Source organism: Streptomyces sp. NPDC005784, from assembly GCF_042871525.1.
Lineage (GTDB): Bacteria > Actinomycetota > Actinomycetes > Streptomycetales > Streptomycetaceae > Streptomyces.
The window spans coordinates 30163-70970 of record NZ_JBIAIQ010000042.1 but is presented as its reverse complement, the minus strand read 5'-3'; the positions used below and the strand labels follow the sequence as shown (position 1 = coordinate 70970).

Sequence of the window (40808 nt, the reverse complement as noted above, 5' to 3'; positions counted from 1 at the left end):
GTGATGCCCTCCTGGGCCGGCACGGACAGGGTCACGATCTGCATGTTGACCTTGCGCAACCGGTCCACGAAGGGCACGACCATGGTGAAGCCGGGGCCGCGCACCTCGGAGCGCAGCTTGCCGAGCCGCAGCACCACGCCCCGTTCGTACTGTTTGACGACGCGGGCGGCGGCCATCGTGTAGACCAGCCCCACGGACACGACGGAGACTCCCGCCGCCACCAGTTCCTCGACCATCACGGCCCCCCAGGGTCCGACGTGGCGCACCGGGCGTGTACAGCGTGCGCTTCGACGGTAACTCCGTCACCGGGACAAGGGCGAGCCCCCGCACGCCAGTTGCGTGCGGGGGCTCGCCTGTTCGCCTGCTTGGGTCCGGTCGCGCGGAATCCCGTGGGGGGTGCCGGCGCCGCGGTCGACGAGTCGACGAACGGCCGGTCCGTCGCGCGACCGGTCGGTCAGCCGACGCTCACGCCGTAGTAGCTCAGCGCCTCGGTGACCGGCTGGAAGAAGGTCGTGCCGCCGGAGGTGCAGTCACCGCTGCCGCCGGAGGTCAGACCGTAGGCCACGCTGCCGCCGTACAGCGGACCGCCGCTGTCCCCGCCCTCGGCGCAGACCGTGGTCTGGATCATGCCGTAGACGACGTCACCACTGCCGTAGTTGACGGTGGCGTTCAGGGCGGTGACCCGGCCGCTGTGCGTACCGGTGGTCGAGCCGCGCCGGTAGACCGTCGTGCCCACGCTGGGCGTGGCCGCGCTGCTGATCGTCTGGCTGCCGACCGCGCTCGGGTGCGCGACCGAGGTGTTGGTGTAGCGGACCAGCGCGAAGTCGTTGGTCGGGAAGCTGTAGCTGACGTTCGTGCCGAGGGTCGTGGTGTGACCCGAGTTGGAGTACCAGGTGGAGGCGACCTCACCGCAGTGGCCGGCGGTCAGGAAGTAGTAGGTGCTCCCGCTGTGCACGTTAAAGCCGAGCGAACAGCGGTAGGAACCGCCGTAGATGGCGTCGCCGCCGGTGATCAGCGGCTTGAAGGTGCCCGAGGTGTGCTTGATCGTCAGCGCGGCCGCGTTGCCGCCCGCTTCCTGCTTGATCTTCGCGATCTCCGCCTTCGAGACCGTGCTGTCGACGGTGACGACCACGCGGTTCGTCTTGGCGTCGACCGCCCAAGCGGTGCCCGCGATGTCGGACTTGAGTACCGACTGCTTGACACTGCTCAGCTGGGTGGCGCTGAAGGTCTGGGCGTCGGACGCGTTCGCGCTGGGGACCGCGAACGCTGCGGCGGCGACGAGTCCGGTGGTAACGGCGATCAGCCGACTCCGTCTCGCTGTGACACCGCGGGGGGTGGTGCGCTTGATCCTCACGTTTCATTCCTCCGAAGGGAAGTAAGGGGCCCTCGTGTCGTGGGGTTGGGGCCCGTGAGGCGCAGCCGGGAGCCGCCCGTCCGGATTCCGAACAAGCCATGCCCCTGACAAGCGCTGAGGGGGAGTATTCGGCTGTGCGGCCGAAAGGCGCAAGGGCGCCTTTCGGCCGTGCAGCGTTCAACTTGCCCACATGTAAAGGAAGTTGATCATCGGACCACTGAAGACATCGAATTCCTCCGGCGTCTTCGGGAGTCCCGGAGGCCTCAGCCCAATCGGCGCTCCCCCGCGGCGACGGCCACGCTCAGCGTATTTCCGGGCGGCGGGAACGGGCAGACGAAATGGTCGGCGAACGCGCACGGTGGAAGCACGGTCCGGTTGAAGTCCACCGTCGTACGCCCTTCGGCGTCGGGCGCCGCCGGGCGCAGGAACCGGAAGCGGTAACTGCTGTCCCCGCTGGTGGTGTCGGCGAAGACGGCCCACAGCGAACCGTCGCTCTCGACCGACACCTGGAGGGTGAGATCCTGCCCGTCCAGGGTGAAGGCGAGGACTCCGCCGAGGGCGAGCCCGCGGGCGACTCCGTCGGCGTTCTCGACGCGCACGGTGCGGCTCTCGCCGTACGGGGTGAAGTGGCCGGGCACCGACCAGCGTGCGTCGTAGGGGGTCGCCTCGATGCCTACGAAGGCCTGCCGGGCGGGTGCGGCGGGATCGTAGCGGCGTACGCCCCAGATCCCCTCGCGCACCAGGACGACGAAGCGCCGCTCCCCGTGCCCGACCCTGGCTCCGTCGGCCGGTCCGTAGTCGGCGTCCAGCACGAGGTCGCCGGTGAAGGGCTCGCCGTCGACCGTGAGTCCTTCCTCGGCGACCGCCGTCAGGGCCACTCCGTCGCCCTTGACCGCCCATTGCCCGGGGATGTCCGGAAGTCGCCCTTCCGGATAGTCCTCGATCCAGTGGGTGCCGGTGAGCGAGAGCGGGCCGTACGGCGCGGACACCGTCGCGACACGGTGCTCCTGCCAGTGCTTCCAGTCCTCGGGTGCGTCCGTCGTCATGTGATCAACCCTTCCATACGGTCTCGGCCAGGCCGAGGTGCGAGCGCAACGTGGTGCCCATGTATTCGGGCAGAGCCCTTCGGGTGGGGATCGGTGGGGCCGCCAGACCGGCGGGGAACAGGGGAGAAGCAGGGCCCGGGTTCACAGGACCTTGGAAAGGAACGCGCGGGTGCGCTCCTGCTCCGGCCGGTCGAGTACATCACCGGGGGCGCCCTGTTCGACGATGCGGCCGTCGTCCATGAAGACCACGGTGTCGGCGACCTCGCGGGCGAAGCCGATCTCATGGGTGACGACGATCATCGTGGTGCCCTGGCGGGCCAAGTCCTTGATGACGTCGAGGACTTCACCGACCAGCTCGCGGTCGAGGGCCGATGTCGGCTCGTCGAAGAGCAGCGGCCTCGGCTCCAGTGCGAGGGCGCGGGCGATGGCCACCCGCTGCTGCTGCCCGCCCGAGAGCTGCTTCGGGTAGGCGTCGGCCTTGTCGGCGAGCCCGACCCGGTCGAGCAGTCTGCGCGTCGACTCGTCGGCGTCCTTGCGGGGGCGCTTCAGCGCGGAGACCGGGGCCTCGACGATGTTCTCCATCACCGTGAGGTGCGGGAACAGGTTGAAACTCTGGAAGACGAAGCCGATCCGCGTGCGCTGCTTGAGAATCGCGCGCTCGGACAGTTCGTACAGCTTGTCGCCGGAGCGCCGGTGGCCGACGAGCGCGCCGTCGACGCTGATCCGGCCCCGGTCGACCTTCTCCAGGTGGTTGATGGTCCGCAGCAGCGTCGACTTGCCGGATCCGGAGGGCCCGATGATCACGGTGACCTCTCCGGTCCGCACCAAGAGGTCGACGCCTTTGAGCACTTCCAGCGAACCGAAGCTCTTGTGGACGGACTTGATGTCGACCATGACCGGTGTGCCGGCCGCGGACGGGCTCATCGGGTGCGCTCCGATCCGCGCGCGTAGTGCCTCTCCACGTAGTACTGGCCGACGCCGAGGACCGAGGTGACGATGACGTACCAGAGGGTGGCCACCATCAGGAGCGGCATGACCTGGTAGGTGCGGTGACAGACTAGCTGCACCGAGTAGAGCAGGTCCTGCACCGCGATGACGCTGACGATGGAGGTGCCCTTGAGGGTGCCGATCAGCATGTTCCCGGCCGGCGGCACGATGGAGCGCATCGCCTGCGGCAGCACGATCCGCCACCAGCGGCGCCACCGGCTCAGCCCCAGCGCCTGCGCGGCCTCGATCTGCCCGCGGTCCACGGAGAGGATGCCGCCGCGCACCACCTCGGCGGCATAGGCGGCTTCATGCAGCGTGAGGCCGACGACGGCGACGGTCACGGGGCCGAGCAGGTCGACCGTGCGCACACCGAGGATCTGCGGGTACAGCGCCCCGATGTTGAACCAGAACAGCAGCTGGACCAGGATCGGCATCGATCTGAAGAGCCAGACGTATCCCCAACTCACGGCTCTCAGAACGGGGTTGGCGGACAGCCGGAAAGCGGCGAGCACGGTGCCGAGTGCGAAGCCGAGCGCCGTCACGACCGCGGTCAGCCAGAGGGTGAGCCACAGTCCGCGCAGCACGGAGGCGGAGGTGAAGTAGTCGCCGACCACGTTCCACTGGAACGCGTCATTGCGCACTACGGAGTCGAGGGCGATCCCGAGCAGGATCAGCACGCAAGGGGTCAGGTTCCTCGACGAGTTCCACCGCCTCGAAGTGGGCTTCGCCTTCAAGAAGGGCAGCGCGCTCGCACCCGCCTTCCGCGCCGCGGTGAACAGGCTCATCGCCGACGGAACGTACGAGAAGATCCTCGACAAGTGGGGCACGACGGGGTCGGCGATCACGACATCGCGGATCTCCCCACCGGAGCTGAAGGACTGAGCACGCCCCGCTCGGAGCACCCCGGACCGGAGTGCTCCGAGCCTCGGGCATCCCGGGCCGGGCGCTCAGTCACGACCCCGGCCGAAAACCCGCGGTCACGACCCCGGTCGAACCGGCGGTCACGAACTCCGGCCGAACCCGAGGTCACAACTCTGCTTCAAGACGGCCGTCATGACGCACAGTCAAATCACCTGCAGCAAGGCGCGGTTGTGGCCCGCGGTCACAGCCGGTTTCACAACCCGCAGTCACAGCACGAGCAGCACTCACAGCATTCGCAGCACTGGCACGCCTCGCAGCAACCGCAGTCGCAGTCACAGTCGTTCAGGCACCCGTCGCGCTTCTTGCGCGACCACGGTCCCTCGTACTCGTCGGCACAGCACATCTTGCAGGTGCAGCACAGCCCGATGGCGGCGGCGCAGCCGGCCCAGAATCCGCGCTTGCCGGGGGTCGGGGGCTGGAAGGACGGCCCAGCGCCGAAGGGGTTGCCGCCACCGGTGTACGGATTCCCGCCCTGCTGAGGCGGCGGCCCGAAGGAGCCCTCGGGTCCGAGCAGGACCGCGGAGCCCAGCGGACCGAGGGAGTCGCCGGAGTTGCCGAAGTCGAGAGAGTCGAGGGAGCGATGCGATCCGTCCGCCGCGTGCCCGCACCCCGACGTCCCGAAGGCGCGGTCCACCGAGCGGCCCAGTTCATGGGCGAGCAGCACATGCGCCAACCTGCTGTCGGTGAACTCGGCCTCCCGCAGGGCGAGCCGTATACCGTGCAGGGCGTCGTCGGCCAGCCGGCGGGCCTCGGCGAGCGAGGTCCCGGTGGCCGAGAGCGGATTCCAGGCTCCCGACGCGGCGTCGGTTTCCCTGTCCTCCACGGCGTCCAGCAGATGAGCGAGCCGCCCGAAGAGCCGTCCGGCCTCAGCCAGTGGCGCCGCGTTGCCGGTGCGACCCGCGAGGACGGCGGTGTGCGCGAAGGCCGCCGCGGTGGCGGTCTCGGTGGGCTCGGTGACGGTCAGCAGCGGCGTTCCGGGCCCGGCCAGCGCCTCGATCCCGACCTGCCGGTCCACCGCGTCGACGAGCACCGCCGTGTCGAAGCCGACGGCGGATCCCGTTCGCGCCCCCGCCCTGCCCCAGCTCGCGGCCACCCGGCGCGCGGCGACCGCGACCGGTCTGCGTGCCAGGAGGCCGTCCCCGTCGGCGACATGGTCGCGCACCTTCGCCGAGGCGAGCACCAGCGACACGGCGGCGGCGAGCCGCGCGCCCTCGCCCTGCGCGACGGAAGCGGTCCGCATGCCGCGCAGCGGACAGGGCCCGGCGGTGCGCCGCCATCCCGTCGACCGTTCGGCCTGAGCCTCCGTCAAAACCGATATCAGCAGGCCGTCATAGTTGGTGACCACCCGTGCGAACTGGCCGTGGTCCCCGCGCAGCGCGAGACACAGCCCGCACAAATGCGCCATCCACTGCGTCTTGAGCCCCTCACCGAGGCGATGACTGCAGGGCCTCACGATTCCGAACACGACACTCCCCCGTGACACGTACGACGCTGAGGTGCGGCATCGTATCGAGCACTCCGTTCACCCGAACGCACCGCTCGTCACCCGGTCGCCGCGAGAAATCATATTTCACTCTCAGTCAGCAGCCTTACCCCGTACGACCCTTGGGGGGCGCGGGCTCTCGACGGATTCGCTGTGCACCAGTACCGTCACGAAACCCCCACGCGGCGTCTATCCACTTGGCGCGACATCCGCATCATGGACGACCATGGGGATGCGGAAGCACGAAAGACCGCTGTGAGAGGAGGCGTCCATGGGATCGGTGCGCAAGGCGAGTGCCTGGCTTGGCCTCGTAGACGACAACGATGACGAGCGTTACTACGACGACGACTACGCCGAGGGTCAGGACTCCGGCGACGCGTGGGTCACGGACCCGCGCGTGAAGGTTGCTTCCGAGACGGCGGAGGAGAAGGGCCGCCGGATCGGCACGGTCACCCCGGACAGCTTCCGGGACGCACGCGGTATCGGCGAACTCTTCCGGGACGGCGTCCCGGTCATCATCAACCTCACGTCCATGGAGGCCTCCGACGCCAAGCGCGTGGTGGACTTCGCGGCCGGCCTGACCTTCGGCCTGCGCGGCACCATCGAGCGGGTCGCGACCCGGGTCTTCCTGCTGACCCCGGCCAACACGGAGATCGTCAGCGGCGAGGCCGCGAGCCGCCAGACGGACGGTTTCTTCAACCAGAGCTGAGGCAGGGCCGCTCACCGGCCCTGCCTTGCCGGGGCTTCACGAGCGGGGCCTTCACCTGAAGGCGTCGAGCCCGGTGAGCGCCTTGCCCAGCACGAGCTGATGCATCTCGACGGTGCCCTCGTAGGTGAGCACCGACTCCAGGTTCGTGGCATGCCGCATGACGGGGTATTCGAGCGAGATCCCGTTGGCGCCGAGAATCGTGCGCGAGGTACGACAGATCTCGATGGCCTCGCGTACGTTGTTGAGCTTGCCGAAGCTGATCTGCTCGGGACGGAGCCGTCCCGCGTCCATGCGGCGGCCCAGGTGATGGGCGAGCAGGATGCCCTTGTGCAGTTCGACGGCCATGTCGGCGAGTTTGGCCTGGGTGAGCTGGAAGCCGCCGATGGGGCGCCCGAACTGCTCACGCGTCTTCGAGTACGCGACGGCGGACTCGAAGCTGGATCGCGCCGCGCCCATGGCGCCCCACACGATTCCGTACCGCGCGTGCGAGAGGCAGCCGAGCGGGCCCTTGAGGCCGACGACGTCGGGCAGGACGGCGTCGGCCGGCAGCCGTACGTCGTCGAGGACCAGCTCGCTGGTCACGCTCGCCCGCAGTGACCACTTGTGCTTGATCTCGGGGGCGGAGAAGCCGGGCACGTCGGTGGGCACGACGAATCCGCGGATGCCGTCGTCGGTCTGCGCCCAGACGACGGCGACTCCGGCGACGGAACCGTTGGTGATCCACATCTTGCGCCCGTTGAGGACCCAGTCCCCACCGTCGCGCTTGCCGTGCGTCCGCATGGAACCGGGGTCGGAGCCATGATCGGGCTCGGTCAGTCCGAAGCATCCGATGATCTCGCCCGAGGCCATGCGCGGCAGCCAGGTCTGCTTCTGCTCCTCGCTGCCGAACCGGTGGATGGCGTACATGGCGAGGGAGCCCTGTACCGAGACGAGCGAACGGATGCCGGAGTCGGCCGCTTCGAGCTCCAGACAGGCCAGGCCGTACTGCACGGCGCTGGCCCCCGCGCACCCGTACCCCTGGAGCGACATGCCGAGGGCGCCGATTCCGCCCAGTTCCCGCGCGAGTTCCCGGATGCCCGGCAGCTCGCCCTTCTCGTACCAGTCGGCGATGTACGGCAGCACCCGGTCCGCGGCCCAGGTCCGCACGGTGTCGCGGACGGCCAGGTCCTCCGCGTCCAGCAGGTCGTCGATCCCGAGCGGATCGGCGGGGTCGAAGGGCGGCAGCTTCGAGGACGCGGACATACGACAGCCTCCGGCAGGGTAATAACTAGCACCGCTAGTTAAGAATCTCGACCCGACGTTACGACGCAGTGTCCCGCAAGTCCAGACCGCTTCCGCGCAGCGCTCCACGAGGGCGGCCGCGGCAGGCCCGCCGCCGGCGATGAGAGGAAGGGGGCGGTGCGCCGACGCGGGAACGGCGCGGAGACCGGAAGACCTACGCGGAGACGCGGGTCCCGGTGACGTCCCGGGGAGCGGGGATCCCGGCGGGGCCCGAGGCCGAGTCCGTGCCGGAGCCCGTCTCGGCCGAGCCGAAGTTCGCGTCCGGGACGGAGTTCGCGTCCGGGACGGAGCTCGTCGCGGGTGCCCCGCAGTCCATGACCCTGGGCAGCCGCAGTGCCATCACGGCGCCCAGCAGCAGCAGCCCCGCGCTCACCAGCAGCGTCACATGCAGTCCGTGCACGAAGGAGTCCCGGGCGGCCTGCCGCAGGGCGCCGCCGGTCGTGCCTCCGAGCCGGTCGGCTACCTGGTACGCCTCGCCGAGCGAGTGGCCCGCCGCCGCCGAATCGGCCGCCGGGACTCCGGGGACGGACGACAGTCCGGGCGCGTACGCCGCGTTCATCACGCTCCCCAGCAGCGCGATCCCCATCCCCGCGCCGAGCTGGTACGAGGTCTCGCCTATCGCCGCGGCGCCGCCCGACTGCGCCTGCGGCGCCTCGCTCAGCATGGACTCGTACGCCCCGAAGAGCGTGGTCTCCAGACCGAAGCCGAGCAGCACGAAACCGACGAGCAGCAACCCGGTGTTGTCGTTCCCGCCCATCGCGGTGAGCGTGACCACGGCGGCCGCGGTGAGACAGAACCCGAAACAGACCATCGCGCGCGGCCCGAACCGCCGCAGCAGCTTCGCCCCCGCGAGCCCGGCGGCCATCGCCGCGATGGTGAGCGGCAGCAGCCGCAACCCGGTCTGGAGCGGGGACAGGCCCAGCACGAGCTGCAGGTACTGCGCGGCGATCAGTTCGAGCCCCACCAGGGCGAGCATGGCGAGGACGATGCAGCCCACCGACGTACTGAAGGCGGGCCGCGCGAACATGCGCAGGTCGACCAGCGGGTGCGCGCGCCGCCGCTGCCGCCGTACGAAGACGGCCATCAGCACTCCGCCGAGGAGGAGCGGCGCGAGGGTGAACGGGCTGAGGGGCGCCTCGCCACCGCCGAGGCGCTTCACGCCGAGGACGAGTCCGAACAGACCGGCCGCGGCCATCAGCGCCCCGACCACGTCCCAGGGACCGTCGCGGTCACCGCGGGACTCGGGCAGCAGCAGCCGTCCGACCGGCAGGCTGACGATCATCAGCGGGATGTTGACGAGGAAGACCGATCCCCACCAGAAGTGTTCGAGGAGGAAGCCGCCGAGCAGTGGTCCGACGGCCGCGCCGACGGCGGCGACCGCGCTCCAGATGCCGATCGCGAGCGCCCGCTCGCGCCGGTCGGGGAAGACCTGGCGCAGGATCGACAGCGTGGCGGGCATGATCATCGCGCCGCCGACGCCGAGCAGGGCGCGGGCGCCTATCAGGAGCTGCGCGTTCCCGGAGAAGGCCGCGATGCCGGAGGCGACTCCGAAGAGGGCGTAGCCGAGAAGGAGGACACGCCGGCGGCCGATCCGGTCGCCGAGCGTGCCGAAGAGGATGAGGAGCGAGGCGCAGACCAGCGGATAGACGTCGACGATCCAGAGCAGTTCTATCGCGCCGGGCTTCAGGTCCTCGGTGACGGCGGGGACCGCTACGTGGAGCACGGTGGCGTCGAGGGCGACCAGCAGCAGGCTGACGCACAGGACGACGAGGACGACCCAGCGGTTGGCACCGACCCCGGTCTCCCGACGGCATCGCGCAGCGGCCGTGGTCGTCCCGGACATGTACGTACCTCCAGAGGTTCCCTCGCGTTCTGCGGATCCGCAGGGTGGGGACTCCCTGGGGTTGCGGCCCGAAGAGCGGAATCCCGGGCCCACGCAACAAAGGCGAGTGAGCCGTCAGCGTACGCGAGTTCTCGCCCAGGACACGTGGCGGACCTCTCACGTTCGCCTGGCCAGGAGTGTGGCGTACGCCACGCCTTCGCCGCTCATCACGCCCCGCGCGGCCTGCCGGTTCCGGGGTCCGCCGATAATCGGGCCCGTGACCGATCCAGAGAGTCCCGCCGCGACGCCGCCCCGCGCGGGCCCCCTGCGCCGTGCCGCACCCGCCCTCCTCGGCTACGCGGCCGTGCGCGTCCTGGGCCTCGTCACCCTCGCCGTGTGGAGCGCGGCGAACGGCAAGAGCGCCCACCGGCTGCTGTCGCAACGCTGGGACTCGCTCTGGTACACCCGGGTCGCCGAGCTCGGCTACGGCTACGAGGTCCGCCTGCCGAACGGTGACGTGCACGCGAACCTCGCGTTCTTCCCGCTGCTGCCCTGGCTGGAGCGGCTCTTCCGGGCGGCGACTCCACTGTCGTACCCGGACGCGGGCCTGCTGGTCAGCGCGGTGGCCTCGCTCGCCGCGGCGTGGGGGATCTTCGCGGTCGCCGATCATGTCCACGGCCGCCGGGCCGGAGTGTGCGCCGCGCTGCTCTGGGCGGTCCTCCCCGTCGGCATCGTGCAGTCGATGGCGTACAGCGAGTCACTGTTCACGGCGCTCGCCGCGTGGTCGCTGTACGCGGTACTGACCGGCCGCTGGCTGACCGCGGGTCTGCTCGCCGCGTTCGCCGGTCTGACGCGGCCGGTGGGGGTCGCGGTGGTCGCCGCCCTGTGGGTGGCGGCGATTACCTCGTTCGTGGGAGAACGCCGGCAGGGCGGAAGCACGCCCCGGACGGACGGCGCGCGTACATGGCGGCGCGCCCTCGCCATGATCATCGCGCCGCTCGGAGCCGCCGGTTACATGCTGTGGGTGGGTCACCGGACGGGCAAGGGCCCGCTCGGCTATCTCGACGTCCAGGCGGGCTGGCGCAACGGTTTCGACGGCGGCTACGCCTTCGGCCGCTTCGTGGCCGAAAAGCTCACCTCGTTCCCGTCCGCCCTGGCCGGTGCCGGGCTGATCGCCGGGGTCGCGCTGATCTTGTGGCTCTACGTGACATGCGTACGCCAGGGACAGCCGCCGGCGCTGCTGGTCTACGCGGGGACCGTCCTCGCGCTCGCCCTGTGCGCGTCGAGCTACTTCGGCTCGAAGCCACGCCTGCTGCTGCCGGCCTTCCCCCTCCTGTTCCCTCTCGCGGTGGCCCTGGCCCGGCTGCGTACCTCCAGGTCGGCACTGGTCGTCGGGGGTGTCGCGGTGGCCTCGGCGGCCTACGGGGCCTTCTGGCTGAACGGCTCGGGACCGCCGTGACCGGCCCGGCGGCAGCCCGTCCGGGCCGGTGAGCGGCCGGAGAATTCCACCCCATCGTTCGGTGAACGAATATAAAAGTGCCATAAAATCGAAGGCCTCCGGGGATCAATGGAATTGAAGGCTCCGCGCGTCGGGGATTAGAGATTCATTGGAAATAAACATGATCCTGAGAGGAATCCCACATCACATCGTCATCACAAACCGAGTGAATCGGCCTGGAACGCAGCTCACTCGCTGTAACGTCGATTGAGTGCGTACCGAACGAAACCTCACCCGTCTGGACCGGGTCTTCGCCCGGCTGGACCGTGAGCCGGAACGACCGGCCCACATCGATGTGCCGAAGATGAGTCGGCACAGGGTTGTCCTCTTCGCGGCGACCCTGGCCTTCTATCTGGCGATCGTGTGGGCCGTGGCGATCACGTCGTGGCTGGTCCGGTTCGACTGGCAGGTCATGTTCTTCCGGCCCTACCAGCAGTGGCCGGGGATCCACGCATTCCTGGACTACTACGTGGTGCTCGGCCAGCGCGGCCCCACCGCCGTGATGGTCGCCTCGTGGCTGGGCTGGCGCTCCTGGCGGCAGCACACGCTGCGCCCGCTGCTCACGCTGGGCGCGTCCCTCCTGCTGCTCAACATCACGGTCGGCGCCGCGAAACTCGGCATGGGCCGTCTCGGCCCTCACTACGCCATCACCATCGGCTCGAACGAAATGGGCCTGGGCGGCGATATATTTCCTTCCGGCCACACCGCCAACGCCGTCGTGACCTGGGGAATCCTGGCCTATCTGGCGTCGACCCCGAGAGCCAGACGCTGGCTCTCGGCGCTGTCCGCCGTGACCTCTCTCGGCGTCGGCCTCACCACTGTGTACCTGGGTACGCACTGGCTGAGCGATGTCCTGCTGGGCTGGGCCGCGGGCCTGCTGATCCTGCTGGCGCTGCCCTGGTGCGAGCCGCTGATCGCCCGCTCCGAGGCCGGGATCTTCTCGCTGCGCGACCTGTGGCGCGCCCGTCGCGGCCGTACGGCGCCCGCACCGGCACCGGCACCCGCGCCATCGCCCTCGCCGGTCGGCGCACCGGTCATGTCCCCGCGGCCCACCGTGGACGGCGAGGTGCCGGCCCGCGAGACGGTCGCGTCCCGTCCGTCCAGAGCCCCCGTCCACCTGGCGCCGGGCCCGCACACCGCCCGCTCGGAGCGCACCCCGGTCACTCCGGCGGGCAGCCGCCGACCGCAGCACCCGGACCGTCCGGCGCGCGCGGCCACGGCCGCCTCGGCCCGCCCCCTCACGGGCGGCTAGAAGACTGCGGGGCCGGTACGCACAACCTCTCCCCGCACCGCGAAGGCCCCCGGCTCGACGAGCCGGGGGCCTTCGCACATGTCGCGGCGCTCAGCCGTGGTCCGGCGCTCCGGCGCCGGAACGGGCGCGCGGTTGCCGCCGCGGCCGGGCGCTCAGCCCTTCCAGCAGCGCGTCACCGTACCGTCCGTGACCTCGAAGTTCAGCCGCCCCACCAGGTACTCCATGGTGATGATCACGCCCGGCGGCAGCGAGCGCACCGAGGCCCAGCCGTGTTCCCGTGCGCGTTCCTCGGCACTGCTCACCTCCAGTCCGACATAGCTCTCCGGACTGTCCTGCGGCTCTGAGTGAGAGGGGGGAATGGGTGCCATGACCGCCACGTTAGGCGGCGCGCCCCGGCGGTGGAAGTCCGATCGGCGACCAAGCGTCACCTATCCCCCGCCGGTCACACTTCTGTCACAGGATCACGACACGTGTTTCGCCGAACTCCGTCACCCGCATGAGGGTTCTCCAGGTGTTCCGCACGCCTTCGAACGCAATTCGGAGTCGTCGTGCGGGCGCCTCGAATAGCACTGCGAAATGTGCGCAGCCGTGCGTTCGGCGATCCTTTTCCATTCCGGTCCGCTCCGATTCCGCCGCACACCGCGGAAGCTGACGCCGCATAAGAAATACACGCTTCGGGCACAGAACCCCCGCAGGGCCTCCGCCGGCACCCCGATGTCCCCTACGACACGCGGCCCGTGATCGGCGCCCCCTCGGGACCCGGCCTCGCCAGCGCCCTGGACAGCCGGTCCCGGGCCGTCCTGATCGCGTCGACGAGCTCGGCGGGCTCGAGGACCTCGAACTCGAAACCCATCAGCATCACGTGAATGACCATGACGTCGAGGCTCGCCGCCCCGGTGCGCAGAACGCAGCTGTCCTTCCCCGAAGCCTCCAGGGTCCCGGCCGAGGGTGAGATCCGCGCGGCGGCCTCCTCCAGCGGCACCAGCAGCCGGACGACGGCGTTCGTGGCGTAGGCGCGGGTGGAGACGCCCTTGGAGACGTACTCGGCGAGATTCTCTGCCGGCGGCGTACGAGGGGTGAAGCGCGGCCCGTGCGGCGGCCGGGGCGTGACGCGGTCCGCCCGGAACGTACGCCAGTCGTCCCGGTCCACGTCCCAGGCGACCAGGTACCAGCGGTGCTCGGTGCACACCAGCCGGTACGGCTCGACGGTGCGGCGCGTCGAGGAACCCGCGTGGTCGCGGTACTCGAAACGCAGCCGCTCGCTGTCGCGGCAGGCGTTGGCCAGCTCGGTGAGGACGGTGGGGTCGACGGCGGAGGGCTGCGGACCGCGCAGCATCGGCACGGTGAAGGCGTTCAGGGCGCCGACCCGGCGGCGCAGCCGGCTCGGCAGGACCTGCTCCAGCTTGGCGAGGGCGCGTACGGAGGACTCGCCGATGCCCTCGATGCCCTGCCCGGCCGCCGTGCGCAGTCCGACGGCCACCGCGACGGCCTCGTCGTCGTCCAGGAGCAGCGGCGGCAGCTCGGCCCCCGCGCCGAGCTGGTAGCCGCCGCCCGTACCCGGGCTGGCGTTGACGGGATAGCCCAGCTCGCGCAGCCGGTCCACATCACGGCGGACCGTGCGCGGGGTGACGCCCAGCCGCCCGGCGAGGTCCGCGCCCGACCATTCGCGGTGCGCCTGCAGGAGTGAGAGCAGGCGCAGCAGTCGTGCGGATGTCTCCAACATGCCGCCGAGTCTGCCAGCCCTTGCGGACAGCCACTGTCCGCAAGGGAACGGGAGAATGTCAGCCGCTCCGGCCGGTGAGGCGCGGCCGTCCGAGGGCGGGGAGCGGAGGCCGGGGCGGAGCCCCGGGGACGACGGCGGTCCTCACGGCCGGTAGCCGATCTGCGGTACGTCGAAGCAGGTCGCGTTCATGTCCCCCTGGGAGACCCAGCCCCTGCCGTCGCGCCAGCGGGCCACCGACAGGCAGGTCCGACGTGTCTTCGGCGGCTCGGTCAGCCGCTCGTAGGTGACGGGGATCAGCAGCCCACCCGCGGTGTAGGGCTTCCCCCGGTTCATGAACGCGTCGACGCATCCCCGCGTGACGCCGGCCCGGACGCAGGACCTCGCCGCGTCCGTGAACCACCGCGCCGCCGCCCACCCCTCCAGCTGCCACTGGGAATGGGTCTTCAGTCCCTCGGTCGCGTCGCGGAACTCCCGTACGGCGGCGTCGCCGACGTCCTCGTAGTTGCGGCTCGACCCCGTGGCCCACAGCGCGTTGCGGCAGCGCGGCGCGTCTTTGTAGTCCTCGGGGACGGTGGACGTCCAGTTCTGGACGTTGGTGACCTTGGCGATGACGTGGGCGCCGACGTCGTCCATGGCCTTGCACAGCTGGGCGTTGCCGTGGGTGTCGATGGCGTCGAAGACGAGTTCGGCGCCCTGGTCCTTCAGATCGGCCGCCGCGGCGCGGAAGTTGGGCAGCGCGAAGTCGACCTGTTCGGTGACGACCCGGTAGCCCTCTGCCCTGAGCCCCTGGGTGACCAGCCGGGCGTAGGCGGCGGAGGCGGACTGGTTGTAGGAGACGACGGCGGCCGTACGGGCGCCGTGGACGCGCTTGAAGTAGCGGTAGACCTCGGTGCCGCCGTACAGCGTGCCGTCCCAGCCGGGCGTGCCGTCGTCGCGCGGCGCGAGGCTGCCGTAGATCCCGTAGAGATGCGGATAGGTGTCGTAGGCGGGGCCGATGGGCTGGCCACCGATGTCGGGCACACGCGCGCGGGACACCTGGGGGGCGCCCGCGTAGTCGAGTGCCGTGGTGGCGACGAGGGCGACGACCTTGTCCTCGTCGACCAGCCGGTGCACGCACGTGTTGTTGCCGACGCCGCTTCCGCCGTCGTCGCACAGCCGCACCTCGACCGGCCGCCCGTCGATGCCGCCCTGGGCGTTGAGGCGGTCGAAGTAGGCCTTGGCCCCGTCACGCGGTCCGGTGAAGGCGGAGCCGCCGACGGGGCTGGTGGCGCTGCTGATGACGCCGACGCGGATCGGCTCGGCGGCGGCCCGGGGTGTGGGCGTGGCGCGGTTCTCGAAGTCGCTCTCGGGGAGCCGGCTGCCGCAGGCCGTGCCCAGCAGGAGCAGCAGGCCCGCGACGGCGGCGCCGGTCGCTGTGCGCCGCACCGCTGCTCAGCAGCCCGGGGCAGCGCTCGACGACGCGTCGCCGCTCAGCCGGACCAGCGCGCAGAGCGTGTTGACGGAGACCTTCCAGGTGCCGTTCTGCTCGACGGCCGTCCCGGAGGCGTTCGGCAGGGCGGTGGCTCCCTTCAGGGTCAGCGTGTACGTCACGTTCGCCCCGGTCGGCGAGGTGAACTCGATCTTCTCGACGTTCGCCTTCACCTGCTGACCGCGCTGGTCGCCGTTGAAGCCCCGCAGCACCTGCGCCATCTGGTCGCCGTTCTCCAGGACGGCCTGCTTCTCCTTCGTGGAGACGGCCGGGTCGAAGAACTTCTCCCAGTTCTGCTTGATCTCCTTCTGGGCCGCCGCCGGGTCGGCCGGAGCCGTGGCGCTCGGCTGCGCGCCGGTGGACTTCTCCACCGAGGGTGTCGGCGGAGCCGAACTCGCGCCGCCGCTGCTGTCGCTGCACGCCGTGAGGGCCGCGGCGAGGACGAGAACCGCCGTCACCGCCACTCCCCGGACATTGCCCCGCCTGAGGTCGCTCCCGAGAACCATCTGGCTCACCACCGGGTGTCGGTCCGGGCCATGTGCGCCCGGTGCTTTCAGGGTCAGCTTCCAGAAGGCATAGTGCAAGCCATTGGCTGACATGGACAGATACACGACGTGTGGGAGTCCGGATGCGGACAGCTCGACTGCGGACCGTGCACCCCGTCCTGTGGGCCGGCTGGGCCGCCCTCGCCGCGGGGGCGGTGCTGTGCGTCATCGGCTGGTACGGCATCTCCGGCGAGCGGTACGCGGAACGCCAGCTGCCCTACCTCGCCTCCTGCACCGTGCCCGGTGCCGCGCTGATCATCGCGGGCTCGGTGCTGCTCACGCACGGCAGGAACGCGCTGGCGGCGGCCCGCGTGGAGGAGCTGTACGGGCTGCTGGTGGCCGCCGCGCCCGCCGACGCCGAGGACGCCGGACCGGCGGCGGCCGTGCCTGTGGCCGTCAGCGGCGAGCTCCTCATGGTGCCCGGCGGCACCCTGTACCACCGCGCGGACTGCCCTCTGGTCGCCGGGAAGCCGGAGGCCGTACCGGCCGACTCGCGCGTCCTGGCGAGCGGGGACCTGGGGCCGTGCCCGATCTGCGAACCGGACGGCGACGACGACCCGTCCGCCGACGGGCTGCCCTCCCCCGCCTCCGGTGGGCCGCCCCTCGCCGAACGGCCGTCCACGCTCGATCTCCCGGCCCCTCCCCAGCACCCGTCCGCCCCCGAGCGTCCGTCCTCCGATCCGGACGACTGATGTCCTCGCTGACGTACGACCTCACCCTCGCCGGTCTCTCGGTCGGCAGCGCCGCCGCGCTGACCGGGATCGGGCTGATCGTCACGTACCGCGCCACCGGGGTGCTCAACTTCGCGCACGGCGCGATCGCGATGGTGTGCGCGTACCTGCTGCGCCAGTTCACGGTCGAGTGGGGCTGGCCGCTCGCGCTCGGCGCCTCGGTGACCCTGCTGCTGGTGGCCCCGGCCATCGGCATGGCCCTGGAGCGCTTCGTCTTCCGGCCGCTGTCGCTCCTCGGCGGCGACCCGGCGCAGACCCTGGTCGCGTCCATCGGGGTCTTCGTGCTGCTGGTCGGCGGGGCGGCGCTGGTGTGGGGCACCGGGGCGCGGGCGGACGCGCCGACGCTGGTGTCGGCGGATCCCTGGGGGCAGCTGGCGGTGGCCGTCGCGCTGGCCGCGGGCGTCGGCGCGGTGACCCGCTGGACCCGCTTCGGCACGGAACTGCGGGCCGTCGTCGACGACCGCCCGCTCGCGGTGCTCGGCGGGATCGACGCGGACCGGGTGGCCGCGGCGGGCTGGGCCTTCGGCTCGTTCACGGCGGGCCTGACGGGGGTGCTCCTCGCGCCGTACGTGCGGCTCGACCCGTACGGCCTGCCGCTGCTCGTCATGGAGGTGATGGCGGTCGCGGTGGCGGCCCGGATGCGCAGTCTCCCGGTCGCCGTCGTGGTCGCCCTCGGCATCGGTGTCGCCCAGAGCCAGCTGACCCGGCTGCACCCCTCGGGCTGGGCGGAGCCGCTCCTCCAGGCCGTCGGCGCCAACCTCTTCGTGGTCGCGCTGCTCGTCGCCGCGCTCGTGCTGCCCGGCATCGGCACCCGCGACGCGTTCCCGCGCACGGCGACGGCCAGCGTGCCGACGCCGTCCGGGGCGTGGGCCGTGGCCGTCGTCCTGTTCCTGCTGCCCCTCGGTTTCGCGGGCTCGGACCTGCACACGTCGGTGCAGGTCCCCGCGCTCGGTGTCGTCCTGCTGTCCCTGGTCGTCGTGACCGGCCGCGGTGGCCAGATCTCGCTGGGGCAGGCCGCGTACGCCGGTCTGGGTGCCCTCTTCACGGCGCTGCTGGCCGCGGGCCGCTTCCCGGGTCTGCCACGGCTGCCCGGACTGGCCGCGCTGGCGGTGGCCGTGCTCCTGGTGGCCCCGCTCGGCGTGCTGACCGGGTGGCCGGCCATCAAACGCCACGGCCTGGCGCTCGCGGTGGCCACCTTCGCGGTGGGGGTGGGCGTCAGCCGGTTCGTCTTCGAGCAGCCGTACGCGGTGGCCGGCCTGTCCCTGGACCGGCCGGCCGGGTTCGACGGCGACCGCGCGTACTACGTCCTCGAACTCGTCCTGCTGGCCGTCGCGCTGCTCGCCGCGCGCACGCTGCGCCGGGGCCGGACGGGCCGTGCGCTGGCCGCCATGCGTGACCACGAGGCGGGCGCGTCGGCGGCGGGGGTCCGCGTCCCGGCCCTGAAACTGACCGCGTTCGTCGCGGGGGCGGCGCTGGCCGCGCTGGGCGGCGGCATGCTCGGCATGGGCCTGCGCGCCTTCGACGCCACCGCGTACGACCCCGTACGCGGTCTGCTCTGGTTCGCGGCGGTCGTCGTGCTCGGTGCCGACAGCGTCCTCGGGGCGCTCGTCGCGGCGGCTCTGCTGGTCGGGCTCGACGCGGGGGCCCGCGGCGGGGTGGCGGCCGCCCTGATCGGTCTCCTCGCCGTCCTCGTCGGCCGCTTCCCCGAGGGCCCCTACGAGGCCCTGCGCGCGGCGACGTCCCGGCTGCGGCTCCACCGCCGGGCGACCCTGACGCCCCTGGGCGCGCGGGTCCGCCGGCATCTGCGCCCGGCGGACGAGGGGCGGCCCGGAGCATTCCGTCCACAGGCGCCCATGAGGGCCGTGGCCCCGTCCGCCACCGACCGGACAGCCGAGCCTCCGACTCCCCCCGTACCGGCCGAGTCCCCGAACCGGACCGGACCGCCCGTACCAGCCAAGTCTCGGAGCCGGTACGGTCCGCCGGTTCCGGCCGGGTCTCCGGGCCGGTACGGCACGACGAGACCGGTCGCGGACAGCGGCAGTCGCGCTGCCCGGATGCCGCCCCAGCCGCTGACGGCCCGTGGGCTCCACGTCGCCTACGGCGGGTTCACCGCTCTCGACGGGGTCTTCCTCGACATCCCGCCGGGTCGGGTCACCGCGGTCGTGGGGCCCAACGGGGCCGGAAAGAGCACCCTCTTCCACTGTCTCGCGGGGACGCTGCGTCCCTCCGGCGGGCAGGTGCTGCTCGGAGGGCGGGACATCACCCGTCTGGCGGCGCACGCGCGGACCCGGCTGGGGATCGCGCGGACCTTTCAGCAACTGGCGGTCTTCCCGTCGCTGACCGTGGCCGAGAACGTGCGGGTCGGCGCCGAACAGGGGCGGATCGCCGATCCGGGGGCGGTGGAGCGGGCGTTGCGGCTGCTCGGTCTCGACGGGCCGGTGCGGTCGCTGCCCGCCGCGGGGCTGCCGACCGGGACGCTCCGGCGGGTCGAACTGGCCCGGGCGCTCGCCGGGACCCCCCGGGTGCTGCTCCTCGACGAACCCGCGGCCGGTCTCGACACCGGCGAGGTGACCGCGCTGGCCCGGGTGCTGCGGGCGCTGGCCGCGGACGGCATGGCCCTCCTGGTCGTCGAGCACGATCTCGATCTGGTCGCCGACCTGGCCCACACCGTCCATGTCATGGCGGCCGGACGGATCGTCGCCTCGGGGCCCGCCGACCGCGTCCTGGACACGAGGACCGGCACATGAGCATCGCCCTGCGCGACGCGCGCGTGCGCTACGGCCCGCTGGAGGCCCTGCACGGCGTGACCCTGCTCGCCCCGGGCCCGGGCCTCACCGTCCTGCTGGGCCGCAACGGCTCCGGCCGTACTACCGCGCTGCGCGCCCTCGCCGGAACCGTGCCGCTGTCCGCCGGTGCCGTCGTCTGGGACGGCGCCGACGTGACGCGCCTGCCCGCGTTCGAGCGGGCCCGTCGCGGGCTGTGCCTCGTCCCGGAACGCCGGGCCGTGTTCGGTTCCCTGACCGTCCGCGAGAACCTGGAGCTCGCGGCGGCCGACCTCGCGGTCGCCCTGGACGCCTACCCGCAGCTGGCGCCGCTCCTCCCCCGCCGCGCCGGCACCCTCTCCGGCGGCGAACAGCGCATGCTGGCCCTGTCCCGCGCCCTGTCGGCCCGCGTGCGCGTGGTGCTCGTCGACGAACCCGCGCAGGGCATGTCGCCGGCGGTCGCGGCCCGGACGTACGCCTTGCTCGGCGCTCTCGACGCGTGTGTGGTGATCGCCGAGCAGCGACTGCCGCCGGGGCTGCGCGAGCGGGCGGGCCGGACGACGTACGTGTATGAACTGCGCCGTGGCGCGGTCGTGTTCAGCGGAGAGGCGGCCGAGGCGGCGGTGCGGAGCGGCGGGCCGCCGGGTTCAGGGGCGGGCCGAACAGGACGGGGGCCGCGGTCCGGGCGGCGCCCGACGACTTCGGGATGACGAGCTGGATGCCCTGGATCAGGCGGTTGGGACTACTGCCGATCTTCTTCTTGTTGACCTTGTAGAGGGTCTGCCAGCCGCCTTCGACCCGGTACTTGCGGGCGATCGACGCGAGCGTCTCGCCGGTCTTCACCACATGGAAGGGGCCCTGCAGTCCATATGTCTTGGAACAGTCGGGCCAGGCCCCCCATCCCTGGACGGCCAGCACCTTCTTGGCGACCTTGATCTGCTCGGCGCGCGTGGCGAGATCGGCCCGGGGAGCGTAGGCGAGCCCCCCGAACGCGACCCAGGTGGACTGCCAGAACTGCAGGCCCCCGTAGAAGCCGTTCCCGGTGTTCGCGTGCCAGTGGCCGCCGCTCTCGCACTCGGCGAGACAGGTCCAGGGCCACTCGTCGTTCGCGCAGTCGTAGCCGACCCGGGCCGACCCGGGGCCCGGAAGCGGGCCCGGAAGCGGGGGCGGGGGCGGAGGCGGCGGTACGGCTTCCGCGTTCTGGGCAACGAGAGCGGCCAGTACGGCGGCGACCGCGGCCGCGTACCGCACCCGTCCGCTCCACAGGCCGGACGCGGTCCACGTGGTCGGCGGGGTCCGCCTGGTCGGCATGAAGGACATCGGGCCACGCTAAGCAGCGCGTCCCGTTCGGCCGCCCAGCCGCGCCCGGCACGCCCAGGGCCCCACCCGGTCGGACGACCGGGCGGGGCCCCGTGCCCGGGACGAGGGGGAGCGGGGCTCAGATGTCGAGCCGCTGCCCGGGCACGATCAGGTCGGGATCACCGCCGATGACGGACGTGTTGGCGGCGTAGATCTTCCGCCAGGTGGTCCCGTGCCGCGCGGCGATGGCACTCAGGGTGTCGCCTTCGCGGACGGTGTAGTCGCCGCGGGACGAGCCGCGGTTGGTGTGGCCCGACGGGCGGGCCGGCGTCTTCGCCGGCTCTTGCTTCGCCGGGGCGGACCGGGGCGCGGGCGCGGACTTCGGCGCCGACTTGGTGGTCGCCGATCCTGCGGCCGACCCGGCACCCGAGGAGCCGGGCGCGTTTCCGTAGGCCCCGGCGCGGGCCGAGCAGGTGGGCCAGGCACCCCACCCCTGTGCGCTCTGGACCTTGCTCGCGACGGCTATCTGACCGCTCCTCGACGCCTTGTCGGCGCTCGGCGCGTACGCCGTGCCGCCGTACGCGCGCCAGGTGCCGGCGGAGAACTGGAGCCCTCCGTAGTAGCCGTTGCCGGTGTTGATGTGCCAGTTGCCGCCGCTCTCGCACTGGGCGATGCGGTCCCACACTCCACTGTCGGCCGCGGCGGCGTCACCGGTCGCGGCGAGCAGTCCGAGCGGGGCGAGCAGTGCCGCCCCGGCGAGGACCGCCGTCGTACGTGTCTTGTTCGCCGTACGAGCCTTGTGACTGTTCTCGTGAGTGCTGTCGGCACATGCGGACATGTATTTCCCTCTCGAAACACCCGGGGTCCCCCAGGACGGGACGCGATGGCCTGCGCGTAGGACGCGGCCGCCGCGCTCCGACCCGTCCGCCGACGGCCTTGCTGTGATCCGGTGCGGATCGGCCGGCGGACGTACCCGAGCGGTGCTCGTTGCACACAGCGCAGGAACCTATGGACCCGGGCGCCCCGATATCAACCAACTCTTTGTCATTCGAGGCCAGTTAGCCGTTACCGCAGGTATCATCGATTTTCAGCCACCCACTTCATTGGGTGATTTCCGGATTTGTCGACCTGCGCCTCTTGCGATCTGTGACTCACTTCACCCAATCAACTTCCCTACTCCCCCTGGAAGTTGACTCGGAGTAACCAATTCCGGGGGCGTCTTCACGCTGGGCGTCGGATGGTTCGATTCCGTTCGCCCTCGAGCGTGACTCCGGCCACAGATCACCCGTTGACATCTTCATGAGCCGGGAACCCCCGATTCATGGGCCGGGAGCCACCCGGCACCGCCACGCACCGCATCCCGAGGAGCCACCGTGCCGCGCATGCTCGACGTCAGCGACGACGTACGCGCCGAGATCGGCGACGAAGAAGCCGACCGGCTGCTCGCCGGAGAGAACGCCCCCGGCAGTTACGACTGCACGTCGTGCCGCACCCCGGGCGACTCGGAACAGGAGCGCACCAGCACCGTCCTGTTCATCGGCGACGAGACCGCCGTCCTCGCCTTCGCCCACGCCACCTGCCTGCCCTCGCAGGTCGTGCAGGTCACCGAGGAACAACTCCAGGGCGCCGTCCGCTCGATCCACCCCGACGGCGCGCCCGCCGACGCCGGACCCGAGCAGGCCGTGCTCGGTGTCACGAGCGGACTCGTGCTGATCAGCGGCGAGTTGCACCCGGCACTCGTCGTCGAGCCGACCGGGCCGATCGTGCGACCCGGCTCGACCGACATCGGCGACGACTTCCTGCCCCTGCTGATCGAGCAGGGCTTCATGCCCGCGACCGAGCTGACCTCGGTGCCGCCGGTCCTGCACGGCTGGTCCGTACTGCTCGCCATGGGCCAGCTGCACGCCGTGCTCCAGCCGGGCGCCGGCGGCGGCTCGCCCGTCGCCTGGTGGCAGGCCCACCAGGCGCTCCAGGTCACCGAGAGCTGGCGCGCCGCCGCCAACAAGCACCAGCAGGTGCTCCTGTTCGCGGCGCCGGTCGGCTCGATCGGCCGTCAGCCCCGGGAGGACCTGCTGCGCGACGCGCTCGACAAGGCGGCGGCCAACGGAAAGCTGGTCGCGGCCGCGATGCCGCTCGCCGGTACGTGAGGGCACCGCACGGTACGGCACGGTTCCCGGCGGGATCCGCCGGGAACCGACCGCACGGCGCCGTGCGCCGGCTCGGCGGGGTCCGCCGGAAACCCCAGGGGCACGGTCGTCGCTCCGGCATTCGCCGGGGAACCGGGGACACGACCCGCTCCGGCATACGCCGGGATCCGCCGGGGAACTGAGGGCGGGGCGCTGCGCGGACGTTCGGCGGAATATGCCGGGAACCCAGGGCATGGGCGCCGCTCCGGGGTCCGCCGGGGAACTGAGGACGGGGCGCGGCTCCGGCATTCGGCGGGGTCCGCCGGGAGCCAAAGGCGGGGCGCCGCACGGGCGTTCGGCAGGGTCCGCCGAGGAACTGAAGGCGGGGCGCCGCACGGGCGTTCGGCGGGGTTCGCCGGGAGCCAAAGGTGGGGCGCCGCGCGGGCGTTCGGTGGGGGAACGCGGGTGTGCGGGCGGTGCCGGCCGTGGAGGGTGGCCCGCGTCGTTCTCCGCGCCCCCGCGTGCGCCGCTCACTCCGGACGGCCCGCGAAATGACCGGGCCGGCCGCATCTGTTGGGCGGCGAGGTCGTTGGCACGTACGTGCACACCTACGACGTCCCCGGCCACCGGCCCTTCCAGCCGGTCCCTCCCTCGGGCTCCCCCCTCCGTTCGAGCAGAGAGGTGCCGGCGTCGCGACCGGTGCAGGACCCTCATCAGGGCGCCCCATCGGCCACGCCGATCTACGACGCGCTCTACGCCGAGTGGGTCAGATCATTCAGGACCCTGCCCGGCGACCGGCACGGCGAGGAGAACCTGGGCTTCACGGCCTTCGGGAGCCTCGGACGCGGTTCGAACTCGTTCAGCTCGTCGGGCGCGTACAGCTCGTACAGCGCGGGGGCGCACACCGCGCGGCAGATCACCGCACAGCACGGGCACACCACGACGGCGACGGCTGTCTGGCAGCCGGGCGCACGCCAGCACGGCACCGGGATGCACCACATCCCGGCCGCGCTGCCGCCCGCACCACGCAGGGGTCTTTGAAAGCGGCAAGGTCCTTGAGCGGTAACGCGTGAGGGGCGGCTCCCCAGGGAGCCGCCCCTCACGCATTGCCCGTGGGCGCTACTTCTTCTTGTTGGCGCCGCGCTTCTCGCGCACCCGCACCGAGATGTGGATCGGCGTGCCCTCGAAGGCGAACTCCTCGCGCAGCCGGCGCTCGATGAAGCGCCGGTAGCCGTGCTCGATGAAGCCGGAGGCGAAGAGCACGAACCGCGGGGGCTTGGTGCCCGCTTGCGTACCGAACAGGATGCGGGGTTGCTTGCCGCCGCGGACCGGGTGCGGGTGGGCGGCGACCAGCTCGCCGAGGAAGGCGTTCAGGCGGCCGGTCGGGACGCGGGTCTCCCAGCCGTCCAGGGCCGTCTCGATCGCCGGGACGAGCTTCTCCATGTGGCGGCCGGTACGGGCCGAGACGTTCACCCGGGGCGCCCAGGCCACCTGGGCGAGCTCGGTCTCGATCTCCCGCTCCAGGTAGTAGCGGCGCTCCTCGTCGAGGGTGTCCCACTTGTTGAAGGCGAGGACGATGGCGCGGCCCGCGTCGACGGCCATGGTGACGATGCGCTGGTCCTGCACGGAGATGGTCTCGGACGCGTCGATCAGGATGACCGCGACCTCGGCCTTCTCGACGGCCGCGGCGGTGCGCAGCGAGGCGTAGTAGTCCGCGCCCTGCTGGAGGTGGACGCGCTTGCGGATGCCCGCCGTGTCGACGAACTTCCAGGTGATGCCGCCGAGTTCGATGAGCTCGTCGACCGGGTCACGGGTGGTGCCCGCGACCTCGTTGACGACCACGCGGTCCTCGTTGGCCACCTTGTTCAGCAGGGAGGACTTGCCGACGTTCGGGCGGCCGATGAGGGCGATGCGGCGGGGGCCGCCCACCGCGGTGCCGAAGGTCTGCGCCGGGGCCTCGGGCAGCGCCTCCAGGACGGCGTCGAGCATGTCGCCGGTGCCTCGGCCGTGCAGCGCGGAGACCGGGTGCGGCTCGCCGAGACCGAGGGCCCAGAGGTACGAGGCGTCGGACTCGCCGCTCATGCCGTCGACCTTGTTGGCGCACAGGACGACGGGCTTGCCGGCCTTGCGGAGAAGGCGTACGACCGCCTCGTCGGTGTCGGTCGCGCCGACCTTGGCGTCGACGACGAAGACGACCGCGTCGGCGGCCTCGATCGCGTACTCGGCCTGGGCGGCGACGGACGCGTCGATGCCGAGGACGTCCTGCTCCCAGCCGCCGGTGTCGACGAGCTTGAAGCGGCGGCCCGCCCACTCGGCCTCGTAGGTGACGCGGTCGCGGGTGACGCCGGGCTTGTCCTCGACGACGGCCTCGCGGCGGCCGATGATGCGGTTCACCAGGGTCGACTTGCCGACGTTCGGGCGGCCGACGACGGCGAGGATGGGCAGCGGGCCGTGGCCCGCCTCCCCGATCGCGCCCTCGACGTCCTCGGGATCGAAGCCCTCTTCCGCGGCGAGCTCCATGAACTCCGCGTACTCGGCATCGCCAAGCGCCCCGTGCTCGTGTTCCGCCGAGCCGTCGGGCTGGATGTGGTCGTTCATGAAGTCCGTACCTCGTCGTTCATTCGTGGTGATCGGTGGAACACCCGTAAACCGGATGATCCACTACTAAGTGTCGCCTAACGCCCGACGGGGCGCCCGGCGTTTTCCGGGCGTCCGGTGAGACGCCTGGCGTGGTCCAGGTGGGCGCTGAGCTGTTTCTGGATGCGGCCGGTGGCCTCGTCCAGCGCCTGGCGCGTGCGCCGGCCGCTGCCGTCGCCCGCTTCGAAGGGGTCGCCGAAGACGACGTCGACCCTGCTGCGCAGTGGGGGCAGCGCCTTGGTCAACCGGCTGGTCCGCTCGGAACTTCCCAGCACCGCCACCGGGACGATCGGGGCTCCGCTGCGCACCGCGAAGTACGCGAGCCCGGCCCTGAGCGAGGCGAAGTCGCCCTCGCCCCGGGTGCCCTCCGGGAAGATCCCGAGGACGGCGCCGGACGCCAGGACGCCCAGGGCGTCGGTGATGGCCGTACGGTCGGCGATCTCGCGGTCCACCTTCAGCTGGCCGATGCCCAGCAGGAACGGGTCGAGCGGACCGATGAACGCTTCCTTCTTGATCAGGAAGTGCGTGGGCCTGGGCGCGACGCCCATGACCATCGGCCCGTCGATGTTGTGCGAGTGGTTCACGGCCAGGATCGCCGGGCCGGTCGCGGGGACCTTCCAGGCGCCGAGCACACGGGGCTTCCACAGCCCGTACATCAGGCCGACGCCGATCCGGCGCCCGACGTCGGCGCGTCTCGCGGAGGGTGCGGTCACTTGGCGGCCCGCTTCTCCTCGACGAGGGTGACGACGCACTCTATGACCTGCTGGAGCGTGAGGTCCGAGGTGTCCACCTCGACCGCGTCGTCCGCCTTGGCGAGGGGGGAGGCCTTACGGCTGGAGTCGGCCGCGTCCCGCTTGATCAGTGCCTCGCGGGTCGCGTCGATGTCCGCACCCTTCAGCTCAGCGCTGCGCCGGGCGGCACGCGCCTCCGGGGAGGCGGTGAGGAAGATCTTCAGGTCGGCGTCGGGCAGCACGGTGGTGCCGATGTCCCGGCCCTCGACGACTATGCCGGCCGGCGCGGACCCGGCGAGGGTGCGCTGCAGCTCGGTGATCCGGGCACGCACCTCGGGCACGGCGCTGACCGCGCTCACCTTGGAGGTGACCTCCGGCGTACGGATCGGGCCGGCGACGTCGGTCCCGTCGACCGTGATGGTCGGCCCGGCCGGGTCGGTACCGGAGATGATCTCCGGCTTCTCGGCCACGGCGGCGATCGCGGAGGGGTCCGTGAGGTCGATTGCGTTGCTGACCATCCACCACGTGATGGCGCGGTACTGGGCGCCCGTGTCCAGGTAGCTCAGACCGAGCTTCGCGGCCACGGCCTTCGAGGTGCTCGACTTGCCCGTGCCGGAGGGGCCGTCGATGGCGACAATCACAGCCGGAGCGGTACGGGCGGCGCCGTTGTCCACGGTGGGAACACCTTCCTGGTGCGGGGTGGAGGTCTCTGCGGGACACGATCGCGCCCCGCACAAGGTTACTGGCTCCACGGACCCCGTATTACTGGCCCGCCCCGGGGGCCGGTCGCGGAGCCCCGCCGGCCCCGCGCGGATCCTCGCCGCCGCGCCCGCACCGCCGGGTGCCGGGCCGCCTCCCGCGCTTCGCACGGCTACGCCTCACCCGGCCCCCGACAGCCGTCGACGAGCCGACGCCGCGCGGTCACGGAGCCCCGCCGAGCAGGGACCGGCCCCGCGCCGGTCCTCGCCTCCACGCCCCCACCGCCGCGTGCCGGGCCGCCTCCCGCGCTTCGCACGGCCGCGGCTCCCCGGGCCGTCGGCGGCCGTCGACGAGCCGGAGCCGCGACCCGCCGGGCGGGCCGTCCCCGGCGGGCCTCGGCCCTGCGCCATCGGTCCTACTGGCGCAGCGCCCAGCCCCGCTCCCGCAGGGCCGCGCCGAGTACCGGCACCGCCTTCGGCTCCACCATCAGCTGCACCAGACCGGCCTGCTGACCGGTCGCGTGCTCGATGCGTACGTCCTCGATGTTGACCCCGGCCATCCCCGCGTCGGCGAAGATGCGGGCGAGCTGACCGGGCTGGTCGTCGATGAGGACGGCCACGACCTCGTAGGCGCGCGGCGCGGAGCCGTGCTTGCCGGGGACGCGGACCTGGCCCGCGTTGCCGCGGCGCAGGACGTCCTCGATGCCGGTGGCGCCCTCGCGGCGCTTGGCCTCGTCGGAGGACTGCAGGGCGCGCAGCGCCTGGACCGTCTCGTCGAGGTCGGCGGAGACGTCCGAGAGGAGGTCCGCGACAGGGCCCGGGTTCGCGGAGAGGATGTCGATCCACATCCGGGGGTCGGAGGCCGCGATCCGGGTCACATCACGGATGCCCTGACCGCAGAGCCGTACCGCCGTCTCCTCCGCGTGCTCCAGGCGCGCGGCGACCATGCTGGACACCAGGTGCGGCATGTGCGAGACGAGCGCCACGGCCCGGTCGTGGGCGTCCGCGTCCATCACGACGGGCACCGCACGGCAGTGCGACACCAGCTCCAGGGCGAGGTTCAGGACTTCGGTGTCCGTGTCGCGGGTCGGCGTGAGCACCCAGGGCCGGCCCTCGAAGAGGTCGCCGCTCGCGGCCAGCGGACCGGACTTCTCGCGGCCCGACATGGGGTGCGAGCCGATGTACGGGGCGAGGTCGAGGCCGAGCGCCTCCAGCTCGCGGCGCGGACCGCCCTTGACGCTGGCGACGTCCAGGTAGCCACGGGCGAGACCACGCCGCATGGCGTCCGCGAGGGTCGCGGCGACATGCGCGGGCGGTGCGGCGACGATCGCGAGGTCGACCGGCCCCTCAGGGGCCTCGTCCGTGCCGGCGCCCAGCGCGGCCGCCGTACGGGCCTGCTCCGGGTCGTGGTCGGTGAGGTGGACGACGACGCCGCGCGAGGCGAGCGCGAGGGCCGCGGACGTGCCGATCAGCCCGGTTCCGATGACGAGTGCGGTCCTCACTGGGCGATGTCCCTGCGGAGTGCGCCCGCGGCGCCCAGGTAGACGTGCACGACGTCGGCGCGCGGCCGGTCGGACTCGATGTGTGCGAGAACACGGACGACCCGGGGCATGGCGCCCTCGATGTCCAGCTCCTGCGCGCAGATCAGCGGGACGTCGACGATGCCGAGCTTGCGCGCAGCCGCCGCCGGGAAGTCGCTGTGCAGATCGGGTGTCGCCGTGAACCAGATGCTGATCAGGTCGTCCGTGGTCAGCGCGTTGCGCTCCAGGATGGCGGTGAGCAGCTCGCTGACCTGCTCGTCCATGTGGCCGGCCTCGTCCCGTTCCAGTTGGACGGCGCCCCGGACCGCTCGTACCGCCACGGTGATGCTCCTCGCTGATCTGTGTACACGTCTTGTTACACCAGCGTAGTCAGCCCCCCGCGCGCGGGTGCGCGGCGCCCGCCTGACGAGACGGGGCCCACGCACCGGATCCTGCCCGGGGCGGCTCGTACCGCCGTCCCGCCACCGACCGGGAGCGTGGCGGCCTGCACGGGACCGACGCCGCGGACTCCGTCCGCGTCACCCGAATCGCCCTATTCCGCTACTTGTGACGGGAACGCGCCCGTGCGCCTCTGGACGCGGGCGCGCGAGTCCGCTCTCATTGCAGGAGACTCGCCTCGGGGGAGGCCCGAATGAAGCGTCCAGGACCCCTTCTCACCCTTCTCGCGGGGCTCGTGTTCGGCGTGTTCATGTTGTCGCTCAACGCGATGACAGGGACGAAGAACGCGTCGAACCCGTACCGGCAGTCCTCTCCGGGCGTCTCGGTGTCGCCCAGTGCGCCCCCAGCCTCCTCCTCGCCGTCACCGAGCACCTCGCCCAGCCCCTCACCTTCCCGCAGCGCCGTACCCAACGCCGACTACGCGGGCCGCACCGACGACAACTCCTCGGCGGTCGCGATCTCCCTGCGGGGCGGCAAGGCGATCGCGTACTTCTGCGACGGGCACGACAAGGAGTCCTGGCTGAAGGGTGACGTCAAGGACGACGGCACCATGAAGCTCACGGGCGGCAACGGCGACGAGCTGAACGGAACACTCCAGGACGGCAAGCGGATCCGCGGCACCGCCTACGTCGGCGGGAAGCGCTACGGCTTCACGGCCGACCGGGCGATCAAGCCCTCCGGCCTGTACCGGGCGACGGCCACCGTGCGCGGCGCGAAGGTCGACGGCGGCTGGATCGTGCTGCCGGGCGGCAAGCAGGTCGGTGTCGTCGAGCGCGACGGCACACCTTCGGCGGCACCGTCGATCGACCCGGAGACCGGCGCCGTGACGATCGACGGACAGAAGATCATCGCGCGTCCTGTCACCCCCTGACCGCCTCTTCCCTTCTTCCACAGGGAGCCGTTCATGACCGTGGACCCGAACGCCGCCACCCGGGGCTTCCCCTCTCCGCCACCTGGCCACGGCAGCCCGAGCCCGGCCCGCTATCTCGTGCCGGCCCTGGTCGCCGCGGCGGTCGCGGTCGGCCTCGGCGTCTACGGCAAGGTCCACGACCCGTCGGGAACGGCCTTCAATCTCGCCGGTTTCAGCAGCACGGGCGCCGTGAAGTCCTGGCTGGCGACGACGGCGTTCTTCTTCGCGCTCGTCCAGCTCGTCTCGGCGCTCATGATGTACGGGAAGCTGCCGGGCCCGAGCTGGGCGGCGGCGCTGCACCGGTGGTCGGGACGGATCGCGTTCCTGGTGGCGGTGCCGGTAGCGGTGCACTGTCTGTACGCGTTGGGCTATCAGACGTACAGCACGCGCGTCATGTGGCACTCGCTCCTGGGGTGCTTCTTCTTCGGTGCCTTCAGTGCCAAGATGCTGCTGCTCCGCTGGGAGCGCCTGCCCGGCTGGCTGCTGCCGGTCATCGGCGGCCTCGTGTTCGCCGTGCTCACGGCCATCTGGCTGACGTCCGCCTTCTGGTTCTTCCGTACGTTCGGAGTGACGACATGACCAACCGCTCGACGCGGCGCACGGTGATCCTCGCCACGGGGGCGTCCGCGCTGCTCGCGGGGTGCAGCCAGTACGGCAGTGGCAACAGCAGCTCCTCGGACTCGTCCCCGAAGGCGTCCAGCGGCCAGGAACTCGCCACCACGAGCGACATCCCGGTCGGCGGGGGCAAGATCTTCACGGACCAGAAGGTCGTGGTCACCCAGCCGGCGAAGGGCGACTTCAAGGCCTTCTCGGCGATCTGCACGCACCTGGGCTGCACGGTGAACAAGGTCGCGAGCGGCACCATCGACTGCCCGTGCCACGGGAGCAAGTTCAGTGTCGAGGACGGGGCGGTGAAGGCCGGTCCCGCGCCGCGCCCACTGCCCGCGGAGAAGATCACTGTGGAGGGAAACTCGATCCGCCTGGTGTGAGACGGCCCGTACGCTCCGAACATGCGTTCCGAGCCTCCCGTACCCCAGACACCTCCGGCGCCCGAAGTACCCCCGGCGCCCCGGGAACCGGCGGTGCCGTCCGCCTCACCCGCGGCGGCCTCACCCGCGGCGGTGGTCTCGGCGTCCGCGGTCCCGGCGTCGGCGGTCTCACTGGTCAGGGACCACACGGTCTACTCCTGCGTGATGGGATCACGCGCCTTCGGGCTGGCCACGGACGGCAGTGACACGGACCGCCGGGGCGTCTTCCTCGCCCCGACCGCGCTGTTCTGGCGCTTCGAGAAGCCGCCGACGCATGTCGAGGGCCCGGCGGAGGAGCAGTTCAGCTGGGAACTGGAGCGGTTCTGCACGCTCGCGCTGCGCGCCAACCCGAACATCCTGGAGTGTCTGCACTCCCCCCTCGTCGAGTACGTGGACGACACCGGGCACGAACTCCTCGCCCTCCGGCAGGCGTTCCTCTCCCGCCGGGCGCACGAGACGTTCGCCCGCTACGCGCTGGGCCAGCACAAGAAGCTGGAGGCCGACGTCCGCAAGTACGGCGCCCCGCGCTGGAAGCACGCCATGCATCTGCTGCGCCTGCTGATGAGCTCGCGCGACCTGCTGCGCACCGGGACCTTGACGATCGACGTCTTGGAGCAGCGCGAGCCGCTGCTCGCGGTGAAGCGGGGCGAGGTGTCCTGGGCCGAGTTCGAACGCTGGATGTCCCGGCTGGCGACGGAGGCCGACGCGGCTGCCGCCCACAGCCCGCTCCCGCCCGAGCCGGACCACGCGCGCGTGGAGGACTTCCTGATCCGGGTCCGCCGCGCCTCAGCGATCCAGGACACCGCCGGGGGCCGGTAGACCTTCCCCGACACCTTCCCGGACACCCTCCGGGCCCCGGACGCCCTCGGGACCCCGGATGCCCTCGGGACCCCGGATTCCGTCCTGATCTCCCCGGATGCCGTCCAGGCGGACCCGGACGACGAAGGCGTGCAGGGCGTCGTACGCGGAGGGGGCGTCCGGCAGCGCCGAGGCGTCCTGTGCCTCGTCGAGGAGCGTGTGCAGCCGCTCCACGTCCTCCGCCACGCGCGCGTGGGGGACGTCCGCGGCCCCGTGCTCCCGCTCCGCCTTCACGGCGATCAGGTCCGGCAGATACGCGGGAGAGGCGATCTGTCCGGCCAGCGTGGGCAGATCGGCCTGCACCTCGCCGCTGCGCATGAGATGGATTCCGGTGAGCAGCACACGGAACGTGTAAAGCAGCGGCTTGAGTTCGCCGCTCTTCTCGAAGAGCCGCCACTGCGTGGTGGCGAACCCCCGGTAGTGGTGGGCGTGATGGCGGGTGAGGACCCCCGGGGCGAGCGAGATCAGTTCACGGTGTTCGTCGCCGGTGCGCACGACCAGCGGCGAGAGCAACTGCTCCAGCACGTAGCCGTTGCGCCGCAGCATCAGCCGTACGAACTTGCGCAGGTCGTGGGTGACCAGGTCCATCTCGACGCCGCTCTCCCACCACATGCGGGAGCGGGTCTCCTCCGGTTCGCGCAGTCCGACCAGGTCGGCCGTCGCCAGCAGATGGACGCCGCGCAGGTCGACGTCGGAGTCGCGCGAGGGGAAGCCGTACAGGTGTGCCCCGGAGACGGTGGCGAAGAGCACGGGGTCGGGCTGTTCGCCCACCACGCTCGCGAGGTCGTTGCCGATACCGAGGACGTCTGTCATCCCTCAAGCATCCCAGAGCGCCCCCAGCGACATGAGGTCGCTCTGGTGCTCGATGCGGTCGGCCCAGGCCGTCGGCCAGGCCTCCGAGCCGTGGTAGGCACCCGCGAACGCCCCGGTCAGGCAGGCGATGGAGTCGGAGTCGCCCGAGGTGCAGGCGGCCCGGCGCAGCGCGGTGACGGGTTCGTCGACGAACATCAGGAAGCACAGCAGGCCGGTGGCGAGCGCCTCTTCGGCGATCCAGCCGGCGCCGGTCGCCAGGCAGGGGTCGTCCTCGGGAGAGGCGGTGCGCACGGCGTGCCGGAGGTTGTCCAGGACGGTGATGCACTCGTCCCAGCCCCGGGAGATGTACTGCTCCGGTGTGGCGTCGTCGCAGAAGGTCCACAGGTCGCCGAGCCAGCGGGAGTGGTAGCGGTGCCGGTTCTCGTGCGCGTACGAGCGCAGCAGGCCGACGAGTGCCGCCGGGTCGACGCCCTGGCTGAGCAGCCGGACGGCGTGCGCGGTGAGGTCCGAGGCGGCGAGCGCGGTGGGGTGGCCGTGGGTTAGCGCGGCCTGGAACTGCGCGGCGCCCGCGCGCTGTTCGTCACTGAGCCCGCCGACGAGTCCGACGGGCGCCACGCGCATGTTGGCGCCGCAGCCCTTGGAGCCGGTCTGGCTGGCCTCCTGCCAGCGGAGTCTGTCGTCCTTGAGGAGGTTGCAGGCGACGAGGCAGGTGCGGCCGGGGGCGCGGTTGTTCTCGGGCGACTGGTACCAGTCCACGAACTCCTCGCGCACCGGCCGTTCCATCCGCAGCGGGCCGAGCAGACCGCGGTCCATGGCGGTGCGCAGCCCCTTCGCCAGGGCCAGTGTCATCTGGGTGTCGTCGGTGACGAACGCGGGCCTCGGCAGCGCCATCTGCCGCCAGGGGCCGCACTTTTCGAGGATGTCGGGCACGGTGTTGAACTCGGTGGGGAACCCGAGCGCGTCGCCGATGGCCAGGCCGATGAGGGAACCGGTGGCGGCGCGCTTGGCTAGGGTCGTGCTGGTCATCGGGGCCGTCCTTACGAGGTGGGACGCAGCAGGGGTGGGTGCAGAACCTTGGCGCCGCCCGCGCGGTAGAGGGCGGCGGGTTTGCCGCGGCCGCCGGTGAGGCGCGCGGCGCCGCGGACCTGTTCGACGAATCCGGGCGTGGCGAGGACCTTGCGCCGGAAGTTGGGCCGGTCGAGCGCGGTGCCCCACACCGTCTCGTAGACGTGCTGCAGCTCTCCGAGGGTGAACTCGGGCGGGCAGAAGGCCGTGGCGAGACAGGAGTACTCCAGTTTGGCGCCCACGCGTTCGTGGGCGTCGGCGAGGATCCGGTCGTGGTCGAAGGCGAGCGGGTCGAGCGCGTTGAACCGCAGCCACTGGGCCTGCGCCGCGTCGCCACCGCCGTGGGGTTCGGGAGGGTCGGGCAGCAGTGCGGCGAACGCGACGGAGACGATCCGCATACGGGGGTCGCGGTCGGGTTCGCTGTAGGTGCGCAGCTGTTCCAGGTGGAGTCCCGAGATGTCCGACAGGCCGGTCTCCTCGGCGAGTTCACGCCGGGCCGCGGCCTCCGCCGACTCGCGGGACAGCACGAAGCCGCCGGGCAGGGCCCAGCGGCCGGCGTACGGTTCCCGGCCCCGCTCGACGAGCAGCACCTGGAGTGCGCCCGCGCGCACCGTCAGGACGGCCAGGTCGACGGTGACGGCGAAGGGCTCGAAGGCGTACTTGTCGTAGCCCTCGGGTGCCGCGCCCCCCGGCGCACGGCTTTCCCCTGTCGCCACCCCACGCCCCCTCTTTATGGTCAGCCTGACCATGGTCAGTACGACTATAAAGGGAGCGGGAGGGGGCAACAAGGCTCTGGGCCTGGGAAGTTGTGCTTCCTCGGAGCCGGTGCGGAAGACGTGTTCGGCGTCGGGGCAGGGCCCGCGGAGGCTGTGCGGGCTGCTAGACCCGGGCGCGCGACGCCTCCGTCCGCCGGACCTCGGCAGGGTTTACGTCCGGTCCCTGCGCCCGAGCGCGCGCCGGAGCGAGGGCGGCCACGAGCGCTCCGGCGGCCGCGACTCCCGCCGAGACCCACAGCGCCGGACCGCAGCCGTTGACGAAGTTCTCCGCCGAGCCGTAGCCCCCGTAGCGCGTGAACACGGCCGCGGCGACGGCGATCCCGAAGACTCCGCCCAGCTCACGCAGCGCGTTGTTGACGCCGGCCGCGACACCGGCGTCGGCCGACGGCACCGCGGAGGTCACGGCGTTGGCGACGGTGGGGAAGACCATCGAGATACCGATACCCGCGATGATCAGCGGCAGCACCAGGCGTCCGTAGCCGACACCGGGCTGCACCTGCCAGGCCAGCAGTCCGAGGCCGGTCGCCTGGAGGACGAGTCCGCCGAGCATGAAGGGCCGGTTCCCGAACCGGTCGGCGAGCGCGCCCGCGAGCGGTGCCACGAGCAGGGGCATGCCGGTCCACACAAGGATGCGGACACCGGCCTGCAACGGCGAGTTCCCGAGGCCGAGTTGGAACAGCTGCGTGATCATGAACAGGGAGCCGAGCAGCGACATGAACGTCAGGAAGGCGACGCCGTTGGCGGTGGAGAAGGCGCGCCTTCGGAAGTATCCGAGGGGCAGCATGGGGTAGCGCGCACCCGACCGCTCCCAGCCCAGGAAGGCCGCCAGGAAGACTACTCCGACGGCCAGCGCGCCGAGCACCTCGGCGCTCCCCCAGCCCGCCTGCGGGGCCCGCACCGGCGCCCAGGCCAGGCCGGTCAGTCCGACGGCGGCCAACAGCAGCCCCACGACATCGAGTTGCGGACGCGGGCCGTGGCTCTCGCGCAGTTTCAGCGCGGCCAGCGGCAGCATCGCGAGCCCCGTCGGCACGTTGATCCAGAAGATCCACTGCCAGGACAGGCCCTCGGTGACGGCACCGCCGAGCACGGGCCCGGCCGCCACGCCGAGACCGGTCACGCCGCCCCAGACCCCGATGGCGACGCCCCGCTTCTCGGCCGGGAACGCCTCGCTGATCAGGGTCAGGGTGAGCGGCAGCAGGACAGCGGCGCCGGCACCCTGGAGCACCCGCGCGGCGATGAGCTGGCCCGGTCCCGGGGCCAGCGCCGCGAGGGCCGAGGCCAGGGTGAAGACGGCGAGCCCGACGACGTACATGCGCCGCCGTCCGAAGCGGTCGCCGAGCGCGGCACCGGTCAGGGTGAGGCAGGCGAAGACGAGGTTGTACGCGTTGATCGTCCACTCCAGGTCGGACAGGCTCGCCCCGAAGTCGGCCCGCAGGGCGGGCAGCGCGGTGGCCACGACGACTACGTCGAGGGAACAGAGCAGCGCCCCGAGTCCGGCCAGGATCACGGTCCACACACGGCGTGCGGGCACGGCGGACGGCTGCTGGACGGGGGCGCGTGCGGTGGTGTCGGTCATGACGGTTCCTTCCGTGAGGATCAATCACGGAAGACGGACCGGACCCGCGCCGAAAAGGAATCGCGACTGCGGGCGCCGGCCGAGGAACGCGAGGAGCAGGCCGCCGGGCCGGGTCCCCGGCGGTACGTCGACCGGGGCGGCGAAGCGCACCCCGCGGTCGGCGTCCGCGACCACGAGATGCGCGAGGGGCAGCAGTTCCGCGGCGAGCGCGGACGGGATCGGCCGCGCCCGCCCGCAGGCCCGCGCGACGTCCCAGCCGTGCACCGCGATCTCCAGGGCGCCGACGGCCACCAGCAGCCCCGCGTCCAGGGACCGGTCCCCGACGGCCGGGGCGGGCGGGGACCCTGGGACCGCCCCCCAGGCATCGAGGAGGGCGCCTGCCCGCGCGCGGAAGGCGCACACCGGATCGGCGGACGGGCGCGCCGGGCACAGCCCGACGCGCCCGTCCGCAACGCCTTCGTAGAGCGCTTCCACCGAGTCGTCGAGGTGGTGGAGCAGATCCCCGAGCTCCCACTCGGCGCAGGGCGTCGGCCACCGCAGGCCCTCGTGCGGCACGGCGGCGACGCTGCCCAGCGTGTACGCGAGCGACCGCTCCAGGAGCTCTCCGGGGTTCACGGGAGGATCCGGGGCAGGCCGAAGGCGGCGAACAGCCCCGGGTCCAGGAAGACGGTGAGCCGTGCGACACCGCACTCCTCGACGGTGAGCACCTGCACGGAGTGCGCCCGCAGCACCCCGTCGACCCCGCGCTCGTAGGCCGCCACCGCGGGCTGCCCGTTGGCCCGGACGGGCAGCATGCGGATCCATCCCGCCTCGCGCCCGGACAGCACCCGTACGCGCAGGAACCGCAGGACGTCCTTCTTGCCGCTGAACCACTCCAGGTGGGGCGGCATCTCCAGCTCGACCCCGTCCCGCAGCAGGCTCAGCAGCGACCCCATGTCGGCGTTCTCGAATGCCTTCACGTAGCGGTCGAGGAGTTCGCGGTCGTCGGCCCCGTCGGGCTCGACCACCAGGTCCTCCTCCGGCGCGACCTCGTCGAGCCGGGCACGCGCGCGCTGGAGGGTGCTCTTGACCGCCGCGGTCGACGTGTCGAGCAGGGCGGCCACCTCGGAGGCCCGCCAGGCCAGCACGTCCCGCAGGATGAGCACGGCCCGCTGCCGCGCCGGCAGGTTCTGCAGCGCGGCGACCAGGGCGAGCCGCAGGCTGCCGCGTGCCGCGACGACCGTCGCCGGGTCGACGAGCGTGTCGGGCAGCGGCTGGAGCCACGGGATGTCCGTCGCGGGGGCCCGCAGAGGCTCCTCGGGCGCGGCTCCCGGCCCGCCGAGCCCGGTGGGCAGCGGACGGCGCCCCCGCCCCTCCAGGGCCGTCAGACACGTGTTGGTGGCGATCCGGTAGAGCCAGGTGCGCAAGGAGGCCCGGCCCTCGTACCCGTCGTAGGACCGCCAGGCCCGCAGATACGTCTCCTGGACGAGGTCCTCTGCGTCGTCGACCGAGCCGAGCATGCGGTAGCAGTGGGCGAGCAGCTCCCGCCGGTACGGATCGGTCAGCCGGACGAAGTCGTCGCGGTCCGTCGTCGCGGTCATCGCCGCTCCCTTCGTTCGCACGGGGCGCACCGGGGCACACCGGTGGTCCGTTCACCGGTACAGACCGGCGGGGAGGCGAAAACGAATCGGCCGGCCCCGGAAAAGTTCCGGGACCGGCCGTCGTACGCGTGGAGCGCCAGCGGGCTGCGGGAGCCGCGGGGGCTCCGGGCTTCCGACGCTGCTTCCGGGGTTAGAGACCGACCTCGGCCATGAGCATGCCGACCTCGGTGTTCGACAGGCGGCGCAGCCAGCCCGACTTCTGGTCGCCCAGGGTGATCGGGCCGAAGGAGACGCGCACCAGCTTGTCGACCGGGAAGCCGGCCTCGGCGAGCATGCGGCGCACGATGTGCTTGCGGCCCTCGTGCAGGGTCACCTCGACGAGGTAGTTCTTGCCGGTCTGCTCGACGACACGGAAGTGGTCCGCCTTGGCGTACCCGTCCTCCAGCTGGATGCCGTCCTTGAGCCGCTTGCCGAGGTCGCGCGGGATCGGGCCCACGACGTGCGCGAGGTAGACCTTCTTGACGCCGTACTTCGGGTGGGTCAACCGGTGCGCCAGCTCGCCGTGGTTGGTGAGCAGGATCACGCCCTCGGTCTCGGTGTCGAGCCGGCCCACGTGGAAGAGCCGCGTCTCGCGGTTCGTCACGTAGTCGCCGAGGCACTGGCGGCCCTCGTTGTCCTCCATCGTGGAGACGACACCGGCCGGCTTGTTCAGCGCGAAGAACTGGTACGACTGCGTCGCGACGGTCAGCCCGTCGACCTTGATCTCGTCCTTCTCCGTGTCGACGCGCATGCCCTGCTCCAGGACGATCTCGCCGTTGACCTCGACCCTGGCCTGGTCGACCAGTTCCTCGCAGGCGCGCCGGGAGCCGTAGCCCGCTCGCGCGAGGATCTTCTGCAGGCGCTCGCCCTCCTCCTCGGCACCCGGGAAGGTCTTGGGCAGCTTGATGTCCGGCTTGCCCGCGTACCGGTCCCGGTTGCGCTCCTCGGTCCGCGTCTCGTACTCACGGGAGCGCGCCGGCTCCGTCCGGCCGCCGCGCTGCTGGCCCTGCTTGGGGCCGCCCTTGGCGCCACCGCGCGCCGAGGCTCCGCGCCCGGACTTCGGGCCTTCATGCGTGCCGCCGGGGCCTACGTCGTAGCGACGCTCCTCGGGACGGGGCTTGCTGGGACGCTTCGGCTGGTCGTCGCGCCCCGCCGCCGCGCTCCTCGGCTGGGAGCCGCTCCCGCCGGCTCCACGCGAGCCGCTCCCACCGGTTCCGCGCGAGCCGCCGGTCCCACGCGGGCCGCCGCCCCCGCCAGTCCCACGCGAGCCGCCGCCCCCGCCGGTCCCACGCGAGCCGCCGCCCCCGCCGGTCCCACGCGAGCCGCCGCCCCCGCCGGTCCCACGCGAGCTGCCGCCTCCGCGCGACCCACCGCTCCCGCCGGTTCCCCGCGGGTTGTCGCGCCCGCTGTTCCTGCCACTGCCACTGCCACTGCCACTGCTTCGCATCAAAGTTCCGTCGTCGTCGTGTCGTCTGCATCTGCATCCGGTGCATCCGGATCGAACGACGGGACCCCTTCCAGCGTCTCGGCCTCGATCGCGTCCGCCTCGGGGAGGAAGGGCGCGAGCTCCGGGAGCTCGTCCAGACCGCGCAGGCCCATTCGCTCCAGGAAGTAGTTCGTCGTCGTGTACAGGATCGCACCTGTTTCGGGTTCCGTGCCCGCCTCCTCGACCAGACCGCGCTGGAGGAGGGTGCGCATCACGCCGTCACAGTTGACTCCGCGGACCGCCGAGACCCTGGATCGGCTGACCGGCTGGCGGTACGCGACGACGGCGAGCGTCTCCAGGGCCGCCTGGGTGAGGCGGGCCTGCTGACCGTCCAGAACGAAGCGTTCGACGGCGCTCGCGTACGCGGGACGCGAGTAGAAGCGCCAGCCGCCCGCGATCAGCCTGAGCTCGAAACCGCGGCCCTGGACGGTGTACTCGTCGGCCAGTGCGCGCAGCGCGTCCGCGATCTGCCGCCTGGGCCGCTCCAGGATCTTGGCGAGGTGTTCCTCGGTGGCCGGCTCGTCCACCACCATCAGGACGGCCTCCAGGGCGGGCCCCAGGTCGAGGTCGGCGACGGTGCGCGGCCCCGCGGGGGTGTGGGTGGTCTCCTCGCTCACGCCTTCTCCTCCTTGGTCCCGCGCCCTGTCTCCTTGGTCCCGCGCCTTGGCTCGTCCTTCACCGCTTCCGGGGGCCGGTCGAACTCGTCGGTCACCCTCGGCCGGTCGTCGCCCTCCCCGCCCGTCCAGCGCACCATGAGGTCCCCGAGGGCCTCCTTCTGGTCCAGGACGACGACCTTCTCCCGGTAGAGCTCCAGCAGGGCCAGGAAGCGGGCGACCACGGTGAGGGTGTCGTCGGTGTCCTCGACGAGCGAGCGGAAGCTGGCCTCGCCGAGTTCCCGGAGCCGCGCCACCACGATCTGGGCCTGCTCCTGCACGCTGACGAGCGGCGCGTGGATGTGGTCGATGTACACCTGCGGCTTGGGTTTCGGCTGCATCGCCTTCACGGCGAGCTTCGCGAACCCCTCCGCCCCGATGCTGATGACGACCTCGGGCAGCAGTTCGGCGTACTGCGCCTCCAGGCCGACGGTACGGGGGTAGCGGCGGGCCTCCTCTTCGAGCCGCCTATTGAAGATGTCCGCGATCTGTTTGTACGCGCGGTACTGGAGCAGCCGGGCGAACAGCAGGTCCCGAGCCTCGAGGAGGGCCAGATCGGCCTCGTCCTCGACCTCGGCGGTGGGCAGCAGCCGGGCCGCCTTCAGATCGAGGAGCGTCGCCGCGACGACCAGGAACTCGGTCGTCTGGTCGAGGTCCCAGTCCGGGCCCATCGCCCGGATGTGCGCCATGAACTCGTCGGTGACCTTGGAGAGCGCCACTTCCGTGACATCGAGTTTGTGCTTGGAGATCAGCTGGAGCAGCAGATCGAAGGGCCCCTCGAAATTCGAGAGCCGCACCTTGAAGACACCGTCACCGGAGTCGGCAGGAGGTGCCTCGGAGCCTTCAGGGGACACCTCGGACCCCGGAGCCGGTCCGGACGCCTTTCCGGGCGTCCCGGGCGAGGCGGACGGCGCGGACACGTCCGCGGCCACCCGGACGGGACCCGCGACCGTCGCGGCCGCTTCGGTGGGC

At 71.9% G+C, this 40808-nt stretch carries 39 protein-coding genes and 2 pseudogenes; 13 read left to right on the top strand and 28 right to left on the bottom strand.

The window, feature by feature from the left end:
• The 5 genes from ACFYR3_RS38670 to ACFYR3_RS38650 all read right to left on the bottom strand — a co-directional run.
• Positions 1-236 (bottom strand): SPFH domain-containing protein (locus ACFYR3_RS38670; RefSeq protein WP_355853499.1); only part of this gene is annotated, 236 nt, incomplete at its 3' end.
• A gap of 218 nt (positions 237-454) precedes the next feature.
• Positions 455-1354, bottom strand: a complete 900-nt coding sequence (locus ACFYR3_RS38665) for a S1 family peptidase (RefSeq protein ID WP_355853502.1) — start codon at positions 1352-1354, stop codon at positions 455-457.
• A gap of 263 nt (positions 1355-1617) precedes the next feature.
• Entirely contained in the window at positions 1618-2400 is a 783-nt protein-coding gene (locus ACFYR3_RS38660) for a DUF1684 domain-containing protein (protein WP_355853505.1), read from the bottom strand.
• Between the two features lie 141 nt (positions 2401-2541).
• Complete coding sequence (locus ACFYR3_RS38655; RefSeq protein WP_389286707.1) at positions 2542-3324, bottom strand: amino acid ABC transporter ATP-binding protein; 783 nt, start codon at positions 3322-3324, stop codon at positions 2542-2544.
• Complete coding sequence (locus ACFYR3_RS38650) at positions 3321-4172, bottom strand: amino acid ABC transporter permease (protein ID WP_389286706.1); 852 nt, start codon at positions 4170-4172, stop codon at positions 3321-3323. Before ACFYR3_RS38650 ends, ACFYR3_RS38655 begins: the two co-directional genes overlap by 4 nt.
• Here ACFYR3_RS38650 and ACFYR3_RS38645 point away from each other — a divergent pair.
• The gene (locus tag ACFYR3_RS38645; RefSeq protein ID WP_355853514.1) at positions 4105-4269 is read left to right on the top strand and encodes a transporter substrate-binding domain-containing protein; all 165 of its coding nucleotides are present in this window, start codon (positions 4105-4107) and stop codon (positions 4267-4269) included. The two genes, ACFYR3_RS38650 and ACFYR3_RS38645, sit on opposite strands and share 68 nt — an antisense overlap.
• A 232-nt stretch (positions 4270-4501) precedes the next feature.
• On the opposite strand, the gene ACFYR3_RS38640 is transcribed toward ACFYR3_RS38645, so the two are convergent.
• Entirely contained in the window at positions 4502-5773 is a 1272-nt protein-coding gene (locus ACFYR3_RS38640; RefSeq protein ID WP_389286704.1) for a DUF5685 family protein, read from the bottom strand.
• 289 nt (positions 5774-6062) lie between these two features.
• Here ACFYR3_RS38640 and ACFYR3_RS38635 point away from each other — a divergent pair, with 289 nt between their 5' ends.
• The gene (locus tag ACFYR3_RS38635; RefSeq protein WP_328556384.1) at positions 6063-6500 is read left to right on the top strand and encodes a cell division protein SepF; all 438 of its coding nucleotides are present in this window, start codon (positions 6063-6065) and stop codon (positions 6498-6500) included.
• Between the two features lie 51 nt (positions 6501-6551).
• Here ACFYR3_RS38635 and ACFYR3_RS38630 read toward each other — a convergent pair whose 3' ends face one another.
• Both ACFYR3_RS38630 and ACFYR3_RS38625 read right to left on the bottom strand, forming a co-directional pair.
• The gene (locus ACFYR3_RS38630; protein WP_355853520.1) at positions 6552-7742 is read right to left on the bottom strand and encodes an acyl-CoA dehydrogenase family protein; all 1191 of its coding nucleotides are present in this window, start codon (positions 7740-7742) and stop codon (positions 6552-6554) included.
• A gap of 193 nt (positions 7743-7935) precedes the next feature.
• Complete coding sequence (locus ACFYR3_RS38625; RefSeq protein WP_389286702.1) at positions 7936-9624, bottom strand: MFS transporter; 1689 nt, start codon at positions 9622-9624, stop codon at positions 7936-7938.
• A gap of 256 nt (positions 9625-9880) precedes the next feature.
• On the opposite strand from ACFYR3_RS38625, the gene ACFYR3_RS38620 reads away from it, so the two are divergent.
• Both ACFYR3_RS38620 and ACFYR3_RS38615 read left to right on the top strand, forming a co-directional pair.
• Positions 9881-11062 (top strand): glycosyltransferase family 39 protein, encoded by a 1182-nt coding sequence (locus ACFYR3_RS38620; RefSeq protein ID WP_389286700.1) that lies wholly within the window; start codon positions 9881-9883, stop codon positions 11060-11062.
• 250 nt (positions 11063-11312) lie between these two features.
• On the top strand, positions 11313-12353 hold the full coding sequence (locus ACFYR3_RS38615; RefSeq protein ID WP_355853529.1) for a phosphatase PAP2 family protein: 1041 nt from the start codon (positions 11313-11315) through the stop codon (positions 12351-12353).
• 152 nt (positions 12354-12505) lie between these two features.
• On the opposite strand, the gene ACFYR3_RS38610 is transcribed toward ACFYR3_RS38615, so the two are convergent.
• From ACFYR3_RS38610 to ACFYR3_RS38595, 4 genes are all read right to left on the bottom strand, one after another.
• Positions 12506-12721, bottom strand: a complete 216-nt coding sequence (locus ACFYR3_RS38610) for an I78 family peptidase inhibitor (protein ID WP_356785747.1) — start codon at positions 12719-12721, stop codon at positions 12506-12508.
• Positions 12722-13074: 353 nt separating this feature from the next.
• Positions 13075-14076 (bottom strand): helix-turn-helix transcriptional regulator, encoded by a 1002-nt coding sequence (locus ACFYR3_RS38605; protein WP_389286698.1) that lies wholly within the window; start codon positions 14074-14076, stop codon positions 13075-13077.
• A gap of 141 nt (positions 14077-14217) precedes the next feature.
• Positions 14218-15501, bottom strand: a complete 1284-nt coding sequence (locus ACFYR3_RS38600; RefSeq protein WP_355853539.1) for an ABC transporter substrate-binding protein — start codon at positions 15499-15501, stop codon at positions 14218-14220.
• A gap of 6 nt (positions 15502-15507) precedes the next feature.
• Positions 15508-16050, bottom strand: a complete 543-nt coding sequence (locus tag ACFYR3_RS38595; protein ID WP_355853542.1) for a hypothetical protein — start codon at positions 16048-16050, stop codon at positions 15508-15510.
• A gap of 122 nt (positions 16051-16172) precedes the next feature.
• Here ACFYR3_RS38595 and ACFYR3_RS38590 point away from each other — a divergent pair.
• The 3 genes and pseudogenes from ACFYR3_RS38590 to ACFYR3_RS38580 all read left to right on the top strand — a co-directional run.
• A pseudogene (locus tag ACFYR3_RS38590) lies at positions 16173-16646 on the top strand (hypothetical protein); the annotation flags it as partial.
• Positions 16647-16780: 134 nt separating this feature from the next.
• Positions 16781-19567 (top strand): ATP-binding cassette domain-containing protein, encoded by a 2787-nt coding sequence (locus ACFYR3_RS38585; protein ID WP_355853545.1) that lies wholly within the window; start codon positions 16781-16783, stop codon positions 19565-19567.
• Positions 19564-20292, top strand: coding sequence for an ATP-binding cassette domain-containing protein (locus ACFYR3_RS38580; protein WP_355853548.1), 729 nt, complete (start codon positions 19564-19566; stop codon positions 20290-20292). The genes ACFYR3_RS38585 and ACFYR3_RS38580 overlap by 4 nt, the downstream gene beginning before the upstream one ends.
• On the opposite strand, the gene ACFYR3_RS38575 is transcribed toward ACFYR3_RS38580, so the two are convergent.
• Positions 20180-20902, bottom strand: coding sequence for a transglycosylase family protein (locus ACFYR3_RS38575; protein WP_356785753.1), 723 nt, complete (start codon positions 20900-20902; stop codon positions 20180-20182). The genes ACFYR3_RS38580 and ACFYR3_RS38575 overlap by 113 nt on opposite strands.
• Positions 20903-21020: 118 nt before the next feature.
• Complete coding sequence (locus tag ACFYR3_RS38570; RefSeq protein ID WP_355853554.1) at positions 21021-21719, bottom strand: transglycosylase family protein; 699 nt, start codon at positions 21717-21719, stop codon at positions 21021-21023.
• Positions 21720-22254: 535 nt separating this feature from the next.
• Between ACFYR3_RS38570 and ACFYR3_RS38565 the strand changes: the two genes are divergently transcribed.
• Together ACFYR3_RS38565 and ACFYR3_RS38560 are read left to right on the top strand one after the other, a co-directional pair.
• On the top strand, positions 22255-23028 hold the full coding sequence (locus ACFYR3_RS38565) for a hypothetical protein (protein WP_355853557.1): 774 nt from the start codon (positions 22255-22257) through the stop codon (positions 23026-23028).
• 678 nt (positions 23029-23706) lie between these two features.
• On the top strand, positions 23707-24048 hold the full coding sequence (locus tag ACFYR3_RS38560) for a hypothetical protein (RefSeq protein WP_389286694.1): 342 nt from the start codon (positions 23707-23709) through the stop codon (positions 24046-24048).
• A 78-nt stretch (positions 24049-24126) separates the two neighbouring features.
• Here ACFYR3_RS38560 and der read toward each other — a convergent pair whose 3' ends face one another.
• The 5 genes from der to aroH all read right to left on the bottom strand — a co-directional run bounded on the left by der (position 24127) and on the right by aroH (position 28934).
• Positions 24127-25605, bottom strand: coding sequence for a ribosome biogenesis GTPase Der (gene der / locus ACFYR3_RS38555; RefSeq protein ID WP_355853563.1), 1479 nt, complete (start codon positions 25603-25605; stop codon positions 24127-24129).
• 77 nt (positions 25606-25682) lie between these two features.
• Positions 25683-26396: a lysophospholipid acyltransferase family protein gene (locus tag ACFYR3_RS38550; protein ID WP_389286692.1), complete on the bottom strand. Its 714-nt coding sequence runs from the start codon at positions 26394-26396 to the stop codon at positions 25683-25685.
• Positions 26354-27049 carry a (d)CMP kinase gene (gene cmk, locus ACFYR3_RS38545; protein ID WP_355853569.1) on the bottom strand — a complete coding sequence of 232 codons (696 nt, stop codon included), beginning with the start codon at positions 27047-27049 and terminating at the stop codon, positions 26354-26356. The genes ACFYR3_RS38550 and cmk overlap by 43 nt, the downstream gene beginning before the upstream one ends.
• 440 nt (positions 27050-27489) lie before the next feature.
• Positions 27490-28575: a prephenate dehydrogenase gene (locus ACFYR3_RS38540; RefSeq protein WP_355853572.1), complete on the bottom strand. Its 1086-nt coding sequence runs from the start codon at positions 28573-28575 to the stop codon at positions 27490-27492.
• Positions 28572-28934, bottom strand: coding sequence for a chorismate mutase (gene aroH / locus ACFYR3_RS38535; RefSeq protein ID WP_355853575.1), 363 nt, complete (start codon positions 28932-28934; stop codon positions 28572-28574). Before aroH ends, ACFYR3_RS38540 begins: the two co-directional genes overlap by 4 nt.
• A gap of 311 nt (positions 28935-29245) precedes the next feature.
• Here aroH and ACFYR3_RS38530 point away from each other — a divergent pair, with 311 nt between their 5' ends.
• The 4 genes from ACFYR3_RS38530 to ACFYR3_RS38515 all read left to right on the top strand — a co-directional run bounded on the left by ACFYR3_RS38530 (position 29246) and on the right by ACFYR3_RS38515 (position 31809).
• The gene (locus ACFYR3_RS38530; RefSeq protein ID WP_355853578.1) at positions 29246-29923 is read left to right on the top strand and encodes a hypothetical protein; all 678 of its coding nucleotides are present in this window, start codon (positions 29246-29248) and stop codon (positions 29921-29923) included.
• A 33-nt stretch (positions 29924-29956) separates the two neighbouring features.
• Entirely contained in the window at positions 29957-30541 is a 585-nt protein-coding gene (locus tag ACFYR3_RS38525) for a DUF6529 family protein (RefSeq protein ID WP_355853581.1), read from the top strand.
• The gene (locus ACFYR3_RS38520; protein WP_355853584.1) at positions 30538-30951 is read left to right on the top strand and encodes a Rieske (2Fe-2S) protein; all 414 of its coding nucleotides are present in this window, start codon (positions 30538-30540) and stop codon (positions 30949-30951) included. The genes ACFYR3_RS38525 and ACFYR3_RS38520 overlap by 4 nt, the downstream gene beginning before the upstream one ends.
• Positions 30952-31155: 204 nt before the next feature.
• On the top strand, positions 31156-31809 hold the full coding sequence (locus ACFYR3_RS38515) for a DNA polymerase beta superfamily protein (RefSeq protein ID WP_355853652.1): 654 nt from the start codon (positions 31156-31158) through the stop codon (positions 31807-31809).
• Positions 31810-31908: 99 nt separating this feature from the next.
• Here the strand turns inward: ACFYR3_RS38515 and ACFYR3_RS38510 are convergent.
• The 9 genes and pseudogenes from ACFYR3_RS38510 to ACFYR3_RS38470 all read right to left on the bottom strand — a co-directional run.
• Positions 31909-32661: pseudogene (locus tag ACFYR3_RS38510) on the bottom strand (DNA polymerase beta superfamily protein); the annotation flags it as partial.
• Between the two features lie 3 nt (positions 32662-32664).
• Positions 32665-33687, bottom strand: a complete 1023-nt coding sequence (locus ACFYR3_RS38505) for an ADP-ribosylglycohydrolase family protein (RefSeq protein ID WP_355853587.1) — start codon at positions 33685-33687, stop codon at positions 32665-32667.
• A gap of 11 nt (positions 33688-33698) precedes the next feature.
• Positions 33699-34442 carry an NUDIX domain-containing protein gene (locus tag ACFYR3_RS38500; protein WP_389286689.1) on the bottom strand — a complete coding sequence of 248 codons (744 nt, stop codon included), beginning with the start codon at positions 34440-34442 and terminating at the stop codon, positions 33699-33701.
• Between the two features lie 163 nt (positions 34443-34605).
• The gene (locus ACFYR3_RS38495) at positions 34606-36078 is read right to left on the bottom strand and encodes an MFS transporter (protein ID WP_355853593.1); all 1473 of its coding nucleotides are present in this window, start codon (positions 36076-36078) and stop codon (positions 34606-34608) included.
• A 24-nt stretch (positions 36079-36102) separates the two neighbouring features.
• Positions 36103-36693: a TIGR03086 family metal-binding protein gene (locus ACFYR3_RS38490; RefSeq protein WP_355853596.1), complete on the bottom strand. Its 591-nt coding sequence runs from the start codon at positions 36691-36693 to the stop codon at positions 36103-36105.
• Positions 36690-37658 carry a sigma-70 family RNA polymerase sigma factor gene (locus tag ACFYR3_RS38485; protein WP_389286687.1) on the bottom strand — a complete coding sequence of 323 codons (969 nt, stop codon included), beginning with the start codon at positions 37656-37658 and terminating at the stop codon, positions 36690-36692. The genes ACFYR3_RS38490 and ACFYR3_RS38485 overlap by 4 nt, the downstream gene beginning before the upstream one ends.
• A 190-nt stretch (positions 37659-37848) precedes the next feature.
• Positions 37849-39144, bottom strand: a complete 1296-nt coding sequence (locus tag ACFYR3_RS38480) for a pseudouridine synthase (protein ID WP_389286685.1) — start codon at positions 39142-39144, stop codon at positions 37849-37851.
• Positions 39144-39800, bottom strand: coding sequence for an SMC-Scp complex subunit ScpB (gene scpB / locus ACFYR3_RS38475; RefSeq protein WP_355853605.1), 657 nt, complete (start codon positions 39798-39800; stop codon positions 39144-39146). The genes ACFYR3_RS38480 and scpB overlap by 1 nt, the downstream gene beginning before the upstream one ends.
• The coding region (locus ACFYR3_RS38470) for a segregation and condensation protein A (protein WP_389286683.1) at positions 39797-40808 on the bottom strand (1012 nt) is incomplete at its 5' end. The genes ACFYR3_RS38470 and scpB, both read right to left, overlap by 4 nt.

Excerpts from the sequence above, each read along its gene's own strand:
- ACFYR3_RS38655 (WP_389286707.1), bottom strand. The coding sequence starts at position 3,324 with ATGAGCCCGTCCGCGGCCGGCACACCGGTCATGGTCGACATCAAGTCC.
- ACFYR3_RS38650 (WP_389286706.1), bottom strand. The coding sequence starts at position 4,172 with ATGAGCCTGTTCACCGCGGCGCGGAAGGCGGGTGCGAGCGCGCTGCCC.
- ACFYR3_RS38515 (WP_355853652.1), top strand. The coding sequence starts at position 31,156 with ATGGGATCACGCGCCTTCGGGCTGGCCACGGACGGCAGTGACACGGAC.
- ACFYR3_RS38570 (WP_355853554.1), bottom strand. The coding sequence starts at position 21,719 with ATGTCCGCATGTGCCGACAGCACTCACGAGAACAGTCACAAGGCTCGT.
- ACFYR3_RS38520 (WP_355853584.1), top strand. The coding sequence starts at position 30,538 with ATGACCAACCGCTCGACGCGGCGCACGGTGATCCTCGCCACGGGGGCG.
- ACFYR3_RS38605 (WP_389286698.1), bottom strand. The coding sequence starts at position 14,076 with ATGTTGGAGACATCCGCACGACTGCTGCGCCTGCTCTCACTCCTGCAG.
- ACFYR3_RS38505 (WP_355853587.1), bottom strand. The coding sequence starts at position 33,687 with ATGACCAGCACGACCCTAGCCAAGCGCGCCGCCACCGGTTCCCTCATC.
- ACFYR3_RS38660 (WP_355853505.1), bottom strand. The coding sequence starts at position 2,400 with ATGACGACGGACGCACCCGAGGACTGGAAGCACTGGCAGGAGCACCGT.
- ACFYR3_RS38630 (WP_355853520.1), bottom strand. The coding sequence starts at position 7,742 with ATGTCCGCGTCCTCGAAGCTGCCGCCCTTCGACCCCGCCGATCCGCTC.
- ACFYR3_RS38485 (WP_389286687.1), bottom strand. The coding sequence starts at position 37,658 with ATGACCGCGACGACGGACCGCGACGACTTCGTCCGGCTGACCGATCCG.
- ACFYR3_RS38595 (WP_355853542.1), bottom strand. The coding sequence starts at position 16,050 with ATGGTTCTCGGGAGCGACCTCAGGCGGGGCAATGTCCGGGGAGTGGCG.
- ACFYR3_RS38635 (WP_328556384.1), top strand. The coding sequence starts at position 6,063 with ATGGGATCGGTGCGCAAGGCGAGTGCCTGGCTTGGCCTCGTAGACGAC.
- ACFYR3_RS38585 (WP_355853545.1), top strand. The coding sequence starts at position 16,781 with ATGTCCTCGCTGACGTACGACCTCACCCTCGCCGGTCTCTCGGTCGGC.
- ACFYR3_RS38480 (WP_389286685.1), bottom strand. The coding sequence starts at position 39,144 with ATGCGAAGCAGTGGCAGTGGCAGTGGCAGTGGCAGGAACAGCGGGCGC.
- ACFYR3_RS38610 (WP_356785747.1), bottom strand. The coding sequence starts at position 12,721 with ATGGCACCCATTCCCCCCTCTCACTCAGAGCCGCAGGACAGTCCGGAG.
- ACFYR3_RS38525 (WP_355853581.1), top strand. The coding sequence starts at position 29,957 with ATGACCGTGGACCCGAACGCCGCCACCCGGGGCTTCCCCTCTCCGCCA.
- ACFYR3_RS38580 (WP_355853548.1), top strand. The coding sequence starts at position 19,564 with ATGAGCATCGCCCTGCGCGACGCGCGCGTGCGCTACGGCCCGCTGGAG.
- der (WP_355853563.1), bottom strand. The coding sequence starts at position 25,605 with ATGAACGACCACATCCAGCCCGACGGCTCGGCGGAACACGAGCACGGG.
- ACFYR3_RS38625 (WP_389286702.1), bottom strand. The coding sequence starts at position 9,624 with ATGTCCGGGACGACCACGGCCGCTGCGCGATGCCGTCGGGAGACCGGG.
- ACFYR3_RS38575 (WP_356785753.1), bottom strand. The coding sequence starts at position 20,902 with ATGTCCTTCATGCCGACCAGGCGGACCCCGCCGACCACGTGGACCGCG.
- ACFYR3_RS38495 (WP_355853593.1), bottom strand. The coding sequence starts at position 36,078 with ATGACCGACACCACCGCACGCGCCCCCGTCCAGCAGCCGTCCGCCGTG.
- ACFYR3_RS38530 (WP_355853578.1), top strand. The coding sequence starts at position 29,246 with ATGAAGCGTCCAGGACCCCTTCTCACCCTTCTCGCGGGGCTCGTGTTC.